Origin of the sequence: Ramlibacter pallidus, assembly GCF_015070875.1 — a bacterium.
Lineage (GTDB): Bacteria > Pseudomonadota > Gammaproteobacteria > Burkholderiales > Burkholderiaceae_C > Ramlibacter > Ramlibacter pallidus.
The window spans coordinates 334,660-389,181 of the sequence record NZ_JADDIV010000001.1; the positions used below are offsets into that span (position 1 = coordinate 334,660).

The 54,522-nt window shown below is 69.7% G+C and carries 56 protein-coding genes and 1 tRNA gene (2 of these 57 cut by a window edge); 17 read left to right on the top strand and 40 right to left on the bottom strand.

Going from position 1 to position 54,522, the window contains the following annotated elements:
• The 15 genes from IM787_RS01665 to IM787_RS01735 form a co-directional block, all read right to left on the bottom strand.
• On the bottom strand, positions 1-82 hold the beginning of the coding sequence (locus IM787_RS01665; RefSeq protein WP_193674891.1) for a hypothetical protein. It extends 1,193 nt beyond the left edge of the window; the window shows 82 of its 1,275 coding nt (coding positions 1-82); the start codon lies at positions 80-82; its stop codon lies off the left edge, out of view.
• Complete coding sequence (locus tag IM787_RS01670; protein WP_193674892.1) at positions 79-1,203, bottom strand: N-acetyl sugar amidotransferase; 1,125 nt, start codon at positions 1,201-1,203, stop codon at positions 79-81. The genes IM787_RS01665 and IM787_RS01670 overlap by 4 nt, the downstream gene beginning before the upstream one ends.
• Positions 1,200-1,973, bottom strand: coding sequence for an AglZ/HisF2 family acetamidino modification protein (locus IM787_RS01675; protein WP_193674893.1), 774 nt, complete (start codon positions 1,971-1,973; stop codon positions 1,200-1,202). The genes IM787_RS01670 and IM787_RS01675 overlap by 4 nt, the downstream gene beginning before the upstream one ends.
• Positions 1,967-2,593 carry an imidazole glycerol phosphate synthase subunit HisH gene (gene hisH, locus IM787_RS01680; protein ID WP_193674894.1) on the bottom strand — a complete coding sequence of 209 codons (627 nt, stop codon included), beginning with the start codon at positions 2,591-2,593 and terminating at the stop codon, positions 1,967-1,969. Before hisH ends, IM787_RS01675 begins: the two co-directional genes overlap by 7 nt.
• Positions 2,590-4,023 carry a lipopolysaccharide biosynthesis protein gene (locus IM787_RS01685; RefSeq protein ID WP_193674895.1) on the bottom strand — a complete coding sequence of 478 codons (1,434 nt, stop codon included), beginning with the start codon at positions 4,021-4,023 and terminating at the stop codon, positions 2,590-2,592. Before IM787_RS01685 ends, hisH begins: the two co-directional genes overlap by 4 nt.
• Position 4,024: 1 nt before the next feature.
• Positions 4,025-5,101: a non-hydrolyzing UDP-N-acetylglucosamine 2-epimerase gene (gene wecB / locus IM787_RS01690; RefSeq protein ID WP_193674896.1), complete on the bottom strand. Its 1,077-nt coding sequence runs from the start codon at positions 5,099-5,101 to the stop codon at positions 4,025-4,027.
• A 10-nt stretch (positions 5,102-5,111) separates the two neighbouring features.
• The gene (locus IM787_RS01695) at positions 5,112-6,209 is read right to left on the bottom strand and encodes a DegT/DnrJ/EryC1/StrS family aminotransferase (protein WP_193675492.1); all 1,098 of its coding nucleotides are present in this window, start codon (positions 6,207-6,209) and stop codon (positions 5,112-5,114) included.
• Positions 6,210-6,258: 49 nt separating this feature from the next.
• Entirely contained in the window at positions 6,259-6,837 is a 579-nt protein-coding gene (locus tag IM787_RS01700; RefSeq protein WP_193674897.1) for an acyltransferase, read from the bottom strand.
• The gene (locus tag IM787_RS01705) at positions 6,837-7,892 is read right to left on the bottom strand and encodes a Gfo/Idh/MocA family protein (protein WP_193674898.1); all 1,056 of its coding nucleotides are present in this window, start codon (positions 7,890-7,892) and stop codon (positions 6,837-6,839) included. Before IM787_RS01705 ends, IM787_RS01700 begins: the two co-directional genes overlap by 1 nt.
• 14 nt (positions 7,893-7,906) lie before the next feature.
• On the bottom strand, positions 7,907-9,190 hold the full coding sequence (locus IM787_RS01710; protein ID WP_193674899.1) for a nucleotide sugar dehydrogenase: 1,284 nt from the start codon (positions 9,188-9,190) through the stop codon (positions 7,907-7,909).
• A gap of 82 nt (positions 9,191-9,272) precedes the next feature.
• Positions 9,273-9,815, bottom strand: coding sequence for a dTDP-4-dehydrorhamnose 3,5-epimerase (gene rfbC, locus IM787_RS01715; RefSeq protein WP_193674900.1), 543 nt, complete (start codon positions 9,813-9,815; stop codon positions 9,273-9,275).
• Complete coding sequence (rfbA, locus tag IM787_RS01720; protein ID WP_193674901.1) at positions 9,812-10,702, bottom strand: glucose-1-phosphate thymidylyltransferase RfbA; 891 nt, start codon at positions 10,700-10,702, stop codon at positions 9,812-9,814. The genes rfbC and rfbA overlap by 4 nt, the downstream gene beginning before the upstream one ends.
• On the bottom strand, positions 10,699-11,607 hold the full coding sequence (gene rfbD, locus IM787_RS01725) for a dTDP-4-dehydrorhamnose reductase (protein WP_193674902.1): 909 nt from the start codon (positions 11,605-11,607) through the stop codon (positions 10,699-10,701). Before rfbD ends, rfbA begins: the two co-directional genes overlap by 4 nt.
• 7 nt (positions 11,608-11,614) lie before the next feature.
• Entirely contained in the window at positions 11,615-12,679 is a 1,065-nt protein-coding gene (rfbB, locus tag IM787_RS01730) for a dTDP-glucose 4,6-dehydratase (RefSeq protein ID WP_193674903.1), read from the bottom strand.
• Positions 12,680-12,759: 80 nt separating this feature from the next.
• On the bottom strand, positions 12,760-14,745 hold the full coding sequence (locus tag IM787_RS01735; protein WP_193674904.1) for an SDR family oxidoreductase: 1,986 nt from the start codon (positions 14,743-14,745) through the stop codon (positions 12,760-12,762).
• Positions 14,746-14,878: 133 nt separating this feature from the next.
• On the opposite strand from IM787_RS01735, the gene IM787_RS01740 reads away from it, so the two are divergent.
• From IM787_RS01740 to IM787_RS01760, 5 genes are read left to right on the top strand one after another with little or no spacing between them, the layout of a single operon-like run.
• Positions 14,879-15,403, top strand: coding sequence for a phasin family protein (locus tag IM787_RS01740; protein ID WP_193674905.1), 525 nt, complete (start codon positions 14,879-14,881; stop codon positions 15,401-15,403).
• A gap of 34 nt (positions 15,404-15,437) precedes the next feature.
• On the top strand, positions 15,438-16,601 hold the full coding sequence (locus IM787_RS01745; RefSeq protein WP_193674906.1) for a patatin-like phospholipase family protein: 1,164 nt from the start codon (positions 15,438-15,440) through the stop codon (positions 16,599-16,601).
• Between the two features lies 1 nt (position 16,602).
• Complete coding sequence (locus IM787_RS01750) at positions 16,603-17,268, top strand: TetR/AcrR family transcriptional regulator (RefSeq protein ID WP_193674907.1); 666 nt, start codon at positions 16,603-16,605, stop codon at positions 17,266-17,268.
• Positions 17,269-17,298: 30 nt separating this feature from the next.
• On the top strand, positions 17,299-18,072 hold the full coding sequence (locus tag IM787_RS01755) for a tetratricopeptide repeat protein (protein WP_193674908.1): 774 nt from the start codon (positions 17,299-17,301) through the stop codon (positions 18,070-18,072).
• A gap of 40 nt (positions 18,073-18,112) precedes the next feature.
• Entirely contained in the window at positions 18,113-18,562 is a 450-nt protein-coding gene (locus IM787_RS01760) for a hemerythrin domain-containing protein (RefSeq protein WP_193674909.1), read from the top strand.
• Between the two features lies 1 nt (position 18,563).
• Here IM787_RS01760 and IM787_RS01765 read toward each other — a convergent pair whose 3' ends face one another.
• On the bottom strand, positions 18,564-19,985 hold the full coding sequence (locus IM787_RS01765) for a wax ester/triacylglycerol synthase family O-acyltransferase (protein WP_227494035.1): 1,422 nt from the start codon (positions 19,983-19,985) through the stop codon (positions 18,564-18,566).
• A 91-nt stretch (positions 19,986-20,076) separates the two neighbouring features.
• On the opposite strand from IM787_RS01765, the gene IM787_RS01770 reads away from it, so the two are divergent.
• Positions 20,077-20,331 carry an acyl-CoA-binding protein gene (locus IM787_RS01770; RefSeq protein WP_193674910.1) on the top strand — a complete coding sequence of 85 codons (255 nt, stop codon included), beginning with the start codon at positions 20,077-20,079 and terminating at the stop codon, positions 20,329-20,331.
• Between the two features lie 6 nt (positions 20,332-20,337).
• Here the strand turns inward: IM787_RS01770 and IM787_RS01775 are convergent, their stop codons facing one another.
• Genes IM787_RS01775 through IM787_RS01785 form a run of 3 tightly spaced genes read right to left on the bottom strand, consistent with a single transcriptional unit; the run spans position 20,338 to position 23,898 of the window.
• The gene (locus tag IM787_RS01775) at positions 20,338-20,754 is read right to left on the bottom strand and encodes a polyhydroxyalkanoic acid system family protein (RefSeq protein ID WP_193674911.1); all 417 of its coding nucleotides are present in this window, start codon (positions 20,752-20,754) and stop codon (positions 20,338-20,340) included.
• Complete coding sequence (locus IM787_RS01780; protein ID WP_193674912.1) at positions 20,747-21,823, bottom strand: aminopeptidase; 1,077 nt, start codon at positions 21,821-21,823, stop codon at positions 20,747-20,749. The genes IM787_RS01775 and IM787_RS01780 overlap by 8 nt, the downstream gene beginning before the upstream one ends.
• A 17-nt stretch (positions 21,824-21,840) precedes the next feature.
• Positions 21,841-23,898 carry a molybdopterin-containing oxidoreductase family protein gene (locus IM787_RS01785; RefSeq protein WP_435531133.1) on the bottom strand — a complete coding sequence of 686 codons (2,058 nt, stop codon included), beginning with the start codon at positions 23,896-23,898 and terminating at the stop codon, positions 21,841-21,843.
• A gap of 124 nt (positions 23,899-24,022) precedes the next feature.
• On the opposite strand from IM787_RS01785, the gene IM787_RS01790 reads away from it, so the two are divergent.
• On the top strand, positions 24,023-25,153 hold the full coding sequence (locus IM787_RS01790) for an ABC transporter substrate-binding protein (RefSeq protein ID WP_193674914.1): 1,131 nt from the start codon (positions 24,023-24,025) through the stop codon (positions 25,151-25,153).
• A gap of 10 nt (positions 25,154-25,163) precedes the next feature.
• Here the strand turns inward: IM787_RS01790 and argE are convergent, their stop codons facing one another.
• On the bottom strand, positions 25,164-26,333 hold the full coding sequence (gene argE / locus IM787_RS01795) for an acetylornithine deacetylase (RefSeq protein ID WP_193674915.1): 1,170 nt from the start codon (positions 26,331-26,333) through the stop codon (positions 25,164-25,166).
• Positions 26,334-26,424: 91 nt separating this feature from the next.
• Here argE and IM787_RS01800 point away from each other — a divergent pair, with 91 nt between their 5' ends.
• Positions 26,425-27,621, top strand: a complete 1,197-nt coding sequence (locus IM787_RS01800) for a M20 aminoacylase family protein (RefSeq protein ID WP_193674916.1) — start codon at positions 26,425-26,427, stop codon at positions 27,619-27,621.
• Positions 27,618-28,712 (top strand): M14 family metallopeptidase, encoded by a 1,095-nt coding sequence (locus tag IM787_RS01805; protein WP_193674917.1) that lies wholly within the window; start codon positions 27,618-27,620, stop codon positions 28,710-28,712. The genes IM787_RS01800 and IM787_RS01805 overlap by 4 nt, the downstream gene beginning before the upstream one ends.
• On the opposite strand, the gene IM787_RS01810 is transcribed toward IM787_RS01805, so the two are convergent.
• The 3 genes from IM787_RS01810 to IM787_RS01820 form a co-directional block, all read right to left on the bottom strand.
• A complete protein-coding gene (locus IM787_RS01810; RefSeq protein WP_193674918.1) occupies positions 28,709-29,482 on the bottom strand; it encodes a type III pantothenate kinase in 774 nt (257 codons plus the stop codon). The genes IM787_RS01805 and IM787_RS01810 overlap by 4 nt on opposite strands.
• A gap of 16 nt (positions 29,483-29,498) precedes the next feature.
• Positions 29,499-30,431, bottom strand: a complete 933-nt coding sequence (locus tag IM787_RS01815; RefSeq protein ID WP_193674919.1) for a hypothetical protein — start codon at positions 30,429-30,431, stop codon at positions 29,499-29,501.
• Positions 30,432-30,494: 63 nt separating this feature from the next.
• Positions 30,495-31,163: a helix-turn-helix transcriptional regulator gene (locus IM787_RS01820; RefSeq protein ID WP_193674920.1), complete on the bottom strand. Its 669-nt coding sequence runs from the start codon at positions 31,161-31,163 to the stop codon at positions 30,495-30,497.
• A 57-nt stretch (positions 31,164-31,220) separates the two neighbouring features.
• On the opposite strand from IM787_RS01820, the gene IM787_RS01825 reads away from it, so the two are divergent.
• A complete protein-coding gene (locus IM787_RS01825) occupies positions 31,221-32,552 on the top strand; it encodes a sensor histidine kinase (protein WP_227494036.1) in 1,332 nt (443 codons plus the stop codon).
• Positions 32,553-32,574: 22 nt separating this feature from the next.
• The gene (locus IM787_RS01830) at positions 32,575-33,549 is read left to right on the top strand and encodes a response regulator (protein ID WP_193674921.1); all 975 of its coding nucleotides are present in this window, start codon (positions 32,575-32,577) and stop codon (positions 33,547-33,549) included.
• A gap of 10 nt (positions 33,550-33,559) precedes the next feature.
• Here the strand turns inward: IM787_RS01830 and cqsA are convergent, their stop codons facing one another.
• From cqsA to IM787_RS01845, 3 genes are all read right to left on the bottom strand, one after another.
• Positions 33,560-34,819 carry an alpha-hydroxyketone-type quorum-sensing autoinducer synthase gene (gene cqsA / locus IM787_RS01835; protein WP_193674922.1) on the bottom strand — a complete coding sequence of 420 codons (1,260 nt, stop codon included), beginning with the start codon at positions 34,817-34,819 and terminating at the stop codon, positions 33,560-33,562.
• 135 nt (positions 34,820-34,954) lie between these two features.
• Entirely contained in the window at positions 34,955-37,744 is a 2,790-nt protein-coding gene (gene secA / locus IM787_RS01840) for a preprotein translocase subunit SecA (RefSeq protein WP_193674923.1), read from the bottom strand.
• 225 nt (positions 37,745-37,969) lie between these two features.
• The gene (locus tag IM787_RS01845) at positions 37,970-38,926 is read right to left on the bottom strand and encodes a M23 family metallopeptidase (protein WP_193674924.1); all 957 of its coding nucleotides are present in this window, start codon (positions 38,924-38,926) and stop codon (positions 37,970-37,972) included.
• 36 nt (positions 38,927-38,962) lie between these two features.
• Between IM787_RS01845 and IM787_RS01850 the strand changes: the two genes are divergently transcribed.
• Both IM787_RS01850 and IM787_RS01855 read left to right on the top strand, forming a co-directional pair.
• A complete protein-coding gene (locus tag IM787_RS01850; protein ID WP_193674925.1) occupies positions 38,963-39,271 on the top strand; it encodes a DciA family protein in 309 nt (102 codons plus the stop codon).
• Positions 39,272-39,425: 154 nt separating this feature from the next.
• The gene (locus tag IM787_RS01855; RefSeq protein ID WP_193674926.1) at positions 39,426-40,418 is read left to right on the top strand and encodes a dienelactone hydrolase family protein; all 993 of its coding nucleotides are present in this window, start codon (positions 39,426-39,428) and stop codon (positions 40,416-40,418) included.
• Between the two features lie 13 nt (positions 40,419-40,431).
• Here IM787_RS01855 and IM787_RS01860 read toward each other — a convergent pair whose 3' ends face one another.
• Positions 40,432-42,351: an FAD-binding monooxygenase gene (locus tag IM787_RS01860; RefSeq protein ID WP_193674927.1), complete on the bottom strand. Its 1,920-nt coding sequence runs from the start codon at positions 42,349-42,351 to the stop codon at positions 40,432-40,434.
• A 95-nt stretch (positions 42,352-42,446) separates the two neighbouring features.
• Here IM787_RS01860 and IM787_RS01865 point away from each other — a divergent pair, with 95 nt between their 5' ends.
• The gene (locus tag IM787_RS01865; protein WP_193674928.1) at positions 42,447-42,935 is read left to right on the top strand and encodes a MarR family winged helix-turn-helix transcriptional regulator; all 489 of its coding nucleotides are present in this window, start codon (positions 42,447-42,449) and stop codon (positions 42,933-42,935) included.
• Between the two features lie 6 nt (positions 42,936-42,941).
• Here IM787_RS01865 and IM787_RS01870 read toward each other — a convergent pair whose 3' ends face one another.
• The 7 genes from IM787_RS01870 to petA form a co-directional block, all read right to left on the bottom strand.
• The gene (locus tag IM787_RS01870) at positions 42,942-43,613 is read right to left on the bottom strand and encodes a dihydrodipicolinate reductase C-terminal domain-containing protein (protein WP_193674929.1); all 672 of its coding nucleotides are present in this window, start codon (positions 43,611-43,613) and stop codon (positions 42,942-42,944) included.
• A 60-nt stretch (positions 43,614-43,673) separates the two neighbouring features.
• Positions 43,674-43,749 (bottom strand) — tRNA-Thr (locus IM787_RS01875).
• Positions 43,750-43,765: 16 nt separating this feature from the next.
• Positions 43,766-44,266 carry a ClpXP protease specificity-enhancing factor gene (locus IM787_RS01880; RefSeq protein ID WP_193674930.1) on the bottom strand — a complete coding sequence of 167 codons (501 nt, stop codon included), beginning with the start codon at positions 44,264-44,266 and terminating at the stop codon, positions 43,766-43,768.
• Positions 44,267-44,291: 25 nt separating this feature from the next.
• Positions 44,292-44,903: a glutathione S-transferase N-terminal domain-containing protein gene (locus IM787_RS01885; protein WP_061500777.1), complete on the bottom strand. Its 612-nt coding sequence runs from the start codon at positions 44,901-44,903 to the stop codon at positions 44,292-44,294.
• A gap of 101 nt (positions 44,904-45,004) precedes the next feature.
• A complete protein-coding gene (locus IM787_RS01890; protein ID WP_193674931.1) occupies positions 45,005-45,760 on the bottom strand; it encodes a cytochrome c1 in 756 nt (251 codons plus the stop codon).
• Positions 45,761-45,777: 17 nt separating this feature from the next.
• Positions 45,778-47,190, bottom strand: a complete 1,413-nt coding sequence (locus IM787_RS01895) for a cytochrome b (protein ID WP_193674932.1) — start codon at positions 47,188-47,190, stop codon at positions 45,778-45,780.
• A gap of 7 nt (positions 47,191-47,197) precedes the next feature.
• Positions 47,198-47,791: a ubiquinol-cytochrome c reductase iron-sulfur subunit gene (petA, locus tag IM787_RS01900; protein WP_193674933.1), complete on the bottom strand. Its 594-nt coding sequence runs from the start codon at positions 47,789-47,791 to the stop codon at positions 47,198-47,200.
• 122 nt (positions 47,792-47,913) lie between these two features.
• On the opposite strand from petA, the gene mscL reads away from it, so the two are divergent.
• Positions 47,914-48,351: a large conductance mechanosensitive channel protein MscL gene (mscL, locus tag IM787_RS01905; RefSeq protein ID WP_193674934.1), complete on the top strand. Its 438-nt coding sequence runs from the start codon at positions 47,914-47,916 to the stop codon at positions 48,349-48,351.
• Here mscL and pdxA read toward each other — a convergent pair.
• Together pdxA and IM787_RS01915 are read right to left on the bottom strand one after the other, a co-directional pair.
• Complete coding sequence (gene pdxA, locus IM787_RS01910; protein ID WP_193674935.1) at positions 48,348-49,370, bottom strand: 4-hydroxythreonine-4-phosphate dehydrogenase PdxA; 1,023 nt, start codon at positions 49,368-49,370, stop codon at positions 48,348-48,350. The two genes, mscL and pdxA, sit on opposite strands and share 4 nt — an antisense overlap.
• Positions 49,367-50,125 (bottom strand): Nif3-like dinuclear metal center hexameric protein, encoded by a 759-nt coding sequence (locus IM787_RS01915; protein WP_193674936.1) that lies wholly within the window; start codon positions 50,123-50,125, stop codon positions 49,367-49,369. The genes pdxA and IM787_RS01915 overlap by 4 nt, the downstream gene beginning before the upstream one ends.
• A gap of 87 nt (positions 50,126-50,212) precedes the next feature.
• Between IM787_RS01915 and IM787_RS01920 the strand changes: the two genes are divergently transcribed.
• The gene (locus IM787_RS01920; RefSeq protein WP_193674937.1) at positions 50,213-51,478 is read left to right on the top strand and encodes a nucleotidyl cyclase domain-containing protein; all 1,266 of its coding nucleotides are present in this window, start codon (positions 50,213-50,215) and stop codon (positions 51,476-51,478) included.
• 50 nt (positions 51,479-51,528) lie between these two features.
• Positions 51,529-52,695 (top strand): S1C family serine protease, encoded by a 1,167-nt coding sequence (locus tag IM787_RS01925; RefSeq protein ID WP_193674938.1) that lies wholly within the window; start codon positions 51,529-51,531, stop codon positions 52,693-52,695.
• A gap of 129 nt (positions 52,696-52,824) precedes the next feature.
• Here IM787_RS01925 and tatC read toward each other — a convergent pair whose 3' ends face one another.
• From tatC to IM787_RS01945, 4 genes are all read right to left on the bottom strand, one after another.
• Positions 52,825-53,619 carry a twin-arginine translocase subunit TatC gene (gene tatC / locus IM787_RS01930; RefSeq protein WP_193674939.1) on the bottom strand — a complete coding sequence of 265 codons (795 nt, stop codon included), beginning with the start codon at positions 53,617-53,619 and terminating at the stop codon, positions 52,825-52,827.
• Positions 53,620-53,657: 38 nt separating this feature from the next.
• Positions 53,658-54,116 carry a Sec-independent protein translocase protein TatB gene (tatB, locus tag IM787_RS01935; RefSeq protein WP_193674940.1) on the bottom strand — a complete coding sequence of 153 codons (459 nt, stop codon included), beginning with the start codon at positions 54,114-54,116 and terminating at the stop codon, positions 53,658-53,660.
• Positions 54,117-54,136: 20 nt separating this feature from the next.
• Positions 54,137-54,382, bottom strand: a complete 246-nt coding sequence (tatA, locus tag IM787_RS01940) for a Sec-independent protein translocase subunit TatA (RefSeq protein WP_193674941.1) — start codon at positions 54,380-54,382, stop codon at positions 54,137-54,139.
• 82 nt (positions 54,383-54,464) lie between these two features.
• A protein-coding gene (locus tag IM787_RS01945) for a histidine triad nucleotide-binding protein (protein WP_193674942.1) crosses the window boundary here: on the bottom strand, positions 54,465-54,522 show its 3' end. 302 nt of this gene lie beyond the right edge of the window; only the last 58 of its 360 coding nucleotides appear in the window; its start codon lies off the right edge, out of view; its stop codon occupies positions 54,465-54,467.

The following is a 54,522-nucleotide window of genomic DNA, read 5'->3' on the forward strand; positions in this document are numbered from 1 at the left end:
ACATCAGCCATCCGAGGCTCGCCGCGTAAAGCAGGAAGAGGCTGTGCTCGCGCAGCCCTTGGGAAGCGGCCCGTGACGTCATACGCCGGCGACGGCCCTCTTCACCTTGAGGGCGGTCCTGAGCAGCCAGTCGTTCGAGCGGTAGTCGGAGTAGTGCCGGTTCGGCTGCGCGAAGATGGCGTCGAGGTCCTGCGGGCGCACGCCCAGCTTCTTGGCGACGAACTCCTTGTCCTGCTGCTGCAGGGCCGCGTCGTAGGTGGGATGGGCGAGTTCGGCCAGCGCGGCCTCGCGGGTCATCTGGCCCGAGTTGATCAGGGAGGCGAGGTGGGCGCGCCGCTTGTCGTAGCCGAACTTCACCGGCAGGTAGTAGCCCTGGAAGAAGCGGGTGAACACGGACTCGTAGTGCTTGCCGCCGTAGTCCCGCCAGCCGAGCTCGGCCGCGATGGTCTTCTTCGCCTCGTCCTTGTTGTAGGGGATGTAGTTCAGCAGGCGAACGGTCTTGATGCCGCGCACGTAGGGATACCAGACGTACTGTGCGAAGAAGCCGATGGTCGGGTACTCGCGCAGGCGCATCGTGCCGAATCGGCGCGAGATGTCCATCAGCTGGCGCTTGTCGCTCGAGGAGTAGCCCCACGCCGGCGGCAGGATGAACTCGGTGGCGTAGTTGGTGCCGGAGAGGATGTACTTGATGCCGTGGCGCGCCGCCTCGCGGTAGAGGACGGCGGGAAAGGCATGGTCCGTCGGCGTGTCGCAATTGGCCACCGACGCCTTGAAGAAGGCCAGCTGCAGGTCGCGCATCTCCTCCCAGTCGACGACGTGCGTGTGCAAGTCGATGCCCAGCTTCTTGACGATGTTCTCGATGTTGTTGACGGCCAGCTCGGAGTTCCAGCCGCTGTCGAAATGCACGGCCAGCGGGCGCAGGCCCATCCTTGCCGCCGTGTAGGCGACGTAGGAGCTGTCCACGCCGCCGCTGAGGCCCATGATGCAGTCGTAGTCGCGGCCCTTGCCGGCTTCGCGCATGCGTGCGACCACGGCTTCGAGTTCCGCCTGGCGTTCGCCGCGCGAGGCGCGTTCCACGGTGGAGCGCACCATGGCGTCGTAGCTGCGGCAGTGGCTGCAGACGCCCTGTTCGTCGAACGTGATGTCGGGGTCCGACGTGTCCATGACGCAGCGGGAACAGATCTGGTAGGGGCGAGCGTTCATCGGGTGGTGGGGGAGAGCTGGAGCTGTGCCAGCGTCTCGGGAGGGGGATAGTTGATCAGGACGGCCCGGTGCTTGCCGTGGAAGACGAACATGCTGCCGGCGGCCGCGGCGGACACCCCGGCCTGGAGCGCTTCGCGGATGTGGTCCAGCGTGCCGGCGCCGCCGCAGGCGATCACCGGCGTGTCGACGGCGGAGGCGACCTTCTTGAGCAGGGCTGCATCGTAGCCGGACATGGTGCCGTCGCGGTCGATGGAGTTGACGAGGATCTCGCCGACGCCCAGTTCCGCCAGCTTCTCGGCGTGGCGCACGGGGTCCTCGCGGGTGTTGGTGCGGCCGGAATCGATCCACACCTCGTGCTTGCCGAACAGCGTCTTCTTCACGTCGATCGCGGCCACGATGCTGGAGCTGCCGAACATGTCGCAGCTTTCCTGCACGAGACGCGGGTTGCGGAACGCCGAGGAATTGAGGCAGACCTTTTCGACGCCCATGCGGTGCAGCTTGCGGATCTGGTCGATGGAGCCGACGCCGCCGCCGTAGCCCAGCGGCATGAAGCATTCGCCGGCGATGTCGGCGATGAGTTCGAAGTTCGGGTCGCGCTTCTCCACCGTCGCCGTGATGTCCAGCAGCAGCAGCTCGTCGACTTCCTTCTCGTTGAAGATCTTCACGGCGTTGACCGGATCCCCGACGTACTTGGGCTCGGCGAACCGGACGGTCTTGTAGAGGCCGCGCCCGCGCAGGAGCAGGCAGGGGATGACGCGCGGTTTCAGCACGTTTCGAACCTCTCGACGAAGTTGCGGTAGACCTGCAGCCCGTACTTGTGGCTCTTCTCCGGGTGGAACTGCAGCGACACGATGTTGTCCCGCGCCATGGCGCTGGTGAAGCGATGGCCGTAGTGGGAGCTGGCGAGCTCCAGGCCGGCTTCGTCCACGACCATGTGGTACGAGTGCACGAAGTAGAAGCGCATCGGCTGCGGGACGTCGCGGAAGATCCCGCCGCCTTCCGCCTCCGCCTGCACCGTGTTCCAGCCCATGTGCGGCACGCGCAGCGTCTGCCCCTCGGTCCCGCGGAAGCGCACCATGCGCGCGTTGATCCAGCCGAGGCCGGGTTGCACCCCTTCCTCGCTCGCCCTGCCCACCAGCTGCGCGCCCAGGCACACCCCCAGCAGCGGACGCCGCTGTTCGATCACGAGTTCGTTGAGCAGGTCCACCAGGCCGAAGCGGTGCAGGTTGCCCATCGCCTCGTCGAAGGCGCCCACGCCGGGCAGGACCAGCTTGGTCGCCGAACGCAGCACCTCGTGGTCGCGCGAGACCACCGCCTGCGCGCCGACCTTCTTCAGCATGTTGAGCACGGAGCCCACGTTGCCCGTGTCGTAGTCGACGATGCCGATCACCGCAATCCTCCAGCAAAGCTTCCACGCAGGCCGTGGCGCGCCAGGCGCCAACCCAGCGCGGCCGAAGCGACGGCCGCCAGCGCCATCGCCGGCGCCCAGCCGGCGACGCCCGCCTGCCCCCCCTCCACGCGGATCACCGCCAGCGCCGCGCAGGACGCACCGAACACCAGCCAGCCGGCCAGCAGTGTGCGCGCCAGCAGCCCGGCGGAGAAGCCGGAGATCCGGAAGATGGCGGCAAGGTACACGTGGTGGTACAGCACGTTGCACGCTGCGTAGACGGCCACGGCGACCACGCCGTCGCGCGTGAACCAGAACGTGGCGGCGAACGCCAGGGCGGTCACCGCATCCGACGTCAACTGCACGGCGAAGGAGACGCCCTGGCGCATGTTCACCTCGAACAGCCGCTCCGGCCATCCCGTCTGCACGGCGAGCCAGGCGGCGGGGGCCAGCACCATCGCGAACACGCCGGCGGTGCGCCAGCCCTCGCCGAACAGCGTGGCGAAGAGGGCATCGCCCCAGACCGCGCAGAACGCGAAGAGGGGCGCCAGCACCAGCAGGCCGGCACGCAGCAGGGTCACGGTGAGGTCCTGCAGCCGCGGGCTCCCCTTCAGCGCGACGGCCTCGCGGTAGAACACCTGGCTGAACGCGTTGGAAGCGAGCAGCGTCGGCGCGAGCAGGACGGTGCGGGACAGGCCGAAGAAACCGGCCAGTCCGACGGCGGCGAACGCGGAAAACGCATAGACGGGCGCGTCGCGCGCCACCGAACCGACCAGGCTGTAGGGCGTGTTGAACACGAGGAACTGCCGGTACTTGCGGGCGGCGGCCATGGCGGCGGCCAGTGAACGGCGGCGGAAGGCGGCGGAGATCTCCGCCGCCGCGGTGCGCCACACGAGGACGGCGCCCACCGCCTGGCCGGCCAGCTTGGCGATCACCAGGCCGAGCGACCATGTGCCCGCCAGGCCGAGGGCCAGGGCCGCCCCGACATAGGTCCCCTGGTTGGCGACGCCGGCGCCGGCCACTTGCCGGAAGGCGCGGCGCCGTGCCGCCAGGCCGGTGGCGAGCTGGAACACGGCGGTCGCCAGCACCATGAGGGGCAGCAGGGCCATCCAGGCCAGCGGAAGCTCCCGCCCCGTGACGGCGGCCACGGCCGGCACCGCCAGCCAGGTGAGCGCGCAGGTGGCCAGGGTGGTCGCAGCCATGAAGGCGACCAGCGCCAGCGCCTCGCCGTCGTCCGGCGGCAGCACCAGGGCCAGGTCCATCCGGCAGGTGGCCAGGACCGCCAGGCTCGCCGCGAGGCCCATGAACAGCGTCTGCAGGCCGAACGCCTCCGGCGTGTACAGGCGCGTCAGCACCGGCGCGGCCAGCAAGGGCAGCGCCTGCGCCATGACGGTTCCCGTCAGCATCGCAAGGGCGTTCGACCGGAAACTCACGCTACCCCAGCAGCTTCTGCAGGATCGCCTGGCTGGCTGCGCCGTCCCCGTAAGGGCGCGCCTCCGGGCCGGCGGGCGGGCGCGCGCCCCGCACGGCCGCCACGATGCGGCCGCGATCGGCCCCGACGAGCTGGTTCCAGCCGAGGTCGACGGTTTCGGTCCACTCCGTCTCGTCGCGCATGGTGACGCAAGGCACCTGGTAGAAGAACGCTTCCTTCTGGACGCCGCCCGAGTCCGTCACGACCACGCGGGCTGACTGCTCCAGCCGGACCATGTCCATGAAGGACAGCGGGTCGACCACCCGCACCTTGCCCAGGACGTCGGCCATGCCGCGCTCCCGGATGATGTTGCGCGTGCGGGGATGCACGGGCAGCACCACGGGCAGCTCCTCGGCAAGCTCGCCCAGCGCGCCCAGGATCGATGCCAGCCGCACCGGGTCGTCGGTGTTCTCCGCGCGGTGGCACGTGGTGAGGACGTAGCCGCCCTCTTCCAGCCCGAACCGCTGCACTGCATCGCTGCTGCGGCGCGCGAGATCGCGGTAGTACAGCGAGACATCGAACATGACGTCGCCCACGAGGTGGACGCCGTGCGTCATGCCTTCGTTGCGGAGGTTCTCCACCGCCACCTGCGTGGGGCAGAACAGCAGCGTCGACACGCGGTCGGCGACGATGCGGTTGACCTCTTCGGGCATCCGCATGTTGAAGGAGCGCAGGCCGGCCTCGACGTGCGCCAGCGGGATGTGCATCTTCACCGCGGCCAGGGCCGCCGCGAGCGTCGAGTTGGTGTCGCCGTAGACCAGGACCCAGTCGGGCTTCTCGTCGGCCAGCACGGCCTCCAGCGCCTGCAGCATGCGCCCGGTCATGGCGCCGTGGCCGCCACCGGAAATCTCGAGGTGGTGCGCCGGCGCGGGGATGCCCAGTTCCTCGAAGAACACGGCGGACATGTTGCTGTCGTAGTGCTGGCCGGTGTGGACCAGCACTTCCTGCACCCGCCCGGCAGCGTCGCCGCGGATGGCGCGCGAGACGGCGGCGGCCTTGATGAACTGCGGGCGTGCGCCGACGACGGTGACGATCTTCAATTCGTTGCCCTCAAAGGATACGGCGGAGCACGGAAACGACGCGTTCCATCTGCTCCTGCGTGAGGTCCGCACTCATCGGCAGGCTCATCACGCGCTCGCCGGCCCAGTGGCTGTGCACCGTCTCCGCGGCCGACGCGTCGTCGCGGTAGGCGGGCTGCCGGTTGAGCGAAAGCGGGTAGTGGACGGCGGTCGGGATGCCCTGTTCCTGCAGCGCCTTCTGCACCGCTTCGCGCCCTTCGACGAAGATCGTGTACTGGGCCCAGACGCAGTCGCGGTCCGGACGCACGGCGAGCAGGCCGGCGGTCGTGCCGGACTGCTGCAGCATCGCACGGTACTGGTCACCCAGCGCCAGGCGGCGTTCGATCTCCCATTCGAAGCGTTCCAGCTTCCCGAGCACCACCGCGCACTGGAGCGTGTCCATGCGGCCGCCCACGCCGACGCGCGTGTGGTAGTAGCGGCGTTCCTGCCCGTGCACACGGATCTCGCGCAGCGCCTTGGCCAGGCCGTCGTCGTTGGTGAAGATCGCGCCGCCGTCGCCGTAGCAGCCGAGCGGCTTGCTCGGGAAGAAGCTGGTGCAGCCGATGGTGGACAGGTTGCAGCTCTTGCGGCCCTTGTAGCTGGCGCCGAAGCTCTGCGCGGCGTCCTCGATGACCGGGATGTTGCCGTGGCGCGCCGCGATGGCGTTGATCGCGTCCATGTCGGCGACCTGCCCGTACAGCGACACCGGCATGATGGCCTTCGTGCGCGGCGTGATCTTCGCTTCGAGCTTCGTCGCGTCGATGAGGCAGGTGTCCGGCTCGATGTCGACGTAGACCGGCGTGGCGCCGGCCAGCACGATCATCTCCACCGTCGCGGCGAAGGTGAACGGCGTCGTGATCACCTCGTCCCCGCGGCCGATCCCGAGCGCAAGCAGGGACATCAGCAGGGCCTCCGTTCCGGAGGCGCAGCTGATGCAGTGCTTCGCGCCCGTCAGGGCGGCGAGCTTCTGCTCCATCTCGGCCACCTCGGGGCCCAGGATGTACTGGCCGTGGTCCAGCACCTTCTGGATGCGGGCGTCGATCGACTTCTTGAGGGCACGGTACTGCGCCTTCAGGTCGATGAACTCGATCTTTCCCGGGGAGGCTTCCTTGGGGACGGCATTCACTTGGGGGATTCCTTCACTGTTCGAGGGTACAGACGCCGGCGCGCAGGCGGTAGCGCTCGCCCGTGTGGGCGCAAGTCGCCTCGCCATCTCCCTGCAGGGGAAGGTCGAGACGTTCGCCGAAACGGCTCATCCAGCCGGCCTGGCGGGCGGGCACGCCCAGCATCAGCGCGAACGCCGGCACGTCGCGGTTGACGACCGCCCCCGCGCCGACAAAGGCATATTCGCCGATCGTGGTGCCGCACACGATGGTGGAATTGGCGCCCAGGGTGGCGCCCTTCTTCACCAGGGTGCGGCGGTATTCGTCCTTGCGCGTGACCGCCGAGCGCGGGTTGTACACGTTGGTGAACACCATGCTGGGTCCGCAGAACACATCGTCCTCCAGCGTCACGGCGTCGTAGACCGACACGTTGTTCTGGATCTTGACGTTGTTGCCGATCCGCACGTCGTTGCCCACGAAGACGTTCTGCCCGAGCGAGCAGCGCTCGCCGATGCGGGCGCCCCCGCACACGTGCACGAAGTGCCAGACCCGCGAGCCGTCGCCGATCTGCGCGCCCTCGTCGACGATGGCGGAGGGATGGACCGAGTACGCCATCAGAGCTCCAGCGGCAGGTTGACGCGCACGCCGTCGCGCGCCGATCGGTAGGCCGCGATCAGCACCTCGAGCGACTTCAGGCCCTCGCGGCCGTCCACCTCCGGCACCGCCTTGCCGCGCATCACGTCGATGACGTTGCGGTAGTAGAGCGGATGGCCGAAGCCGTAGACGCTCGTCGTCTCGTAGCTCGCCGTCTTGACGTCGGCGTCCTCGGGACGCTGGTCCTCGAATTCCCAATGCTGGATCTCGTTGACGGCGACGCCGCCGACGCGCACGGTGCCCTTCTCGCCGAGGATGGTGATGCTGCCCTCGAAGTTCTTCGGGTAGGTGAGCATCGTCACGTTCAGCGAGCCCATCGCGCCGCTGCGCCACTTGCACGTCAGCACGCCGGTGTCCTCGGCCTCGATGTCGCGCGCGAGGGTGCCGGTGTAGGCATGCAGGCTCTCGATCGGGCCGATCAGCCACTCCAGCAGGTCGACGTAGTGGCTCGCCTGGTTCATGAAGGCGCCGCCGTCCATTTCCCAGGTGCCGCGCCAGGCGGCCTGGTCGTAGTAGCCCTGCTGCGGGCGCTGCCAGAAGACGTTCAGCGTCACCATGTAGATGCGGCCGAAGCGCTTCTGCTCCACGGCGCGCCGCAGCAGCTGCAGCGTGGCGTTGCGGCGGTTCTGCTTGACCACGAAGAGGTGCACGCCGGCCTCGTCGCAGTGGCGCACCATGCGCACGCCGTCCTCCCACTTGGTCGCCATCGGCTTCTCGGTGAGCACGTGGAAGCCGGCATGCGCGCACTTGACGGCGTGGCCGGGATGCACGCCGCTCGGGGTGGTCAGGATGACGATGTCGGCGTCGGTGTCGGCGAGCAGGTCGTCGATGTCCGCATACCCCTTGGCGCCCGTCGCCGCGACGGCGGCCTGCAGGGCGGCAGGATCGATGTCGCACACGCCCACGAGTTCCGCGTCGTCGGCGTGTTCCTGCAGGGAGGCGACGTGGTTCTTGGAGATGCGGCCGCAGCCGACCAGCGCGAAGCGGATCTTGCGGCCAGTGATGTGCTGGGTCATCGGGATCCTCGTGGTTACAGGCGCCAGACCGTGAAGTCCGCGGCTTCGAGCTCCGCGCGGTCGTAGATCGACTTCACGTCCACCAGCACCGGCTTCTCGCCCCGCACCATCGCCCGCAGCTTCGCCGGCGTCAGCGACTTGTACTCGCGGTGCGACACGGCCACCACCAGGGAGTCGACCGCGTGGTCCGCATCGATCCTGCCGAGCTTCAGGCCGTACTCTTCTTCCACCTCGTGGGGGTCGGCGTGCGGGTCCGCGACCACCACGTCGATGCCGTAGCTCTGCAGCTCCTTCACGATGTCGACGACCTTGGAGTTGCGCACGTCGGGGCAGTTCTCCTTGAAGGTGAAGCCCAGCACGCCGACGCGGCTGCGCGCCACGTCGATGCCGTTCACCAGCATCTGCTTGACGGCGGCACGGGCGACGTAGCGGCCCATGTTGTCGTTGATCCGGCGGCCGGCGAGGATCACCTGCGGGATGTAGCCGAGCTTCTCGGCCTTGTGCGTAAGGTAGTACGGGTCGACGCCGATGCAGTGGCCACCGACCAGGCCCGGCTTGAAGGGCATGAAGTTCCACTTGCTGCCGGCGGCTTCCAGCACTTCCATCGTGTCGATGCCCATGCGCTCGAAGACCACGGCCAGCTCGTTCATCAGCGCGATGTTGAGGTCACGCTGGGTGTTCTCGATCACCTTGGCGGCCTCGGCCACCTTCAGGCTGCTCGCGCGGTGCACGCCGGCGGTGACCACGGAGCTGTACACCTCGGCCACCACGTCCAGCGTGCGTGCGTCCGAGCCGGACACGATCTTCTTGATCTTGGTGAAGGTGTGTTCGCGGTCGCCCGGGTTGATCCGCTCGGGGCTGTAACCGACGGTGAAGTCCGTCCCGAAGCGCAGGCCGCTCTCGCGCTCGAGCACGGGGATGCAATCTTCTTCCGTCGCGCCCGGGTAAACCGTGGATTCGTACACCACGATGTCGCCTTTCTTCAGCGCCTTGCCGACGGAACGCGAAGCGCCGACCAGGGGCGAGAGGTCCGGCTTGTTGCCGGCATCCACCGGCGTGGGCACGGCAACGATGAAGAAGTCACAGCTTCGCAGGTCGTCCACGCTGTCGGTGAACCGGATGTCCGCGGCCGCCAGGTCGGCGGGCGCAACCTCTTCGGTGCTGTCCTTGCCGGCCTTGAGCTCGGCGATCCGCGCCGCCTTGATGTCGAAGCCCACCACCGGGTGGGTGCGGCCAAAGGCCACCGCCACCGGCAGGCCGACGTAGCCCAGGCCGACCACTGCAATTTTCCTGTTCATTTCCGTCCCTTCAGATCTCTGCCTCGGCCAGGTCCCCGGCCTCTCTCGAGCGAGCCTCCGATTATCGCAGTTCAACTCGGCGCTACGCCAGCAGGTCCGCTTTGGCCAGCGGCACGGCCGCCCGGTCCCGCGCAGAGAGCACTGGTGGCCCGGACAGCGGCCAGGCGATGCCGATCGCGGCGTCGTCCCAGACGATGCAACGCTCGTCCTGCGGGACGTAATGTGCCGTCAGCTTGTAAACCACGTCCGCCTCCGAAAGCGCCAGGCATCCATGGGCGAACCCCGGCGGGATCCACAGCTGGCGGCGGTTGTCCGCGGTCAGTTCCATGCCGACCCAGCGCCCGAAGGTGGCCGAAGACCGGCGCAGGTCGACCGCGACGTCGAAAACCGCGCCGCGGACGACCCGGACGAGCTTTCCCTGCGGATGCGCCAGCTGGTAGTGGAGGCCGCGCAGCACGCCGCGCCTGGAAGTCGAGTGGTTGTCCTGGACGAAATCCGCATCGACCCCCGTCGCGCGCAGGAAGGCCTGCCGGTTGTAGCTTTCGTAAAGGGCCCCGCGCTCGTCCCGGAACACCTCCGGCTCGATCACCACCACTCCGGGAATGGCGGTGGGCGTGGCCTTCATGGCCTCCTCCCGCCCTCGCGCAGGACCTGGAGCAGGTACTGGCCATAGCCGCTTTTCCGCAGGGGCTCCGCCAGGCGCTCGAGCTGGTCGTCGGGGATGAAGCCGGCGCGCCACGCGATCTCCTCGATGCAGGCGATCTTCAGGCCCTGCCGGCGCTCGAGGGTCGCGATGAACTGGCCGGCGTCGAGCAGGCTGTCGTGCGTGCCCGTGTCCAGCCAGGCGTAACCCCGATGCATGATCTTGACCGTGAGCTGCCCCTTTTGCAGGTACGCCTGGTTCACCGCGGTGATCTCGAGTTCCCCGCGTCCGCCGGGGCGGACGGCCCTGGCGATGTCGACCACCTGGTTGTCGTAGAAATACAGGCCGGTGACGGCGTACGAACTCCTGGGCCGTTCGGGCTTCTCTTCGATGCTCCTGGCCTTCCCGTCGGGGTGGAAGTCCACCACGCCGTACCGCTGCGGGTCCTGGACGTGGTAGGCGAAGACCGTGCCGCCATCGAGCTTCCGGTCCGCGTCGCGCAGCAGGGTGCCCAGTTCGTGGCCATAGAAGATGTTGTCGCCCAGCACGAGCGCCGACGGGGCGCCGCCCAGGAAGGACTCGCCGATCAGGAAGGACTGCGCGATGCCCTCGGGCCGGGGCTGCACGGCGTAGGAGATGCTGATCCCCCACTGCGTGCCGTCGCCCAGGAGCTGCTGGAAACGGGGCGTGTCCTGCGGGGTGCTGATCACCAGCACGTCGCGGATGCCGGCCAGCATCAACGTGCTCAGGGGGTAGTACACCATCGGCTTGTCGTACACCGGCAGCAGCTGCTTGCTGACGGCGAGCGTCGCGGGGTGCAGGCGCGTGCCCGAGCCTCCTGCGAGGATGATGCCTTTGCGTTGCGTCATGGAACGGCCGGTCTCAGGAGTTGGTCGAGGAGGCGGGCGACCCCCTGCTGCCAGGGGGGCAGCGACAGGCCGAAGGTCGCGCGGAATCGCGCGGTGTCCAGGCGGGAATTATCGGGGCGCCGGGCGGCGGCCGGAAAGGCCGTCGCCGGCACGCCCCTGACCTGCCCGACGCCGCACCTGAGATTCTCCCCCGCCTGCCGCGCTTTGCCAACCACGAAGCGCGCGTACCCGTGCCAGGACGTTTCACCTCCCGCGCACACATGGTAGGTGCCCGAGCGGTCCGGCCTTTCGTGGAGCGTCCTGAGCGCGTGGGCGGTCACATCCGCGAGCAGGTCGGCTCCCGTCGGCGCGCCGTACTGGTCGTCGACGACGAGGAGCTCGTCACGCTCGGCCGCCAGCTGCAGCATCGTCGTGGCGAAGTTCCGGCCGTGCACGCCGTAGACCCAGCTGGTGCGCAGGACCAGGTGCCGGCTCGCGGCTTCCCGGACGCCGATTTCGCCCTCCAGCTTGCTGCGCCCGTACACGTTGAGGGGCCCTGGGGTATCGTCTTCCCGCCAGGGGCGGATGCCGCTGCCGTCGAAGACGTAGTCCGTCGAATAGTGGACCATCGACGCGCCGACATCCTCCGCGGCGCGCGCCAGTGCCGCGGGCGCGAAGGCGTTCACCGTGCGGGCCAGCTCCGGCTCGGCTTCGGCCCGGTCGACGTCGGTGAAGGCGGCCGCGTTCACGACGGCATCGGGCCGCACCGCCCGCACGGTGCCGGCCAGTGCCTCGGGATCGCGGAAGTCGCCGTGCAGGCCGCCTGCCCCCTTCGCCCCGAGCGCCGTGACCTCCCCCAGCGGAGCGAGGCTGCGCTGCAATTCCCATCCCACCTGCCCGTTGCAGCCGAAGAGGAGGATCTTCACGCCGGCCCTAGCCCGCCTGCCCGTACTGCCTCGCCATCCAGTCGCGGTAGGCGCCGCTCTGCGCACGCTCCACCCAGCCGGGATGGGCCAGGTACCACTCGACGGTCCTGCGCAGGCCCGTCTCGAAGGTCTCCAGGGGACGCCAGCCCAGCTCGCGCTCGATCTTGCCGGCGTCCACTGCGTAGCGCCGGTCGTGCCCCGGGCGGTCGGGGACGAACTGGATCTGCCCGGCATGGCTGCCGCCATCGCCGCGGGGCCGCAGCTCGTCGAGCAGGGCGCAGACCGTGCGCACGACCTCGAGGTTGGACTTCTCGCTGCGCCCGCCGACGTTGTAGGTCTCGCCCGGCCGCCCCGCCTCCAGCACCAGGCGGATGGCGCTGCAGTGGTCGCCGACATAGAGCCAGTCCCGCACGTGCATGCCGTCGCCGTACACCGGCAACGGGCGCCCGGCCAGGCCGTTCACGATCATGAGGGGGATCAGCTTCTCGGGGAAGTGGTGCGGGCCGTAGTTGTTGGAGCAGTTGGTGGTGAGGACCGGCAGCCCGTAGGTCTGGTGATACGCGCGCACCAGGTGGTCGCTGGCGGCCTTGCTCGCGGAGTACGGGCTGCTCGGCTCGTACCGGTGCTCCTCCGTGAAGGCCGGCGCCGCGGGAGACAGCGAACCATAGACTTCGTCCGTGGACACATGCAGCAGGCGGAACGCGGCCCGCTCCGCCTCCGGCAACGGCTCCAGGTACGCGCGGATCCCCTCCAGCAGGCGGAACGTCCCGACCACGTTCGTGTCGATGAAACTGCCCGGTGCGTGGATGGACCGGTCGACGTGGGATTCCGCGGCGAAATGGAGCACCGCGCGCGGCCGGTACTTCGCCAGCAGCTGCTCCACGAGCGGCTGGTCGCCGATGTCGCCCCGCACGAACACGTGCCTGCGGTCGCCCTCCAGCGAGGCCAGGTTGTCGGGATTGCCGGCGTAGGTGAGCTTGTCCAGGTTGACGACCGGTTCATCCGCCCGCGCCAGCCAGTCCAGGACGAAGTTCGAACCGATGAACCCGGCGCCGCCGGTCACGAGAATCATGAGAGAGCGTCTCCTGGGGGCAGGACGCGGCGGTCCTGGTGGTCCGGATTATCCACTCGGCGTGCGGACGGGCCGGCGCCTCAGAAGTGGATCCCCCGCATCATCTGCTGCAGCGCCACCGCCTCGGCCGACAACTGGGGCTTGCCGCTCTTGTCGCCCTTGGCCGCCGAGGAGTCGGGGAACATCCTGAAACTGGTGTTCATGGCGATCTGCGCCACCCGCGGCGTGAGCGCGTGCAGCAGCTGGCCCGCGATGCCCAGGCGGGTGGCGATGCGCACGGGCTTGGCCACGCAGGCTTCGGCCACGAGGTCGGCGGCCTCTTCCGGCGCCAGGGTCGGCACGTTGTTGTAGATCTTGGTCGGCGCGATCATGGGCGTGCGCACCAGCGGCATGTTGATGGTGGTGAAGGTGATGCCCTGGTCCTGGTACTCGCTGGCGGCGCAACGCGTCCAGGCGTCCAGCGCAGCCTTCGACGCGACGTAAGCCGAGAAGCGCGGCGCGTTGGTCAGCACCCCGATCGAGCTGATGTTCACCACGTGGCCGCGCCGCTTTTCCACCATGGCCGGCAGCAGCCCCATCGTCACGCGCAGCGCGCCGAAGTAATTCAGCTGCATGGTGCGCTCGAAGTCGTGGAAGCGGTCGTAGCTGGCCTCGATCGCGCGGCGGATCGAGCGGCCCGCGTTGTTGATCAGGAAGTCGACGCCGCCGTGGTCGGCCAGCAGCTGCTGCACGAAGCGGTCGCAGTCGGCCATGTCCGCCAGGTCCGCCGGATAGGCGACGAAAGCGTAGCCCTTCGCCTCGGCCTCTCGGCAGGCCTCGTCCAGCTTGTCCTGGTCGCGGCCGCAGATGATGGTGGTGGCGCCGGCTTCGGCGAACTTGTGCGCCGCCGCGAGGCCGATGCCGGAGGAGCCGCCGGTGACGAGCACCACCTTGCCGCCCACGGTGCCGCGCAGCGTGCGGTCGATGTGCAGGTCGGGGTCGAGGTGGCGCTCCCAGTAGTCCCACAGGCGCCAGGCGTAGTCCTTCAGGTCCGGCACCTCGATGCCCGTGCCCTTGAGCATCGCCTGCGCATCGCGGCTGTCGAAGCGGGTCGGGTAGTTCACGAACGCGAGGATGTCCTCGGGCAGCCCGAGGTCCTTCATGATGGCGTTGCGCACCCGCCGCACCGGCGCGATCGCCATCAGCCCCTTCTTCACGCCGCGCGGGATGAAGCCCAGGAGCGCGGCGTTGATGAACAGGTTCATGCGCGGCGCGTGGGCGGCGCGGCTGAAGATGTCGAGGACGTCGCCCACGCGATAACCCTGAGGGTCCACCAGGTGGAAGCAGCGCTGGCCGATGTCCTTCTGGTGGCCAATGTGGTCGAGCGCGTCCACCACATAATCGACCGGCACGATGTTGACGCGCCCGCCCTCCAGTCCCACCGCCGGCATCCACGGCGGCAGCAGCTGGCGCATGCGCTGGATCAGCTTGAAGAAGTAGTAGGGCCCGTCGATCTTGTCCATCTCGCCGGTCCGGCTGTCGCCCACCACCATCGCCGGGCGGTAGACCGTCCACGGCACCTTGCTTTCCTTGCGCACGATCTTCTCGCTCTCGTGCTTGGTGGCGAAGTACGGATGGTCGATGTTCTCGGCCTCGTCGAACATGTCCTCGCGGAACACGCCTTCGTAGAGGCCGGCGGCCGCGATCGAGGAGACGTGGTGGAAGTGGCCGGCTTCGATGGCGCGCGCGAACTCCACGGTGTTGCGGGTGCCGTCGACGTTGACCTGCACCTGGCTCTCCTCGTCGGCCGCGAGGTCGTAGACCGCCGCGAGGTGGAAGAAGTGGTCCACCTGGCCCTTGAGCTTCTTCGTGTCTTCCGCCGACACGCCCAGCTTCTTCTGCGTGAGGTCGCCGAAGACCGGCACCGCGCGCGCGGGGGTGGCGCCCCACCATTCGCGCAGCGCGGCGACCTTGTCCTCGCTTTCGCGCCGGATCAGGAAGTGCACGACCGCGCCCTTGCGTTCGAGCAGCTTCCTCACGAGCCGCTTGCCGATGAAGCCGGTCGCGCCGGTCACGAAGTAGTGCATGGAAGCCCCTCCTGGATGGTCGGTGTCGTGGCGACGCATTCTGCATTAGGAAGCCGCCCCTACACAGCCCGGGCGGCGGCGCTAAAGTGATGCTGCGGCCAAGCGCGGTGCCGCGCCAACCAGGAGAACACCGATGGTCAAGAAACTGAAGAAGCAGGGCGGGGATTCCGCCGCCGAGAGCAAGCAGCTGGCGGGCACCGTCAAGGAATCGGCGCAGCAGATCTGGCTGGCCGGCCTGGGCGCCTTCTCCAAGGCGCAGGAGGAAGGCGGCAAGGTGTTCGAGGCGCTGGTCAAGGAAGGCGTCACGCTGCAGCGCCGCACCCAGTCGGTGGCCGAAGGCAAGCTGGCGGAAGCCACCAACCGCATGACCTCGATGGCCACCGACCTCTCGTCCAAGGCCTCGGGCCAGTGGGACAAGCTCGAAAGCATCTTCGAGGAGCGCGTCTCGCGGGCCCTGAAGAAGCTGGGCGTGCCCACCGCCCGCGAGATCGACGCGCTGACCGAGCGCGTCGAGGAACTCAATCGCACGGTCGCCGCCCTGCGTGGCGGAGCCGGCGCCACCGCGCGGGCGGCCCGCCCGGCCACCCGCAAGGCCGTCGCCAAGCGGCCGGCGGTGAAGGCCGCGGCCAAGCGCACCGCCCGCAAGGCGGGCCAGTGACGGGAGCGGGGCCGCGGCCCTACACTCGCGGTCGATGAGCAAGGCCGCCCCCTCGCCGCGGATCGCCCTGGCGCTCGCCGGGGGCGGGCCGCTGGGCGCGATCTACGAGATCGGCGTGCTTTGCGCGCTGGAGGAGTCGCTGGAAGGCCTGGACCTCACCCGCCTGCGGCACTACGTCGGCGTTTCCGCCGGCGGTTTCATCGCGGCGGGCCTCGCCAACGGCGTGCGGCCGCGCGAGATGTGCGCCGCGTTCATCGAGAACAGCAGCCGCGGCGGCGAAGTGTTCGACCCGGCCTGGCTCACCGTGCCGGCCTATGGCGAATTCCTGGGCCGCGCCGCCCGCCTGCCGGGCCTGGCCGCTGCCGCCGGCTGGCAGGCCAGCTGGGGCGGCAAGCCGCTGCTGCAGGCGCTCGAGGGCCTTGCACCCGCCCTGCCCACCGGCCTGTTCTCCAACGACGAAGTGCACCGCCGGCTGCAATCCTTCTTCTCGCGCCCGGGGCGCAGCAACGACTTCCGCAGCCTCGGCGGCCGCCTGTCGCTGGTGGCCACCGAACTCGACACGGCGCAGCCGGTGGTGTTCGGCGCGCCCGGCTGGGACCACGTGCCCATCTCGCGCGCGGTGCAGGCCACGTGCGCCCTGCCCGGCCTGTTCCCGCCCGTGGAGATCGACGGCCGCTCGTTCGTCGACGGCGCGCTGACCAAGACCATGCACGCCTCCGCGGCCCTGCGGCAGGGCGTCGACCTGCTGGTCTGCGTGAACCCGCTGGTGCCCTTCGCGCGGCCCCGCATCGCGGCGGACGGCCTGGCCGCGGTCCTCAGCCAGTCGCTGCGCGCCATGATCCATTCGCGCATGGCCTTGGGCATGAAGCAGTACGCCACGGCGTATCCCGCGACCGACATCCTGCTGCTGGAGCCCGACGCGGCCGACGGCGAGCTGTTCGAGGCCAACACCTTCAGCTACGGCCAGCGACGCCGGATGGCCGAACATGCCTACCAGCGCGCCCGCGCCTGGCTGCGCACCCACGAGGCGCGCCTCGCGCCCCTGTTCGCCGCGCACGGCATCCGGCCGCGCGCCGAACGGCTGCACGACGACACGCGCGTCCTCGTTCCGGCGCGCCGTCCCCGCCGGCTCGGCGAGGCGGTGCGCCGCCTGCAGTCGGTGCTGGACGACCTCGACGCGACGCTGCAGCCGGCCTGACATGCCGAAGAAAGCCCCGCGCCGCACGGCCGAACGCATCCTCGAGGTGACGCTCGACCTGTTCAACCGCTTCGGCGAGCCCAACGTGTCGACCACGCTGATCTCCGCAGAACTGAACATCAGCCCGGGCAACCTGTATTACCACTACCCGGCCAAGGACGAGCTGATCAACTCGCTGTTCGACCGCTACGAGAAGGCGCTCGATGAACTGCTGCAGGCCGCCGCCGACGTGCGCAACGTGGAGGACGCTTGGTTCTTCCTGCACACGCTGTTCGAGCTGATCTGGCAGTACCGCTTCCTGTACCGCGACCTGAACGACCTGCTGTCCAAGAACCGCCGGCTGGAGACGCACTTCCAGGCCGTCCTGAAGGACAAGGCGCGCGCGATCCGCGCCATGCTCGACGGCATGAGCCGCTCCGGCGCGATCCGCATCGACGTGCGGGAGCTCGAGGCCACCGCGACGAGCATGGTGGTGGTGCTGACCTACTGGCTGAGCTACGAGTACGTGCGCGACCCCCGGCACGCCCTGGAGCCCGAGGCCGCGCAGCAGGCGCTGCTGCGCGGTGCCCACCACGTGCTCCATCTGCTGGTACCCTATCTCGAGACGGCACAACGCACGCACCTGCTGCAGCTGGCCGGCGCCTACGGAGGCCAGCGGGCGCCCTGAAGCCGAGAGCGGCTGGAAGGAGACAGGCTCATGGGCCAGTGGACGGCCTTTCCCCGCCTGGGGGAGTTCCGGCACGACGCCGCCGGCGTCACGCGCCAGTGGGCGCGCCTGCACGCGGGGGACGCCGAACCGCTGCCGGCCGATCCCCGCGTGCTCGAAGCCTGGGTGCTGTTCCACAACGGCGCCTTCCAGCAGGCGCACGAGGCCGGCCTCGCGGCCGGGGAGGCCGGCGTGACCGTCGCCAACAAGGCCTGCTGCATCCACGCCAACTACCTGGAGAAGAAGGAGAAGGCGCGGCTCGAACTGCTGCTCGAATGCGCCGGACGGGCGGCGCGGCAGGCGGCCGCGCACCCCGGGGATGCCAATGCCTGGTACTGGCAGGCCTACGCCCTCGGCCGCTACAGCCAGGGGATCAGCGTGGCCAAGGCGCTGGCGCAGGGGCTGGGGAGCAAGGTGAAGGATGCGCTGGAGCGCGCCATCGCCTTGCAGCCCCGCCATGCCGATGCGCACGTGGCGCTGGGCGCCTTCCACGCCGAAGTGATCGACAAGGTCGGTTCGCTGATCGGGGGGATGACCCATGGCGCCAGCAAGGAAACGGGCCTGCAGATGTTCCGCCGCGCGCTGCAATTGCACCCGGAGTCGCCCATCGCGCTGGTCGAATACGCCAACGGGCTCCTCATGCTCGAAGGCGACGAGCGCATGGAGGAAGCCACGCGCCTGTACGAGCAGGCCGCCGCCATCGAGCCGCTGGACGCCATGGAGAGGCTCGACGTGGAACTCGCCCGGGCCGAACTGGCGGCCTGAGCCTACACCGCCGAGCCTGGCCGGCCGGAAGAATGGCTGCATGACCATCTTCCAAGCCTTGCTCGCCGACCACGAAACCCAACGCGCCCTCTCCGCGCGACTGCAGGAGAAGCTGCCCGTGGAGGAACGCCAGAAGGTGTTCGAGGAGCTCAAGCGCGAGCTCGCCGCGCACGAGACGGCGGAAGAGCGCTGCTTCTACGTGCCCCTGTTCGAGCACGACCAGTCGGTCGACCTGTCGCGCCACGCCATCGCGGAGCACCACGAGATGGACGAGATGGTGGAGGACATGGACGAGGCGGACCCGCATTCCGCCGAGTGGCAGGAAGGCCTGCGCAAGCTGCTGGCCAAGGTCGAGCACCACCTGAAGGAGGAAGAGGAGAAGTTCTTCCCGCAGGCCGGCGAGGTGCTCAGCGCCGAACAGAAGGAAGACCTGGGCCGCGCCTACCAGGAGGAATTCGCGGCCATGCGCGCGAAGGAAGAAGCGCTCTGAGCTACGGCTCCCCCCAGGGGAGCATCAGCGTCACCAGCGAGAGCTTGGCGAACTCGGGTTCGAAGCGGTCGATGATCTCCTGCGGCCGCGGGCACAGCTGCGTGTCCGTCATCACGCCGAACTGCACGCTGCCGCCGTAGCTCAGGATCGACACGCCCACGCCGATGTCGCCGGACTGCGGCACCCAGAACATCACCTGCTCCAGCGTGGAGCCCAGGAACTTCAGCTTCTCCCGCGGGCCGGGCACGTTCGTCATCACCGCCGTGGTCTTGCTGCGGAACAGGTTCAGGATCGCGTCCTGCGCCGGCTTGATCAGCAGGCCGGCCACGGCGAGCACGGCGAAGGCGAGCAGCGGCTGCGTGCTGCCCTTGAGTTCGTTCATCCGGCGGCGCACCTCGTAGACCCGTTCCACCGGGTTGTCGATGCCGACCGGCAGCACGAGGGGCACGAGCCCGAAACGGTTGCCCAGCTGGTGGGCCTGCTCCATGGGCCGCAGGTTCACGGGGATCATGGCGCGGATCTCCACGCCGGCCGTGTCGTCGCCCTGCGCCCGCAGGTACTCGCCGATCGCCCCCGAGACGCAACTCAGGAGCACGTCGTTCACCGAGCAGCCCAGCGCCTTGCCGATCGCCCGCACCTCGTCCAGCGGCAGCGGCGGGCACCACGCGACCTGCTTGCGCGTGCCCGGCTTGCCCTTCAGGCGCGTCGGCGAATCGTCCGGCATCAGCAGCATGGCGGCGGCATCGCTCACCAGCTGCCAGGCCGTGTGCGCGATCTCGCCGGAGCCGGACAGGGCCTTGTGCGGCTCCAGCAGCATGGCGAGCGACTTGGCGGCGCCATCGCCGGCGGCTTCGAGCGCCTTGACCGCGGCGCCCGCCAGCGGCCGCACCAGGTGGTCGGCCAGCCACGCTTCCGGGTCCTCCGCCTGCGCACGCCGCTTGCGGTCCGGCGGCGCGGCGCCGCCGTCCACCAGCGACATGGTCACGCCGATCAGCGCGATGCCGTCCGCGATGCAATGGTGGATGCGGATGATCATGGCGCTGCCGCCCTCGTAGTCCTCCACCAGGTGCATCTGCCAGAGCGGCCGGCGGCGGTCCAGCGGCCGCATCGCCAGTTCGGCGACGCGCCGCTGCAGGGCGGCCTCGGCACCGCCGGCCCGGTGCCGCGGCAGCTTCTCGCGCACCACGTGTTCGCGGATGTCGACGTCGTGCTCCACCCAGCGGGCGGCGCCGCCGTCCTCCTCCACGCGCTGGCGGAACCGGCCGTACTGCAGCAGGCGGTCCCGCATGCGCTCGCACAGGGCGTCGTAGGCGATGCGCGGCCGCAGCGTCCAGATGCCGAGGATCATCATCTGGTTGCTGGCCGAGTCCATGCGCAGCCAGGCCGTGTCGACCTTCGACATGTTTTCGCCGGCGTGCTTCATCGCCCCTCCATCGTTGTCGTTTTGGTGTGCGCGCCTATTCTGGGCCTGGCGCCGCCCTTAAGATAGCGCGCACTTTCCCGCAGGAGCCCCCATGGCCGATCTGAACGCCGACTTCGAAGCCGCCGTCGCCAATTCCAAGAAGCTGTCCCAGCGCCCCGACAACACCACGCTGCTGAAGATCTACGGCCTGTACAAGCAGGCGACCGCGGGCGACGTCACCGAGAAGAAGCCCGGCTTCGGCGACATGGTCGGCCGCGCCAAGTGGGACGCCTGGAACGGCTTCAAGGGCACGGACAGCGACGACGCCAAGCGCCAGTACATCGAGCTGATCCAGTCCCTGAGCTGATCCCGCTCAGGGCGATTTCTTCCGCGCCGCCGGCGGCTTCGCTGCCTTGGCGGCCGCCTTGCGCGGGGCATGCTTGGCGGCGTGCTTCGTCTCGTGTTTCTGCAGGCCCTGCTCGAAGGCGTGCAGCGGGTCTTCCTGTTCCAGCAGCTGGTCCAGGTTCTTCACGATCTCGCTTTCGATCCGGGCCTTGAACACGCCGAGCAGCAGGCCCAGGCGCGCGTCCAGCTCGAACCGGTCCTTGGTCACCTTCAGCTCGCCGCTCGCGCCCGGGCGCTTGAAGCTCACCACGTCGGAGCTCTTGCCCTCGGCGTAGGTGCAGTCCATCTCCAGCTTCTTCTCGGCCACCTCGGCCCAACGGAACGCCAGCTTGCGGGCCTGCTCCAGGCCCAGTGCATGCTCGCGAACGATGTGGATGTCAGCCAACGGTGGTCTCCTTCAGTCTCTGGTGCCTCTCGGGCTTGGGCAGCTTCGACAGCTGCCGCGCCGCATCATAGAACCTGGCCCAGTCGCCGCCGACCGACTGGAACAGCGCCTCGAAACCCGGCACGAGTTCGTCGTACGCCGCCTGGGCCCCGAAGAACGCATTGTTCGCCTCGCGCACCCAGCGGTCGTAGCCGCGCCAGCGCTCCGGCGGGATGCCGGAGGCGGCCTTCATCTGCTCGTAGCCGGCGCGGAACTCCGCCATGATCTGCTGCTTGGCCTCGGCCTTGGCCTCGTCGGCCAGTCCGGGCGTTTCGTACACCGCCTTGAGCCGCTCGCGCGTGGCGCGCGACAGCGCGCGGAACAGCCGCCGGCGGCCGTCGTAGGCCGCATATTCCTCGCGGGCCGCCTCGCTCGCCTGCGACTTCAGCCAGCGCTCGCCGCCCAGGCGCTCCACCGCGGTGGCGAAGGACTCGTTGAACATGGTGTCGTTCTTCGCGTACAGGACCTGGTGCGCGAGCTCGTGGAAGATCAGCCGTGCCAGCTCGCCTTCGGGGTAGTGGATGAAGGTGTTGAGCAGCGGGTCGCCGCCCGCCCAGTTCATGAGGCCCAGCGTGGAGTACGCCGTCACCGGGTAGACGTTGACCTCGTAGCCTTGCTGCGCGAGTTCCGCCGCTTCCCTGCGCGCGGCCGCTTCGTCGTAGTAGCCGCGGTAGCCCACGCAGCCCGTGACGGGGAAGCACCACTTCTTCAGTTCCAGCGAATGGATCGGCGCCGCCGTCACGTTCCACACCGCGGCCGGCCGGTGCAGGTCGGCGTAGCGGCGGTAGCTCGGGTTGTCCGGCAGCTGCAGCTCACGGCTGGCGAAGTCGCGGATCCGCTGCGACAGGGCCAGCTTGGTGCGCACGCGTTCGGGCACCTGCGGCTCCTGCAGCAGGTCGCCGACCGGCCGCGCGGCCTGCAGGATCTGCAGGTGGCCCGTCATGGACTGCCAGTAGTAGCCCAGGTTCGCGCAGCCGGACAGGCACAGCGTCGCCGCCAATGCCAGTCCTGCCGTTGCCGCGAGTCCCATCCAGAGCGTCCTCTTCCTCACGCCGGCTGGACGTCGACCAGGCAGTCGTAGAACACGGGCGCGCGGCCCATGTCCGTCAGGCGCTGGCTGGTGAGCTGGTTCACGTTGGTCCCGGCCAGGCCCAGCTTGCGCCACCAGATCCCGAGCCCGTTGACGACGCCCGGCCGCGCGCGCGGCGTCACCTTGACCTTGCACACGTATTCGCCGCGGTCGTTGAACACGCGCACCACCTGCCCGTCCCCGATGCCGCGCGCGGCGGCATCGGCGGCGCACATCTCCAGCAGCGGCTCGCCTTCGATGTCGCGCAGGCTCTGCACGTTGACGAAGGTGGAGTTGAGGAAGTTGCGGGCCGGCGGCGAGATCATCGCCAGCGGATAGCGGGTGGAACTGCCCGCCGGCTCGTGGTTCGGCACGTGGTCCGGCAGGCCGTCCTGCCCGCTGCGCGCCAGTGCGGCACTGAAGAATTCGCAGCGGCCCGAAGCCGTCGGGAAGCCGCCTTCGGCGAACGGCGCGTCGGGGATCGGCAGCGAGGCGAAGCCCTGCGCCTCGAGCAGGCCGAAGTCGATGCGGTCGCCGAACGCCTGGCGGCACAGCGCGAAGTCGTCGTCCTGGAAGCACGGGTCGCGGAAACCCATGCGCGCGGCGAGCGCGCGGAACACGTCGGTGTTGGTGCGGGACGCGCCGACGGGCGCGATGGCCGGGCGGTTCAGGAGCACGTCGGTGTGCCCATAGGTGCCGTGGATGTCCCAGTGTTCCAGCTGGGTGGTGGCCGGCAGCAGGTAGTCGGCGTAGTCGGCGGTGTCGGTGCGGAACTGCTCCATGACCACGGTGAACAGGTCCTCGCGGGCGAAGCCGCGCACCACCTTGCCCGATTCGGGGGCCACGGCGACCGGGTTGCTGTTGTAGACGATGACCGCCTCGATGGCCGGGCCGAACTCCGGCGACGCGGGCCGCAGCAGTTCGTCGCCGATCTGCACCATGTTGATCGTGCGCGGCGTGCGGCCGGCCAGCAGGTCCGGGCGCTGCAGCGCCGCGCGGTCGACCGGGAAGTAGCCGGAGGTGGAGAGCAGCATGCCGCCGGCCCGGTGGCGCCAGGCGCCGGTGACCGCGGGCAGGCAGGCGACGGCGCGCACCGCGTTGCCGCCGCCGTGCACGCGCTGCATGCCGTAGTTGAGGCGGATGGCCGCGGGCTTCGTCGTGCCGTAGTCGCGCGCCAGGCTGCGGATCTGCGCGGCCTCGATCCCGCACACCGCCGCCGCGCGCTCGGGGCTCCAGCGCAGCGCGCGCTCGCGCAGCGCGTCCCAGCCGGACGTGTGGCGGGCGAGGTAGTCCTCGTCGGTCCAGCCGTTGACCACCAGTTCGTGCATCAGCGCCAGCGCCAGCGCGGCATCCGTGCCGGGCAGCAGCTGCACGTGCTCATGGCACTTCTCCGCCGTCTCGCTGCGGCGCGGATCGATGCAGACCAGCTTCGCGCCCTGGCGCTTGGCTTCCTGGGCCAGGCGCCAGAAATGCAGGTTGCTCGCGATGGAGTTGCTGCCCCACACGAGGATCAGCCGCGACTCGGTGAAGAACTCCACCTTCATGCCGACCTTGCCGCCCAGCGTCTGCACCAGCGCTTCGGCGCCGGCGGAGGCGCAGATGGTGCGATCGAGCAGCGAGGCGCCGAGCTTGTGGAAGAACCTCCCGGCCATGGACTCGCCCTGCACCAGCCCCATGGTGCCGCAGTAGCTGTACGGCAGGATGGCCTGCGGGTCGCGGGCGGCGATCGCGGCCAGCCGCCCGGCGATGTCGTCCAGTGCCGCATCCCACGACACCGGCTCGAAGCGTCCCTCGCCCTTGGCCCCGACGCGGCGCATCGGCTGGAGCAGCCGTTCCGGGTGGTAGGTCCGCTCGACGTAGTGCGACACCTTGTTGCACAGCACGCCGCCGGTCGGCCCGTGGTCGGCATTGCCCTGCACCCGCAGCGCCACCCCGTCCTGCACCGTGGTCACCAGGGAACAGGTGTCCGGGCAGTCGTGCGGGCAGGCGCCGCGGACCTGCCGAGGGGCCGTGGCGGGGGCGGAAAGGGCGTCCATGGGGTGCATTGTCGCGTGCGGGCGCGAAGCCGGCTGTCCATGGTACCGGGGCGTTTCTCACGACATGCGGGTTTTCCCGCAGGAACGACAGCGAAACGCAAGCCCCTGTCACGACAATGACACCATGCTCAACCGCCGTACCTTCACGCGGGGCGCAGCCGGTGCTGCCGCCCTCCTGGCCGTGCCCGCCCTGCGCGCGCAGGCCGACCGCATCCTGCTGGCCCAATCCGCCCCCTTCACGGGCCCGGCCGCGCAACTGGGCATCCAGTTCCACCAGGGCGCGAAGCTGTACTTCGAGCAGCTCAATGCGCAGGGCGGCGTGCACCGCCGGCCCATCGAGCTGGTGAAGATGGACGACGGCTACGAGCCGGACCGCTGCGTCGACAACACCCGCAAGCTGCTGGCCCAGGACCCGGTGGCCCTGTTCGGCTACATCGGCACGCCCACCAGCCTGGCGGCGCTGCCGGTGGCGACGGCCGATCGCGCGCCGTTCTTCGCGCCGTTCACCGGTGCGATGGGCCTGCGGCAGCCGTTCAACCGCTATGCCTTCCACCTGCGCGCCTCGTACAACGACGAGACGGCGCTGATCGTGCGGCAGCTGACCTCGCTGGGCCTGAAGAAGATCGCGGTGTTCTACCAGAACGACGCCTATGGCAAGGCCGGCCTCGACGGCGTGGAACTCGCGCTCAAGGCGCAGGACATGAAGCCGGTGGCGCAGGCCACGGTGGAGCGCAACTCCGTCGTGGTGGCGCCCGCCGTCAAGACGCTGGTGGCGGCGCAGCCCGACGCCATCGTGCAGATCGGCGCGTACAAGGCGTGCGCCGCGTTCATCCGGGCCGCCCGCGCCGCGGGCTTCGGCGGCACCTTCTTCAACGTGTCCTTCGTGGGCACGCAGGCGCTGTCGGACGAGCTGGGCAAGGAAGGCGCCGGGGTCGTGGTGTCGCAGGTGATGCCCTCGCCGTACAACGCCGCGCGCCCCATCACGCGCGAATTCGCGGAAGCGGTGAAGAAGGGCGGGGCCGACTACCAGCTGAACTTCTCCAGCATGGAGGGCTACCTGGCCGCCCGCGTGATCGCCGAGGCGCTCCGGCGCGGCCCGGCGAAGGTGTCGCGCGACGGCCTGATCGCCGGCCTGGAAGCGATGCCCAACGAATCGTTCGGCGGCTTCAGCGTGTCGTTCTCGCCGACCGACCACGTCGCGTCGAAGTTCGTCGAGCTGTCGATGCTGACCGGCGACGGGCGCGTGCGGACGTAGGCGCGGACGATCAGCCGATCTCGCGCACCTCGGCCAGGCCTTCCATGAAGGCCTGGCAGCGCGCCAGCTGCTCCAGGCTCACGTATTCGTCCGGCTGGTGCGCCTGGGTGATGCTGCCGGGACCGCACACGACCGTGCGGATCCCGGCGTTCTTGAAGATCCCCGCTTCGGTGCCGAAGGCCACCTGCGTGGTGCGCGGCTCGCGGGCCAGGCGCATCGCCAGCCGCGTGACGTCGTCCTGCTCCGAGCCGAGGAAGCTCGGGATCTCGCAGATCGTGTCGAAGCGGAAGCCGGTGTCCGGCGCCACCGCCTGCATCGCCGGCTCCAGCGAGCGCGCGTACGCGACCACCTGCGCCTGCATCGCGCGCGCATCGGCGGTGGGCAGGTCGCGGAATTCATAGCGGAACTCGGCGTCGCGCGGCACCACGTTGTCGGCGATGCCGCCATGGAACTGCCCCACGCTCGCCGTGGAGAACGGCACGTCGAAGCCTTCGTAGCGCGGCTCCTCGCGCTCGAAGGTCTCGGCCATGTCGCGCACGCGGCCGACCACGCGCGCCGCCATCTCGATGGCATTGACGGACTGCGGCGTCAGAGAGGAATGCGCCTCCTTGCCGCGCACGCAGCAGCGGTAGCGGTACACGCCCTTGTGCGCGATGGCAGGCACCATGTTCGTCGGCTCGCCCACGATGCAGGCCAGGGGCCGGATGCCGGCCTCGCGCAGGTCGGCGATCAGCTCCTTCACGCCGAAGCAGCCGATCTCCTCCTCGTAGCTGAAGGCCAGGTGGATGGCGAAGGGCGCCCGGCTCTCCAGGAACAGCGCGGCGTGCGCCACGGCGGTCGCGATGAAGCCCTTCATGTCGGCCGAACCGCGGCCGTACAGCCGGCCGTCCTTCACCACGGCACCCAGCGGGTCGACGGACCAGTCCTGGCCGTCCCACGGCACGGTGTCCGTGTGGCCCGAAAGGATCACGCCGGCGGGCTTGCCTTCGCCGAGGGTGGCGAACAGGTTCGCCTTGGTGCGCTCGGCATTGAAGCTCAGGCGCGACTTCACGCCCAGGCGGGCGAGTTCGTCGCGGATGAAGTGGATGAGGTCGAGGTTGGAGCGCTCGCTGACGGTGTTGAAGCCGACCAGCGCGCGCGCCAGCTCCAGCGCACGCGGGGCGGGGTGGGAGGAAGCCATGCGCCGATTGTCACGGAATATCCCTGATGGCATGGCGCTTGCAGGGGGATAGACTGGCAGATTCCTCCCGCAGGACCCGGATTCCCTCCCCATGAAACTCCTCGACTCCATCGTCACCGAAGCGGCGTCCATCGTGGCCGTGCGCCGCGACATCCACGCCCATCCCGAACTCTGCTTCGAAGAGGTGCGCACCGCCGACCTCGTGGCCGCGAAGCTCACCGAATGGGGCATCCCCGTGCACCGCGGCATGGGCACGACCGGCGTGGTCGGCATCGTGAAGAACGGCACCTCCTCCCGTGCCGTCGGCCTGCGCGCCGACATGGACGCCCTGCCCATGCAGGAGTACAACACCTTCGCCCACGCCAGCAAGCACCCCGGCAAGATGCACGCCTGCGGCCACGACGGCCACGTCGCCATGCTGCTGGCCGCGGCGCGGCACTTCGCGAAGAACCGCAACTTCGACGGCACCGTGTACCTGATCTTCCAGCCGGCCGAAGAGGGCGGCGGCGGCGCCCGCGAGATGATCAAGGACGGCCTGTTCGAGCAGTTCCCGATGGAAGCCGTGTTCGGCATGCACAACTGGCCCGGCGGCGCCGTCGGCACCTTCGCCGTGAGCCCCGGCCCCGTGATGGCGTCCACCGCCGAATTCAAGCTCACCATCCGCGGCAAGGGCGGCCACGGCGCGATGCCGCACCTGGGCATCGACCCGGTGCCGGTCGCCTGCCAGGTGGTGCAGGCGTTCCAGACCATCGTCAGCCGCAACACCAAGCCGATCGACGCCGCGGTGATCTCCGTGACGATGATCCACGCCGGCGAGGCGACCAACGTGATCCCCGACAGCTGCGAACTGCAGGGCACCGTGCGCACCTTCAGCACCGAGGTGCAGGACATGATCGCCCGGCGCATGCAGCAGGTGGCCGAGCACACCTGCGCGGCGCACGAGGCGCGCTGCGAGTTCGAGTTCCACCGCAACTACCCGCCCACCGTCAACTCGAAGGCGGAGGCGGAGTTCGCGCGCGGCGTGATGGCCTCCATCGTCGGCGAGCAGAACGTGCGCGAGCAGGAGCCCACCATGGGCGCCGAGGACTTCGCCTTCATGCTGGAAGCCAAGCCGGGCGCCTACTGCTTCATCTCCAACGGAGACGGCAGCCACCGCGAGTTCGGCCACGGCCCCGGGCCTTGCGTGATCCACAACCCCAGCTACGACTTCAACGACGACCTGATCCCGCTGGGCGCCACCTACTGGGTGCGGCTCGCGGAGGAGTGGCTGGCGAAAGCGCGCGCATGAGCGACGCGTCGCCGTTTGCCGCGAGCTACGCGCAGGCCCGACGCAAGTTCCTGCAGGCGGCGCAGGATGCCGGCCTGCCCGTCGAGGCCAAGACGCACCCCCTGCCCGGCCTGGACGGCGAAGAGCTGGCGATGGACGTCGTGCGCGAGGGCCATCCCAGCGCGCAGCGCCTGCTGGTGGTCAGCAGCGCGTGCCACGGCGTCGAGGGCTATTGCGGCAGCGGCGTGCAGGTCGCCGCGTTGCGCGATGCCGAGTGGCGTCGGCGCGCCGCCGATGCCGGCGTCGCCGTGCTCTACATCCATGCGCTGAACCCGTACGGCTTCTCGCACATCCGGCGCACGACGCACGAGAACGTCGACCTGAACCGCAACTTCCACGACTTCTCGCAGCCGCTGCCCGTCAACGCGGCCTACGGCGAACTGCACCCGCTGATGGTGCCCGGCGAGTGGCCGCCTTCCGCGGAGAACACGCAGGCGATCGAGCAGTACGTCGCGCAGCGTGGCGAGAAGGCCTACCAGGCCGCCGTCTCCGGCGGGCAATACGAGTTCGCCGACGGGCTGTTCTACGGCGGGCGGGCGCCGACCTGGAGCAACCTCGCGGTGCGCGACGTGTTGCGCACGCACGGCCGGCGCGCGGCGCACATCGGCTGGATCGACATCCACACGGGCCTGGGGCCCAGCGGCCACGGCGAGCGCATCTTCGCCGGGCGCGACGACGCGGCCGCCGTCGCCCGCGCCCGCGCGTGGTGGGGCGGCGAAGGCGGCAAGGGCGTGACGTCGATCTACGACGGCTCGTCCACGTCGGCCCTGCTCACGGGCCTGATGTTCACGTCCGCCTACGACGAATGCCCGCAGGCCGAGTACACCGGCATGGCTCTGGAGTACGGCACGGTGCCCGTGATGCAGACCTTCCAGGCGCTGCGGGCCGAGCAATGGCTGAACCGCCACCCGGACGCGCCGGCCGACGTCGCGCGCGGCCTCCGCCGGCAGGTCATGGAAGCGTTCTATACCGACACCGACGCGTGGCGCGCGCAGATCCTGGCACAGGCGCGCGAAGCGCTGTTCCAGGCGGTCGGGGGGCTGTCCGCCTAGGCCTTCGCCGCGCGGGCCTGCGCGATCACGAGCAGGCCGTCGAAGATCAGGCTTTCCACCAGCTCGAAGGGCACCGACATGTGCGGCGCCATCTTCCAGCCGGCCCCGCCGGTCATGTAGCAGGCGGGTTCGGCGCCGCAGCGCTGGCGCACGTGCTGCACCATGCGCTCGATGGCGCCCGCGATCGCGAAGGTGCCGCCGCTGGTGAGCGCGTCGCTGGTGTTGGTGGGGAACTCGCGCACCTCGCCGGTCGGCACGTGCAGGCCGGCCGTCCCGCTTTCCAGCGCGCGCAGCATGATGCCGTGTCCCGGCAGGATCAGCCCGCCCAGGAAGCGCCCTTGGGTGTCCACGGCCTCCACCGTCACGGCGGTGCCCACCATCACGATCACCATCGGGCGTTGCGGGCCGGCGGCGAGCATGCGATGGCGCGCGCCGATCATCGCGACCCAGCGGTCCGCGCCCAGGCGGGTGGGATGGTCGTAGCCGTTGACCAGCCCCGCTTCGGCCGCGCTCGCGACGACCCAGTGCGCGGGCACGTCCCAGAGCTCCTCCATCTGCTCCTCGACGCGGCGCTTGACCGCGTCGGCCGCGACGCAGCAACCCAGCATGCGCTGCGGCGAGGCGAGGCCGGCCCAGTCGCCATCCGCCAGCTTGTCGATGTTCTCCAGGAACTCGGCGCCGCTCGCGACCGGCTGGGCGCCGGGCGCGGCGTGCGGGTACAGCGCCCACTTGAGGCGCGTGTTGCCGATGTCGACGGCGAGGAAGGTCATCGGCGGGCCGGGCGCGTCAGAACGCCGCTTCCAGCGGCGCCTCGGCGGCAGCGAGCGCATCGACCGCGGCCTGCTGCTGCCGGCGCAACGCCTCGCCGTCCTGCGCCAGCTGCTGCAGCGCGCGCTGCAGGGCTTCGCGCGCGTCCTGGGCGCGGTCCACGCCTTCGCTCGCGCCGCCGGCGGCCGCGGCCTGTTCGACCAGGGGCGCGAGCTTCTTGCGCCAGCGCTCCAGCTGTCCGTCCAGCACCTTCTGGACGGAATCGGAGAGGGCGTTGCGGCGGGCGGGCAAGGCCTGACATTGCTCGAGCGCCTGCTGGCCGGCGGCGCTGACGCCGCGCAGGAGCTTCAGCCGCGCGACCAGCAGTTCGCAGCGCGCGCTGTCTTCCCGGATCTGCTGCTGCACGGCATCGTCCCCGCCAGCCGACTCGCGCGCCTTCAGCTGGTTGCGCATGTCCTGCAGCCAGCGCGCGCCCTGGTCCATGATCTTCTCGATGGCCCGGAGCTCGACTTCCATCTCCAGCACGCTGCGGTCCAGCGGGGTCGCCTGCGCCTGCAGCTTGCGTGGAAGGCCCCGCGCCTCGTCGGCCAGCTCGTCGCCCGCATGTCCCGCCCGCTCGGCCTGGGCCAGGAACGTGGCCGCCGCTTCCTTGCCCTTGCCGGTGGCGCGGGCGAGCCAGCCCTTGGGCTGCGCCAGGCCCAGGTCGACCGCGCCCACCGCGTCGCGCAGCGCCGCGCCGGCGGCGGTGACGCCCGCCGTGGCGTCCTCGCCGAGCTGCACCACCAGCTGGCGCCGCAGGTCCACCAGCCGCCGCACATGGCCGCTGCCGGCGTCGGCCGCCATCTGGTCCAGCCACGCGGCCGGCGAGGCAGCGGCGGCCGGACGCACTTTCAGCTGCGCCAGCTTGGCGGGCGTCATCAGGGAAGCGGTGCGGTCGTCGTCTTCGCTCATGGGGGCGGAATATATACCCCGGGCGGCCAGGGGCGAAGCCGCCATCCGGCGGGCCCTGCCGCGCTAGAGGGCGCCGAGCCAGCAGGCGCGCTGGATCGCGGCCATCTTGTTGTCCACCTTCAGCTTGTTCATGGCGTTCGCCAGGTGGTAGTTGATGGTGCGTTCCGTGCAGAGCAGCAGCTGCGCGCTTTCCCGTGCCGTCATGCCCTGGAAGGCGAGTTCCAGGCACTCGCGTTCGCGCGGGCTCAGCATCGAGCGGGCGGTGGCGATGCAGCGCTTGACCAGCGGCCAGATGTTCAGCGCCGACCACGCCAGCAGCGCCGCGTCGGCGCGGTCCGTCAGTTCGCGCGGGCTGAACATGAAGCACTCGAAGGAACGGCCGGCCGGCAGCGGGAACTCCACCCGCACCAGGGTCTGGAAGCCGTGCGCCAGCCAGAGCATGCGCCAGCGGCTGGTGCGCTGCGGGTCGGACTTGGCGATGGTCTGCCAGGCCACCAGGGGCGCGTCGGAATCGCGCCAGCGGGCCCCGAAATCGCGGCTTTCGGCCAGGGCCGTGGCCGCTTCGGCGACCAGCGGGGGGTGCGCCGCCACCACCTGGCGGGCGTCCCGGTCGCCGAACGGGTCGGGGCCGAGCACCACCACGGCCTCTACGGAGAACTCGCGCAATGCCGCCACCCAGTCGCTGAGGATGCCGTCCAGGCTGACACTGTCAAAGTTAACAGGGATCCCCATGCCCAATCGTTTCCCTCACCGCCGGGCTGTGACAATAGCATCATCGGACCCGCCCCCATGAACGAGGACCTGCACAGGGCAACGTATGCCATGCCGTCGCCGCGCGCCCTGCTGCAGCTGGCCCGCCATCGCCTGCGCCATCCCTCCTCCAGCGGGGTGCTGCAGCCGCTGCTGGAGCCGGTGCTGCATCCGTCGCGGTGGCGCATCCGCGCCATCGGCGCCTCGATGTTCCTCGGCCACCCGCTCTTCTACCTGGTGTGGACGCACTGGCTGCCCCAGCCGTACGAGAACCTCTGGCTGCGCCTCCTGGTCGCCGGCCTCGGCCTCAGCCTGCTGGCCATCCCCGCGGCCAGCGTGGCGCCGCCCAGCCGCGCGACGGCCGTGGTGGTCACGGCCATCTTCTGGCTGACGCTGCCGTGGTTCTTCTCGTGGATGTACTTCTGCAACGGCGGCAACGCCGTCTGGCTCGCCAGCGTCGGCGCCATGCTGCTGATCTACTACCACCTCACCGACTGGCGGCTGGCGACCGTCGGCGCCGCCAGCGGCATGGCCGTGGCCTGGGTGATGTTCGAGGCATTCGGCCCGCAGGCCCCGGCACTGGGCCTGGAACTGGCCGCCACCAATACGGTGGTGCTCTCCTTCTGCTGGTACACCGGGATCGTGCTCGGGCTGTCGTCCTCCAACCTCCGGCGCGAGCAGCTGAACTTCACCCTGGGAACGATGGGCATCATGGCGCATGAACTGCGCACGCCGCTGGCCACCATGCAGCTGATCGCCGAAGCCGTGCGCAACGAAGCACCGCAGCATGGCGGCGAGAGCGGGGAGCGCCTGCAGCAGCTGGGGCAGCGCCTCAACCACCTGGTGCGCAACATGAACCACCAGATCGACATGCAGATCACCAACGCGCGCCTGACCCGGCTGCCGCGCAACGCGGAGCGCATCTCCGCCGCGGAGGTGGTGCAGGCGGCCCTGGCGGACTACCCCTACCGCAGCACGCGGGAACGCCAGGCGGTGGTGGTGCGGGTGCACGCCGACTTCCACTTCTTCGGGTCGCCCGCGCTGTTCTCGCAGGTGGTCGACAACCTGACCAAGAACGCGCTGCGCTCGCTGGCGGCCGCCTCCTCCGCCATCCAGCCCGGCGACCTGCTGATCGAGATCGGCGCGCTCGGCCAGCGCGGCCGCATCGTATTCACGGACAACGGCGTGGGCATGGACGCGGTGCTGCGCAAGCGCATCTTCCAGCCCTTCTTCTCCACGGACCGCGGCACCGGCCACGGGCTCGGCCTCGCCTTCTGCCAGCGGGTGGTGCACGCCGCCCAGGGCACCATCCGCGTGAAGTCGGCGCCCCACCAGGGCGCCGTGTTCACCATCGAGCTGCCGGTCGCGTAGCACAATCCAGCCGGCGCCTGCCATGACCTTCCCCCTCTTCCACCGCCCCGGCACCGTCGTCTTCCTCGACGACGATCCCGACTACCTGGAGATGCTGGCGCTGGTGCTGCCGCGGCACTGGCACCTGCGGCTGTTCCTGCGGCCGACCGACTGCATCGCGCAACTGCTGCAGGAGCCGCCGTTCTGGGAGGCCGACGCCTGGAACCAGCAGCAGCTGATCGCGCTGTGGCGCGAAGGCAAGCCGCTGATCCCGCAGGTGCTGGCCTACTGGTCGCGCTACACCGAGCGCTATGCGCTGTCGCGCGTCTGCGTGGTGGACTTCTCCATGCCCGGCATGGACGGCCTGCAGGTGCTGGCCGAACTCGGCGACTGGCCGGGCTCGCGGGTGCTGCTCACCGGCCAGGCCGACGAACAGGTGGCCGTGCGCGCGTTCAACCGTGGGCTGATCGACCAGTTCATCCCGAAGCAGACGCAGGACATCTCGCGCCGGCTGGTGGAGGCGGTGGAAAAGCTGCTCTTCACCGCCCATGCGCGGCACGCGCAGATCTGGCGCTCGACCCTCACCCAGGAGCAGAACGCCCTGCTGCGCGCCCCCGGCGTGGACACCTGGCTGGCGGCTTACTCCGCGAAGCACTGGGTCGAGCACGTGGTCATCGGCGCGCCCTTCGGCGTGCTCGGGATGGACGCGGCCGGCCAGGTCAGCTGGCTGCAGCTGGAGACGCCGCAGGGCCTGGACGCGCTGGCGGAACTGGCCGTGCTCGCGGGCGTGCCGCCGGCAGGCGTCGACGAGATCCGCCAGGGCAGCAAGCTGGCCGACATCGAACTGCGCCAGGCGCTGTCCTCGTCAGGCCCGCCCGCCCTGGTGCCGGCCACCCCGATCGGGGATGCCGGGCTGCTGGGCGCCGTGTTCCCCGTCGAGGCGCCCGGCGTGCCCGATCCCGACAACAGCTACACCCGCTGGCTGGCGCGCCAGCCCAAGCGGCACGTGCAGGACTAGGGGCAGGCTGCTAGCCGGCGGCACGCGCCCGCGCGCGGCGGGCGATGGGCCAGTCCCAGGGCTTCACCAGCGGCGCGATCTCGCGCGCGACCGCCTCGACGTGTTCCATCTCCGCGTCCGTCAGGGCCGCGTTGAGCGTCAGGCGCACCATGGCGCGGTTGCGGCTGGTGGCCGGCGCGCAGAACACGGCGCCGTACACGCCGCGGCTCTCCAGCGCGTCGCGCAGCGCCAGCGTCGCGACCTCCGTCCCGGCCTCGAGCGCGATGATCTGCTCGGTGCCCTGGTGGATGGGATAGCCCAGTTCCTCCAGCGCTCCGCGCAGCCGTTGCGTGTTGCGGCGCAGGCGGTGGCGCGCGCCATCGCTCTCGCGCACCAGTTCCAGCGTCGCCGCCAGGCCGCTGATCTCGTGCGGCAGCAGGCAGGAACTGAAGATGCCGGGGAAGCTGTGGGCGACCACGAAAGGCCGCAGTTCCGCCGGCACGGTGAAGAAGCCGGCCCGGCCCGCGACGGCCTTGGCGAGGCTCGCGGTGATGAAGTGCACGCGCGCGGTCAGGCCCAGCGCGGCACACAGCCCGCGGCCTTCCGGCCCGTGCGTGCCGAGGGAATGCGATTCGTCCACCAGCAGCATGCAGCCGTACGCTTCGGCCATCTCGACGATCTCCGCCAGCGGGCACAGCGCGCCGGTCGTGCTGTAGACCGAATCCACGATCACCAGCCCGGGGCCGTGCCGCTCGACCATGCGCGCGAGGTGGGCCGGGTCGTTGTGGCGGAAGGCATGGCCCGTGGCGCCGGCGGCGCGCACGCCCTCCCACAGCGACATGTGCGCGAGCGCGTCCAGGTACACCGGCGTGGCCGCGTCGGCCACCGCCTGGATCAGGCCCAGGTTCGCGGCATAGCCGGACTGGCAGAGCAGCGCGGACTCCTTGCCGACGTGGGCGGCCAGCGCCGCCTCCAGCCGCGACGTGGCGCTGCCCTCGTGCTGGAACACGCCCGACTGCACGATGAACTCGCGGTTGTGCAGCAGGGCACCGACCTGCGCCTGCACGATGCGCGGGTGTCCCGTGACGGCGAGGTAGTCGTTGCCGTCGAGCCGGACGGCGTCGGGGCCGGGCACGCGGCCGTGGGTCAGCAGCTTGCCGCCCCACTCCTGTTCGAACCTCGGGCGGAACTGTTCCTCCATGCGCCGGCGCAGGGCCGGCCACAGCGGCGGCTCGGCGCCGCGGACGGCTGCGGGAACGACGGGGGTGTTTTGCTTCTCAACGACTTCCATGGGGACTACTCCTTGTGACAGAAGTGGTCCATTGAAGAGAAAGTCCCGCCGCCGGACGGCCGCACCCCTGTCAGTTCTGACAGGGTGCGTTACGGAAAAGCCTCACTCTGGAGGCACCGCCCTAAGGCGGTCCCCTCAGGTCAGCTGGCCGTGGCAGTGCTTGAACTTCTTGCCGCTGCCGCAGGGGCAGGGATCGTTGCGGCCGACGCGCGGCGCGCCGTCCGCCGCCAGCACGGCGCCGCCGGCGGCTGCGGCTGCGGCCCGCTGGCCGGCGGTGCTCTGGTCGACCGTGCTCTGCACCTCGCCCGTCTCGGTGGGGGCGGTGTAGGTCACGTTGGCGATGCGTTCGGCGCGGCTTTCCAGGTCGTCGGCCGCCTGCTCCAGCTGCTCGCCCGACTGCACCTTCACCGTCATCAGGATCCGGGTGACCTCGTTCTTCACCGCGTCCAGCATCTGGCCGAACAGCTCGAAGGCTTCGCGCTTGTACTCCTGCTTCGGCTGCTTCTGGGCGTAACCGCGCAGGTGGATGCCCTGGCGCAGGTAGTCCAGCGCGGCCAGGTGCTCGCGCCAGTGCGAGTCGATGCTCTGCAGCAGCACCATGCGCTCGAAGTGGGTGAAGTTCTGCTCGCCGACCTGCTCGACCTTCTGCTGGAAGGCGGCATGGGCAGCGGCGACCACCTTCTCGACGATGTCCTCGTCGGAGACGGCGGTCGACGACTCGACCTCGGCCTTGATCGGCAGCCGGATCTCCCATTCCTCGGCCAGCACCTTCTCGAGGCCGGCGAGGTCCCATTGCTCCTCGACCGACTCCGGCGGCACGTACTGGCGCACGAGGTCGGTGAAGCAGCCCTCGCGCAGCGCCGCGATCTGCGCGCCGAGCGCCTGCGCGTCCAGGATGTCGTTGCGCTGCTGGTAGATCACCTTGCGCTGGTCGTTGGAGACGTCGTCGTACTCCAGCAGCTGCTTGCGGATGTCGAAGTTGCGGCCCTCGACCTTGCGCTGCGCGCTCTCGATCGAGCGGGTGACGATGCCGGCCTCGATGGCTTCGCCGTCGGGCATCTTCAGGCGTTCCATGATCGCGCGCACGCGGTCGCCCGCGAAGATGCGCATCAGCGGATCGTCCAGGCTCAGGTAGAAGCGCGAGGAGCCCGGGTCGCCCTGGCGGCCCGAGCGGCCGCGCAGCTGGTTGTCGATGCGGCGGGACTCGTGCCGCTCGGTCGCGATGATGCGCAGGCCGCCCTGCTGCTTGACCTGCTCGTGTTCCTGCTGCCACTGCGCGCGCATCTGCGCGATGCGCGACTGCTTGCTGCCGGCGTCGACGGACTCGTCGGCCTCGACCGCCTCGACCGCCTTCTCCACGTTGCCGCCCAGCACGATGTCGGTGCCGCGGCCGGCCATGTTGGTGGCGATGGTGATCATCTTCGGCCGGCCGGCCTGCGCGACGATCTCGGCCTCGCGGGCGTGCTGCTTGGCGTTGAGCACCTGGTGCGGCAACCCCGCCTTGTCCAGCAGGCCCGAAATGATCTCCGAGTTCTCGATCGAACTGGTGCCCACCAGCACCGGCTGGCCGCGCTCGTAGCATTCGCGGATGTCCTGGATCGCGGCCTCGTACTTCTCGCGCGCGGTCTTGTAGACGCGGTCGAGCTGGTCGTCGCGCTTGCTCGGCTTGTTCGGCGGCAGCACCACCGTCTCCAGGCCGTAGATCTCCTGGAACTCGTAGGCCTCGGTGTCCGCCGTGCCCGTCATGCCGGACAGCTTGCCGTACAGGCGGAAGTAGTTCTGGAACGTGATCGAGGCGAGCGTCTGGTTCTCCGGCTGGATCGCCACGCCTTCCTTGGCTTCCACGGCCTGGTGCAGGCCGTCGCTCCAGCGCCGGCCGGACATGAGGCGGCCGGTGAACTCGTCGACGATGACGACCTCGCCCTCCTGCACCACGTAGTGCTGGTCGCGGTGGTACAGGTGCTGGGCCCGCAGCGCCGCCGTCAGGTGGTGCATCAGCGTGATGTTGGCCGGGTCGTACAGCGTCGCGCCTTCGGGGATCAGCCCCATGCCGGCGAGGATGCGCTCAGCGTTCTCGTGGCCCTGCTCGGTCAGGAACACCTGGTGGGTCTTCTCGTCGACCGTGAAGTCGCCCGGCTTCGTCACGCCTTCGCCGGTGCGCGGATCGGCCTCGCCTTCCTGCTTGGCCAGCAGCGGCACGACCTTGCGCATCGCGAGGTACATGTCCGTGTGGTCTTCGGCCTGCCCGCTGATGATCAGCGGGGTGCGCGCCTCGTCGATCAGGATGGAGTCCACCTCGTCGACGATGGCGTAGTTCAGCCCGCGCTGCACGCGATCCGCGGTCTCGTAGACCATGTTGTCGCGCAGGTAGTCGAAGCCGAACTCGTTGTTCGTGCCGTACGTGATGTCCGAGCGGTAGGCTTCCTGCTTCTGCTCCTTGGGCATCTGCGGCAGGTTCACGCCGACGCTGAGGCCCAGGAAGTTGTACAGCTTGGCCATCCACTGCGCGTCGCGGTTGGCCAGGTAGTCGTTGACGGTGACGACGTGCACGCCCCTGCCCGAGAGCGCGTTCAGGTACACGGGCAGCGTGGCGGTGAGCGTCTTGCCCTCGCCGGTACGCATTTCCGCGATCTTGCCCTGGTGCAGCGCCATGCCGCCCATCAGCTGCACGTCGAAGTGCCGCATCTTCATCACGCGCCGGGAGGCCTCGCGCACCACGGCAAAGGCTTCGGGCAGCAGGTCGTCGAGGGCCTCGCCCTTGGCGACGCGCTCGCGGAAGGCAGGCGTCTTGGCTTGCAGTTCCGCGTCGGACAGCTTTTCGAGCTGCGGCTCCAGGGCGTTGATCTGCTCCACGGTGCGCCGGTACTGCTTGAGCAGGCGGTCGTTGCGGGAGCCGAAGAGTTTGGTCAGGAAGTTCGTGGCCATGGGCGCGGGTGTCGTCGTGGCCGCCACCGGGGCGGCCAGGACAGCGCAGTCCTTTTGTTGTTCAGCAGGATCAGGTGGAGCCGCCGGTGGCCTTTCGCAAGGGCGCGGCCGGGCAGCCAAAACGGCGGATTTTACCTGTGCGGGGGGATTTGCCGGGGCCGCCGCCCCGCCGGGCCCCCAAAGAGAAAGCCCCGCCGCGGCGGGGCCCTTCGGCGCAGGGGCGGATCAACGCGGCCGGGGACCGGCCGGGGCCGCCATGGCGGCCTGCAGCGGCTGGGAACGGGCGGCCGCCAGGAACTTCTGCGGGTCCTGCGGGACGCCCTGGACCAGCACCTCGAAGTGCAGGTGGGGGCCGGTGGAGCGGCCGGTGTTGCCGACCTGCGCCACCTGCTGGCCGCGCTTGACCAGGTCGCCCTTCTTCACGAGCAGCTTCGACGCGTGGGCGTAGCGGGTGATCAGGTCGTTGCCGTGGTCGATCTCGACCATGTTGCCGTACGCGAAGTGGTGCTCGGAGGCCACCACCACGCCGCCGGCGGCGGCCAGGATGGGCGTGCCCGTGTCGGCCTGGAAGTCCAGCCCGGTGTGCAGGGCCGAGCGGCCGGTGAAGGGGTCGATGCGCCAGCCGAAGTTGGAGCCGGCGCCGCCCGTGGACAGCGGATGCTGCGTGGGCAGCATCATCTTCTTGACGCGCTGGTCGAACAGGCGCGATTCCATGACGGTCAGCAGGTCGGTGCGTTCGCCGGTCATCTGCTCCAGGTCGTTCAGCGTCGCCTGCAGCTCCTCCATGGTGAGCGAACGGCCTTCCACCAGCATGCCGCCGCGCGCCGGGTTCACCTTGATGTCGTTCGGGTTCACGCCGGCGAGGCCGGAGACCCGCTCGCCGAGCGCTTCCAGCTGCAGCATCTTGGCCTGCATGTCGCCGAGGCGGCGCGCCATGGCATCGAGGTTCTCGCGCATGAAGCGGTCACGCTGCTCGAACTCGTCCTGCACGACGAAGCGCACGAGGGTGCCCACCACCGGCCAGCGCTCGCGCGCGCCCTTGAGGAACACCCAGTGGTACATGGCCGCCGCGAGCAGCATCATCACCATCGATGCGGCGACCGCGGCGAGCACGAGCTTGGTGCCGCTCAGGTGGACCGCGCGGGTCCTGGCGAGCCAGGCATCCGTGATAATCAATTGCATTGTTCTCCCCCTCGTCCGTACTTCCCCACAGACTCCATGAACCGCCGCCACCACCCGGTCGCCGTGCAACAGGCTGCCGAGGAGTCGCCGACGCTGGCCCGGCTGACGCAACTGGCGCGCGAGTCGGGCGAGCGGCTGAAGGCGATCGAGTCGTCCATTCCCGCATCCCTGCGTGCTTCCATCCGGCCGGGTCCCATCGAGGGGACGTCCTGGTGCCTCCTGGTGGACAGCAACGCGGCGGCTGCGAAGATCCGGCAGTTGTTGCCCGTCCTGCTCGAAAAGCTCAACAGTCGCGGATGGGAGGTTAACTCCATCCGGCTGAAGCTTGGAAGCCTCCAGAAGTAACGCAGCGGCCCGCCCGCCCCTTGCGCGACGCCGGCCATCGAAAAACGGCCGCTCGTCCGCACGGGAGCGCCGGCCGTCGGCCTCCCAGCGTGACCCGTGCGGCCCCGAGGCAACGTCGCCCCGAGGGCGCGAAGCCGCCCATGGAGGAGCCCCCATGCAACGCATGCCCTGGCGGCCGCTTGCGGCCCTGTTCGCACTGAGCGCGTTCGCCCTGCCCGCTTCGGCGGCCCGGCCGGAAGAAGCCGAGAAGATCAGCTTCCCTTCCGTCGTGTGCAAGGGCTCGCCGACGGTCTGCGAGAGGCTGGAGGGCCGGGGCTTCCTGTTCGCGAAGCCGGGGCAGACGCGGGCCGTGCTCATCTCGCACGGCTCGCAAGGCATCGACGCGCGCATGTACGACTACGTCGACGCGCTGCAGAAGGAAGGCATCGCCGCCCTCGTGCTGGACCACTGGGGACCGCGCGGGGTCGGCGTGACGCACGAGGACTACGCCGCCGCCGCGCTGCGCGGGGCCAACGAGTTCAACATGAGTATCGATTCGCTGCTGGCCGCCGAGATGCTGCGGGCGCGCGGCTTCGCGAAGGTGGGCAGCATCGGCGAATCGCAGGGCGGCGGCGCCGCGATCATGCTGCAGCAGAAATGGGCGCACGAGGTGATCGAGCGCAACGTGCGCCGGCTGTACCAGCGGGACTTCAAGGTGCAGCCGCTGGACGCGGTGGTCGGCATGTACGGCTACTGCGGCATCCGCCACAAGCTGCGCGACGGCTACGTGGGCACGCCCTTCCTGTTCATCACCGGCGAGAAGGACGACGAGACGCCTTCGCGGTACTGCGAGCGCTACGTGCCGTGGATGAACGAGCGCGGCGGCAATGCCGCCATCGTCGTGCTGGAGGGCGAAGGCCACAGTTTCGATGCGCCTTACCGCCGCACGCGCAACAACCACGGGCCGCACCCGGCGCACTGCGACCTCCTGGTGGACGAGCGCGGCGTGACCAACCTGATCACCGGCGAGACGATGCCGGGGCAGAACACGCAGGTCATGATGGCGAAGTGCACGACACGCGGCGGCTACCACTCGGGCTGGTGGAAGGACCGCTTCATCGCGGTGCCGCACTGGACCGGGTTCTTCCGCAAGCACCTCGGCCCCTGAGGCCGCCACGCCGCTACTGCGGCAGCATGAACGCGGCGAAGAAGGCGGCCAGCGCCGCGTGCGCGTCGAGCGGCAGCACGTGGGCGATGTACTGGTCGGGCCGGACGACCACCAGCGCGCCGCGGGCGCGGTCGATGCCGCGCAGGTCGAAGACGTCCGGGCCGTCCTTCAGGTCCGGGCTGAACACCTTCTCGTAGTCCCGCAGCCCGTGGCGTCCCTTGCGCGGCAGCAGCAGCGCGGGCAAGGCCTCGATCGCGACGTCGCGGTGCGCCTGCGGGAAGATGGCGCGCAGGTCGAACACCGCGTCGACGTCCGCGCCAGCAGGCGTGAACCGGCGCACGGGTGAATCGGGGGCGTGTTCCAGGAAGGCGCACAGGGCGCGGACGCCCCGGCCCGCATCGTGAAGATCGCCCGCGCCGGCGAAGGCATACAGGCGCCAGCGGCCATCCGCCTTGCCCGCGTGCCCCAGGTGCACCGGCTTCGCGTCGCTGGCGCGCACCACCGGCGCGGAGTGGAAGCGCGTGCCGACCACGAAGCCGGTGGCGAGGTGCTGGTGCGTGGCCTCGCCGCGGATGATCGAAGGCTGGTAATGCGTGCCCATCCCCGCCGTGAAGCGCGCGTGACGTTCGAAGTACTCCTGGAACTCCTTGGGGTCCACGCCCTGCGCGTCGCCGGCGCCGCCCTGCTTCGGCTTGTCGCTGAACATCTTCGCCCACGCCCGATCGAAGTCGATCAGCTCCCGGGCGGCCGGCTGCCGCTCCTGCGAATAGGTTTCCAGCAGCCGCGACGCGCACTGGCCGCGCAGCACCGAAGCCAGCTTCCACCCGAGGTTGAAGGTGTCCTGCATGGAGAAGTTCATGCCCTGCCCGGCCTTCGGGCTGTGCGTGTGGCAGGCGTCGCCGGCGATGAACACGCGCGGCGTGCGCGCGCCGGCTTCCGCCGCCGGCACGTCGTCGTACCGGTCGCAGATGCGCTGGCCGATCTCGTAGACCGACCACCACGGCACCTCCTTCACGTCCAGCGTGTAGGGATGCAGGATGCGCCGCGCGGCGGCAACCAGCTGCTCCAGCGTGATGCCGCGGCTGGAAACGCGCTCCTCCTCGCCGAGCTTGTCCATCTCGACGTACAGCCGCACCAGGTAGCCGCCCTCGCGCGGGATCACCAGCAGGTTGCCGTGCGGCGACTGCACGGCGGCCTTGTAGCGGATGTCGGGGAAATCGGTGACGGCCAGGACGTCCATCACGCCCCAGGCCTGGTTGGCGGAGTCGCCCACGAGCTGGCGGCCGATCGCCCTGCGCACGTCGCTGCGCGCGCCGTCGCAGCCGACGACGTAGCGGGCGCGCACCGTCTCGATCGCGCCGGAATGGGCCGGGTCCGTGCGCTCCAGCTGCACGGTGACGGGATGGTCGCCGCCCGCGTCGACGGAGAGGTCGACGAAGCGCCGCCCATAGTGCGGCTCGAGCCGGCTGGGGGCGTTGCGCATGGCCTCCAGGTAGAAGTCGTGCACCCGCGCCTGGTTCAGCACCACGTGCGGGAATTCGGAGAGCCCGTCTTCGGTGTCCTGCACCCGGCCATGCCGCACGATGGCCCCGGGCTGCTTCTCGTCCGGCTTCCAGAACGTGACCTCGTTGATCCAGCACGCCTCCTTCAGCACGCGCTCGCTGAAGTTGAACGCCTCGAACATCTCCATCGTGCGGCAGGCGATGCCGTCGGCCTGCCCCAGCTGCAGCGGGCCGTCCTTCTGTTCGACGACGCAGGTGCGGATGTCGGGAAACGCGGCGAGCTGCGCCGCCAGCGTGAGCCCCGCGGGACCGCTGCCGACGACCAGCACGTCCACTTCCGATGGCACCGTATCGGCGTGGGGGAGGGCCTGCGGCGAGGCCTCGGCCAGGTGCGGGTCGCCGGGCCGGAAACCGTGGAGATGGAACTGCATCGTGCTGCTCGCGGACGGTGAAGGGTGCGTGCATATTATCAGTATGCTGACGATCAGCATAGTGAGAGAATGCGCCCCATCCAGCCAGGTGCCCCATGAGCCGCGCTTCGACCCGCAAGACTTCCGCCGCCCGCATCGACCTCGCCGAGATGCCCGGGCACTGCATCCGGCGCCTGCAGCAGGTGGCGGTGGCGCTCTTCATGGAGGAATCCGCGGCCGCCGGGGTCACGCCGGTGCAGTACGCGGTGCTGCAGACGCTCACGCGGCAGCCCGGCCTGGACCAGCGCAGCCTGGCGCGGGCGGTCGGCTTCGACACGTCGACCATCGGCGGCGTGCTCGACCGGCTGGAAGCGCGCGGCCTGCTCACACGGGGGCTGTCCGCACAGGACAAGCGGGTCCGGCTGCTGCACCTGACGGCGGACGGCGAGGCACTCGTCGAGGAACTGACGCCGCCGATGCAGCGCACCCAGGAGCGCATCCTGGAGCCGCTGTCGCCCGCGGAGGCCAGGGAGTTCCTGCGGATGATGCAGCGGATCATCGCGCACCACGGCGAGCTCGGCGCGGGCGGCACGCCCGCGGCCTGAGCCGTCTCACACCCAGCCGTTCTCCAGCAGTTCCGCCACGTCGTACCGGCGGTTTTCCAGCGGGTGCGCGGCCATCGCGCGCACGATCGACGCCACGCCATCAACGTACGGCGCTTCGCCGTCGACGAGGCTCTGCAGCCGCAGCGTGCAGGCGCCGTCCCGGACGACCACCTCGTGGAAGGCATGGCGCTCCAGGCCCGCGGGGGAGATGCCCAGTTCCGCGCCCTGCCGCGCCGGATCCCGGATCGACCGGATGCGGGAAGGCTGCAGCCCCAGCGATGCCGCAAGGTGCACGGCGGTCCCGGGGACGGACTGCTTCGCGGCCTGGTGGGATTCGGTCAGCGAAACCTCGTAGCCCGCCAGCAAGGCGCCGCTGCGCCGGAGCATGGCCATGAACTTCAGCATGAGGAGGTTGGCGTTCGCGCAGGCGACCCACGGGAATCCGTGGGCGGGAAAGTCCGCCGGCTCCGTCGACAGTTCGAGCAGCGGAGAGCCGGTCGCGGCACAGAAGGCGGCCACCGCAGCCAGCTCCCGTCCGGAACCGGCGTGCACGACGATGGAGCGCATGCGTCCCGCGGGACGTTCGGGCCACCGATGCAGGCGTGCCTCGCCGAACCGGGAGGGATGCCCGTTCAGCTCCCGCGCGAGCCGGCCGCCGCCCACGATGATGATGTCCATCCCGGGATGGTAGCGAAGGGAGGTGTGGCCGCCGCAGGATGCTGAGGCCGGCGCGGAGGCTGGTGCCGGTTGTCCGAATCGAACGGACGACCTACCGCTTACAAGGCGGTTGCTCTACCAACTGAGCTAAACCGGCAGTCGCTCAAAGGAGTCTATTTGATCCGCTTGAGCGCGGGACGCGGGCCGCTCGGCGGCTTGGGCGGGTCCTGCTCCGGCGGCTTCGCGCCCTCGTCGGTGACGAGCTGCACGACCTTGCCCTCCGGGTGCTCCGCGGGGGCCGCCGGCACGCTGGAGAGCGGGCTCGGCTTGCCGGCGTCCTCGGGCGGCGTGGCGACCGGGACGGGAAAGGCCATGCCCTGGCCGTTCTCGCGTGCGTAGATCGCGATGACGCGGTTCACGGGCACCATGATCTCGCGCGCGGTGCCGGCGAAGCGCGCCTTGAACTCGATGAAGTCGTTGCCCAGCTTGAGCGAACTGGTGGCGTCGTAGCTGATGTTCAGCACGATCTCGCCGTTCTTCACGTACTCGCGCGGCACCTGCACCGAGTCGTCGACCAGCACCGCCACGTACGGCGTGAAACCGTTGTCCGTGCACCATTCGTACAGCGCGCGGATCAGGTACGGGCGGGTGGAGGTCGACTCGAGGGCGTTCATCGCGGTACTGCTGCAGGCGGCCAGCTTACTTGCGCATCACCTTCTCGGACGGGGTCAGTGCCTCGATGTACGCGGGGCGCGAGAAGATGCGCTCGGCGTACTTCAGCAGCGGCGCCGCGTTCTTCGACAGCTCGATGCCGTAGTAGTCCAGGCGCCACAGCAGCGGCGCGATGGCGACGTCGAGCATCGAGAAATTCTCGCCCAGCATGTACTTGTTCTTCAGGAACACCGGCGCGAGCTGCGTGAGCCGGTCGCGGATGTGCGAGCGGGCCTTCTCCAGCGCCTTCTCGTTCGACTTGGCGGCGCGCGACTCGAGCGTCGAGACGTGCACGAACAGTTCCTTCTCGAAGTTGAGCAGGAACAGGCGCACGCGGGCGCGGTCCACCGGGTCGCCTGGCATCAGCTGCGGGTGCGGGAAGCGCTCGTCGATGTACTCGTTGATGATGTTCGACTCGTACAGGATCAGGTCGCGCTCGACCAGGATGGGGACCTGGCCGTACGGGTTCATGACGTTGATGTCTTCCGGCTTGTTGTACAGGTCGACGTCACGGATCTCGAAGTCCATGCCCTTTTCGAACAGCACGAAGCGGCAGCGATGGGAGAAGGGGCAGGTGGTTCCCGAATACAGCACCATCATTTGGAATGTCCTTTAAAAACCAAAAAGAGTGGGCGCGGATGCTGCCCACTCTACAACGGCTCGCGACGCGTGTCCGGCCGGGGCCGGAGCGCGCCTTCGCCCTATTTCACGTTCTTCCAGAACGCCGCGTTCAGGCGCCAGAAGATGACCGTCAGCACGCCCAGGAACAGCAGCACCCAGGCGCCGATGCGGATGCGCTGGTTCTGCGCCGGCTCGCCCATCCACTGCAGGTAGCCGACGAGGTCGCCGATCGCCTGGTCGTACTGCAGCGGCGTCATGGTGCCGGGCGACACCTGCTTCCAGCCCTTGAACACCTTCACGTCGTGGCCGTGTTCCTGGATCGTGTCGAACTGCGGCTCGCGCACGCCCTGCAGTTCCCACAGCGCATGCGGCATGCCGACGCTCGGGAACGCCAGGTTGTTCCAGCCGGTGGGCTTCTCCGCGTCGCGGTAGAAGGTGCGCAGGAAGGTGTAGATGTAGTCGGCGCCGCTGCCGCTGGCGCCGGAACGCGAGCGGGCGATCAGCGTCAGGTCGGGCGGCAGGCCGCCGAACCATTCCTTGGCTTCCTTCGCGTTGATCGCGGACTTCATCGGGTCGCCGACCTTGTCGGTGCCGACCAGCAGGTTGTCCTTGATCTGCTGCTCGGAGATGCCGATGTCCTGCAGGCGGTTGAAGCGCATGAACGCCGCCGAGTGGCAGTTCAGGCAGTAGTTGACGAACAGCTTGGCGCCGTTCTGCAGCGCCGGCAGGTCGTTGGTGCGGTCCGGGGCCTTGTCCCAGGCCATCCCGCCTTCGGCCGCGTGCGCGCCGGCGGCGATGCCGAGCGCCGCCATCACGATGAGGATCAGTTTTTTCATTCTGGGTCGCTCCTTCGTCAGTGCGCGGCGAAGGTGATGCGGTCCGGCACCGGCTTGAAGGTGCCGAGGCGGCTCCACCACGGCATCAGCAGGAAGAAGCCAAAGTAATACAGCGTGCCGACCTGGGCCACGAGGGTCTTCACGTCGGAGGGCGCCTGGATGCCCAGGTAGCCGAGCACGAAGAACCACACCACGAAGATGCCGTAGACCCACTTGTGCCAGCCCGGACGGTAGCGGATGGAGCGCACGGGGCTCTTGTCCAGCCAGGGCAGGAAGAACAGGATGATCACGGACACGCCCATCACCACCACGCCCCAGAACTTCGCGTCGAAGACCTTCAGCAGCAGGATCGCGACCAGTGCCCCGACGATCACGGCGCCCTTGGCCATCGTCGACAGGCGCATGCGCAGCACCGCGAAGACGGCGGCCAGTGCCAGGATCACGCAGAACACGTTGACCATGATGTCGGTCGTGGCGCGCAGCATCGAGTAGAACGGCGTGAAGTACCAGACCGGCGCGATGTGCGGCGGGGTCTTCAGCGGGTCTGCCGGGATGAAGTTGTTGTACTCCAGGAAGTAGCCGCCCAGTTCCGGCGCGAAGAAGATGATCGCGCTGAACACCATCAGGAACACGCCCACGCCCACCATGTCGTGCACGGAGTAGTAGGGATGGAAGGGGATGCCGTCCACCGAGTGGCCGCTGGCGTCCTTCGGGTAGTCCTTGGCCTTGATGTCGATGCCGTCGGGGTTGTTGGAACCGACGTCGTGCAGCGCCAGCAGGTGGGCGACGACCAGGCCCAGCAGCACCAGCGGGATGGCGATGACGTGGAAGCTGAAGAAGCGGTTCAGCGTCGCGTCGGACACCACGTAGTCGCCGCGGATCAGCAGGGCGAGGTCCGGGCCGATGAAGGGCACGGCGGCGAACAGGTTCACGATCACCTGCGCGCCCCAGTAGGACATCTGGCCCCACGGGAGCAGGTAGCCGAAGAAGGCTTCGGCCATCAGCATCAGGAAGATCAGGCAGCCGAAGATCCACACCAGCTCGCGCGGCTTGCGGTAGCTGCCGTAGATCAGCGCCTTGAACATGTGCAGGTACACCACCACGAAGAACGCCGAGGCGCCGGTGGAGTGCATGTAGCGGATCAGCCAGCCCCACGGCACGTCGCGCATGATGTACTCGACCGAAGCGAAGGCGAGGTTCGCGTCCGGCTTGTAGTGCATCACCAGGAAGATGCCGGTGACGATCTGGATCACCAGCACCAGCAGCGCCAGCGAGCCGAAGAAGTACCAGAAGTTGAAGTTCTTCGGAGCGTAGTACTCCGACATGTGGACCTTGTACGCGTCGTACGCGGTCGGGAACCGGTTGTTCAGCCAGTTGTTCAGCTTGGCGCCGGCGGTGGCGTTCGGGGAGATGTCCTTGAATTCAGCCATGGGTCTCTCAGGCCTTGTCTTCGCCGATCAGCAGGCGCGTGTCCGACAGGTACATGTGCGGGGGCACTTCCAGGTTGTCGGGCGCGGGCTTGTTCTTGTACACCCGGCCCGCCAGGTCGAAGGTCGAGCCGTGGCAGGGGCACAGGAAGCCGCCCTGCCAGTCGTCCGGCAGCGAGGGCTGCGGGCCGGCCGCCAGCTTGTCGGTCGGCGAGCAGCCGAGGTGCGAGCAGATGCCGACCGCCACGAAGAACTCGGGCTTGATGGAGCGCGCCTCGTTCTTCGCGTACTCGGGGGTCGGGTAGGCCGTGCGCTCGGACTTGGGGTCGGCGAGCTGGTTGTCGATCTTCGGCAGGGCCGCGACCTGCTCCGGCGTGCGGCGCAGGATCCAGACCGGCTTGCCGCGCCATTCGACCGTCATCTTCTCGCCGGGCCGCAGCGCGGAGATGTCGACTTCGACCGGGGCGCCGGCAGCCTTGGCGCGTTCGGAGGGCTGGAAGCTGCTGACGAAGGGGACGGCAACGAAGCCTGCGCCCACCGCGCCCGCGCAACCGGAGGCGATCAGCCACGTCCGTTTGCTGGCGTCGACCGTGGAGTTGCTCATGGGGTCCTCAAGGATCTCTGCTGTTTAGGGTCAACCCGCGATTGTAGCGGGTCGTTTACAGCGAATTCCAGCCCGCCGTGGCTGGCGCATACTGCGCGGCATCCAACAACGCCGGAGGGGCCATGAAACTGCTGCACGAGTTCCGCGAGTTCGCCGTCAAGGGCAACGTGGTGGACCTGGCGGTCGGCGTCATCATCGGGGCCGCCTTCAGCAAGATCGTCGACTCGCTGGTGGGGGATGTGGTCATGCCGCTGGTCAGCCGCGTCGTCGGCCGGCTGGACTTCTCGCAGAAGTTCTGGGTGCTCGGCGACGTGCCCGCCGGCACCGCGATGACGCTCGACGCGCTGAAGAAGGCCGGCGTGCCGGTGCTGGCCTGGGGCAACTTCATCACCGTCGCGGTCAACTTCCTGATCCTGGCCTTCATCATTTTCCTGATGGTCAAGCAGATCAACCGGCTGCGCCGCCACAAGGCGCCGCCGGAAGCCGCGGCCGAGCCGGCGCCGCCGCCGGAAGACGTGCTGCTGCTGCGCGAGATCCGCGACAGCCTGCGCGCCCGCTAGGCGCCGGCGAGCTTCCGCGCCATCCGCAGGGCCTCGACGAGGCTGGCCGGGTCGGCCCGGCCGGTACCGGCGATGTCGAACGCGGTCCCGTGGTCCGGGCTGGTGCGCACCAGCGGCAGGCCGAGCGTGACGTTCACGCCCTTGTCCACCCCGAGGTACTTCACCGGGATCAGTCCCTGGTCGTGGTACATCGCGACCACGACATCGAACTCGCCACGGCGGGCACGCATGAACACGGTGTCCGGCGCGAAGGGGCCTTCGACCTGCGCGCCTTCGGCGCGTGCCGCCGCGATGGCCGGGGCGATCGCCTCCGCTTCCTCGCTGCCGAACAGGCCGCCTTCGCCCGCATGCGGATTGAGGCCGGCGCAGGCCATGCGCGGGCGCCGGCCGAGCATGGCGGCCAGGGCGTGATCGGTGATGCGCAAGGTCTCCAGCACCTGCTCCCGCGTCACGGCGGCGATCGCGTCGCGCAAGGAGACGTGGATGCTCACCAGCACGGTGCGGAGCTCGTCGTTGGCCAGCATCATGCGCACCGGCATGCGCGCGGGCGGCACCCCCGCGTGGGCGGCGGCCTCGGCCTGGAGCAGTTCCGTGTGGCCGGGATGGGGGACGCCAGCCGCCGCAAGCGCTTCCTTGTGCAAGGGCGCGGTGACGAGGGCCGCGATGTCGCCGCGCAAGGCCGCTCGCGCGGCCCACACGACCGCATCGGCCGCCAGGCGGCCCGCCGCGGCGTCCACCCGGCCGGGCACGGGCAGCGCCGTGGCGCCCGCGCCGACCTGCAGGACCGGGATGCAGCGCGGGGGCACGGCGAACGCCTCGGACGGCGCGTCGATGATGGCGACGGGGAGCGCAGGCCCGCCGGCGGACACGAAGGCCGCGCCGCGCCGCAGGCACGCGACATCGCCGGCGACGAAGCAGCCGCGCGTGAGCGCCGGATCCAGGGCGAACGCCTTGGCGATGATCTCCGGCCCGATGCCCGCCGGGTCGCCCATCGTGATCGCGATCGGCCTGCCGCTCATGCCGGGTTGTCCACGTCCACGAACTCGTGCTGCAGCCCCAGTTGGGCCGCCACGTGCGCGGCCACGGCCGGTGCGCCATAGCGCTCCGTCGCGTGGTGCCCGCAGGCGACGTAGGTGACGCCGCATTCGCGCGCGTAGTGCGCCTGCGGCTCCGAGATCTCGCCCGTCAGGAAGGCCTGCGCGCCGGCGGCGATCGCATCCTCGAAGTACGACTGCGCGCCGCCCGTGCACCAGGCGATGCGCCGCAGGGGGCCGGACGCGCCCGGCACGCAGGTCACCTTGCGGCCCAGCACCCCTTCGACGTGCGCCGCCAGCGCCTGGCTGTCGGCGAAGGCCGTGCCGTCGGCGCGGCCGCCGAGGAAGCCCAGGTCCTGCTCGCCGAAGCGGCTGTCCGCCTGCAGCGCGAGCCGCCGCCCCAGCTGGGCGTTGTTCCCGAGCTCCGGGTGCGCGTCGAGCGGCAGGTGGTAGGCGAACAGGTTGATGTCGTGCGCGAGCAGCAGGGCGAGCCGCTGCTTCATCCAGCCGGTCACGCGGCCGTCCTGGCCGCGCCAGAACAGGCCGTGGTGCACGAAGACGGCGTCGGCCTGCCGCGCGACCGCCGCCTCGATCAGCGCGCGGCTGGCCGTGACGCCGGAGACGATGCGGCGCACTTCGGCGCGGCCCTCCACCTGCAGGCCGTTGGGCCCGTAGTCCTTGAAGCGCTCGGGGGCGAGCAGGGTGTCGAAGGCCTGCAGCAGGTCTTGCCGGGAGCTCATGTCCATAGTTCGCACGATCAGCCCGCATTGTGCTACCGACGCCGCGGCGGCCGCGCCCGAACATGCGCGCTGGCCACCGGAGCTGCCATGGGCGCGCTGACGATGATGGTTTGGAGCATGGCGCTCGGCGCGATCGCCGCAGTGGCGGCCGCGCGCGTGGCGGACCTGCTGGCGCGCCCCAGCGTGTCGCAGCTGCGCGCGGTGAGCTACCACCTCAGCGTGTTCCTGCTGGTGCTGGTGCTGAGCGGCGTGCTGCGCGTGGCCGGTTCCCCGGGGGCGCAGCGGCTGCTGGTGCTGCAGGTGCTGGCGGGCCCGCTGTGCGTGGGGCTGTCGAACTTCTGGATCCACGGGTGGCTGGGGGCGGCCCACCGGGACCGCTTCATGGCCTCAGCCCTGCGCCTGTCGGCGCTGCTGCTGCCTGCGCTGGCCATCGCCGCCCTTTGGTTGCCGCCGGCGCAGCGCCTGCCGGCGGCGGCAGCGGTGGCGCTGGGCGGCAGCGCCCTCACCTGCTGGCTCACCTTCCGCGCCTGGCGCACGGGCGACCCGCTGGCGCTCTGGATGGCTGCGGGCTGCCTGCTCACGCTGCCCGCCATCGCGGGGCTCTACGCCGTCGCCCTGCAGCCCGGCCGCTGGGGGCTGCCGGCGCAGGCGCTGGTCGCGCTGTGCGCGGCCCTGAGCAACGGCCTGACCGGCGCCGTCCTGTGGCGGCGCGAGCGGCACGAATGGCGCACGCGCGAGACCGGCGGCACTTCGGCGATCGACCCGGTGACCCGGCTGCACAGCAGTGCCGCGCTGGTGCACCGGCTGGTGGCGTCGCGCAAGCGCCGATTGCGCACCCGGCGCGAAGGGGCCCTGCTGGCCGTCACCGTGTTCGAGCCCGAGCGCATCGCCGCGCTGGTCGGCAGCGCCGGCCTGAACGAGGTCTGGATGACCGTCGCTTCGCGGCTGCAGCGGCAGGTGGGCGTCGTGAACCCGGTGGGCCGCTACTGGGACCGCTGCTTCGTCGCCCTCGTCGAGACCATCCCGGCCTCCCCCTGGCTGCGCACGCTCGGCCTCAAGGTCGCCGCGAGCCTGCGGCGGCCGATCGAGGTCACCGGCCGCGGCGGGGAGCCCGTCCGGGTCCGCCTCGACGTCGGCGTCGGCGTCGTGCACCTCGCGCCCGGGCACGGCGAGGTCGAGGACGTGCTCGACGACGCCCAGCGCCTGGCCGAAGCCGCCCGGCAGATGCGATCGCGCACCGCCATGGCCGATCCGGCGTCCGGCGAGGTGCTGGCGCTGGAGCAAGCCGCCCCGGCCGGGCGGCACGGGCCACCGCCCCCGAGGGCGGCCTCCCTGCAGCGGCGCGCCCACTGACACGCGCCGCCGCGGCCGCGCATACACTTGGGGTTTCCCCAAGCAACAACATGCGACGCTACTGGCTCGTCTTCTCACAGGCTGTCACGGTGCTGCTGGCAGCGTACTTCGTCGTCATGACGATGAAGCCCGAATGGCTGGACCAGCGCACGGTGACCACGGGGAACACGGGCATCGCCCTCAGCGAGGCGCCGCAGCAGGCCACCGCGCCGCCGCCGGCCGGCAGCTTCCGCGCCGCCGCCCAGAAGGCTTCGCAGGCGGTCGTCAGCATCAACACCATGAAGGCCGGCGAGCGCTCGACGCCCAGCGACCCGTGGTTCCGCTTCTTCTTCGGCGACCAGGGCGGCGCGCCGCAGAGCGGCCTCGGCAGCGGCGTGATCATCAGCCCGGACGGCTTCATCCTCACCAACAACCACGTCGTGGAGGGCGCCTCCGAGATCGAGGTGGCGCTGAACGACAGCCGCAAGACGCGGGCGCGGGTGATCGGCACCGACCCCGAAACGGACCTCGCGATCCTCAAGATCAACCTCGACCGCCTTCCGGTGATCACGCTCGGCAACTCCGACGCCCTGCAGGTGGGGGACCAGGTGCTCGCGATCGGCAATCCCTTCGGCGTCGGCCAGACGGTCACCAGCGGCATCGTCAGCGCGCTGGGCCGCAACCAGCTGGGCATCAACACCTTCGAGAACTTCATCCAGACCGACGCGGCCATCAACCCGGGCAATTCGGGCGGCGCGCTGGTGGACGTCAACGGCAACCTGATGGGCATCAACACCGCCATCTACTCGCGCTCCGGCGGCAGCATGGGCATCGGCTTCGCGATCCCCGTGTCCACCGCCAAGCTGGTGCTGGAAGGCATCGTGAAGGACGGCGTGGTCACGCGCGGCTGGATCGGGGTCGAGCCGGCCGACCTGTCGCCGGAGCTGATGGAGACCTTCGGCGTCAAGGCGCGCAAGGGCGTGCTGATCACCGGCGTGCTGCAGAACGGCCCGGCGGCGCAGGCCGGCGTGCGCCCGGGCGACGTGGTGGTGCAGGTGGGCGAGAAGGACGTGGCGAACGTGTCCGAACTGCTCACGGCGGTCGCCTCGCTCAAGCCCGGCACGGCGACGAAGTTCAAGCTGCAGCGGCGCGACGACAACGTCGACGTGACCGTGACGCCCGGCCGGCGCCCGAAGCCGCGCCAGCAGGCGATGCCGGGCGGCGTGCCGGCGCGCTGAGGCCTGTCCCGTCATCCCCGCGGAGGCGAGGATCCTTGCCGTCATTCCCGCGCAGGCGGGAATCCAGGGCGTCCGCATCCGGGGTACGTCGCGCCAGGCGGCGCGACGTCGACCGCCGCCAGGCGAAATCTAGGGCTTCGCCGCCTCGCCCTCTTCGTCCGGCGCCTTGGTGTGCTTGATGAAGATCTGCGCGGCCCAGATGCCCACTTCGTAGAGCAGGCACATCGGGATCGCCAGCGCCAGCTGGGAGACCACGTCCGGCGGCGTGATCACCGCGGCGATGATGAACGCCAGCACGATGAAGTAGCCGCGGAACTCCTTCAGCTTCTCGATGCTGACCACGCCCATGCGGGCGAGCACGATCACCGCGATCGGCACCTCGAAGGCGCAGCCGAAGGCGATGAACATCGTCAGCACGAAGCTCAGGTAGGCCTCGATGTCGGGCGCGGCCGTGATGCTCTTGGGCGCGAAGCCCTGGATGAACGAGAACACCTGGCCGAAGACGAAGAAGTAGCAGAACGCGACGCCCAGGAAGAACAGGATGGTGCTGGAGACCACCAGCGGCAGCACCAGCTTCTTCTCGTGCGAATACAGCCCCGGCGCGACGAAGGCCCAGACCTGCCACAGCACCACCGGCAGCGCGATCAGGAAGGCCGCCATCAGCAGGATCTTCAGCGGCACCATGAAGGGCGAGATCACCGAGGTGGCGATCAGCGTGGCGCCCTTGGGCAGGTGCGTCACGAGCGGTGCCGCCAGGATGTCATAGAGCGCGCCCGGGCCGGGCCAGACCGCCAGCACCGCCGCGACGATGCCGATCGCGATGATGGCCTTGATCAGCCGGTCGCGCAGCTCGATGAGGTGCGACACGAAGGGCTGCTCGGTGCCGGCCAGCTCGTCTTCCTGCTCGTGGGGGGATGTGGACATAGGGGAAACGGTCGCCGGCGCCGGTGCCGGCCCCGCTTTCAGTTGAACTTCTGCGGTCGGTACTTTGCCACACGGGCCGCGCCGGACAGGGCCCGCGTGCGCACGCCCTGGCGGGCCTTGTACCAGTGGGGCACCGCGCCCTGCTTCAGGCGCCACTTCTTCTTCGGGTGCTTGTACTCGGGGAAGGCGGGGGGCTCCGGCAGCGGCGTGTAGGCGCTGGAGGTGGCGTCCTCCCACTGCTTCTCGAAGTCGGAGGCCGCCGTGGAGACGGAGGACTCGACGTCGCGCGCCGCGCTCTCCACCGTGTCCTTCATCTTCTTCAGCTCGTCCAGCTCCATGGACCGGTTGACCTCCGCCTTCACGTCGTTGACGTAGCGCTGGGCCTTGCCCAGGAGCGTGCCGACCGTGCGTGCCACGCGCGGCAGCTTTTCCGGGCCGATCACGATCAGCGCGACGACGCCGATCAGCGCCATCTTGGAGAGGCCGAGGTCGAGCACTGCTCAGTCCGGACGCGGGATCAGGACTTGTTGCGGGCTTCGACGTCGATGGTGGTCTTGTCCGCGCCGGGGGCGGCGGTGGACGACGTCACCTGGCCCGCGGGCGGCACCGGCGTCTCCGGCGCGCTGCCGTCCTTCATGCCGTCCTTGAAGCCCTTCACCGCGCCGCCGAGGTCGCCGCCGATGTTCTTCAGCTTCTTCGTGCCGAACACCAGCACGACGATCAGCAGCACCACCAACCAATGCCAAATGGAAAACGAACCCATGGATGACTCCTGTCTAGCCTGACTCGGATTCTAGTCGGGCAGCGAAGTTCATCCGGCCTGGCCGGTTCCCGTCAGGCGCCGGTCAGCCCTTGAGCCACGGCCGCGGGCCGCCGATCACGTGGAAATGCAGGTGCGGCACT

Excerpts from the sequence above, each read along its gene's own strand:
- IM787_RS01670 (WP_193674892.1), bottom strand. The coding sequence starts at position 1,203 with ATGAACGCTCGCCCCTACCAGATCTGTTCCCGCTGCGTCATGGACACG.
- IM787_RS01865 (WP_193674928.1), top strand. The coding sequence starts at position 42,447 with ATGAGCCGCGCTTCGACCCGCAAGACTTCCGCCGCCCGCATCGACCTC.
- IM787_RS01820 (WP_193674920.1), bottom strand. The coding sequence starts at position 31,163 with ATGGGGATCCCTGTTAACTTTGACAGTGTCAGCCTGGACGGCATCCTC.
- IM787_RS01915 (WP_193674936.1), bottom strand. The coding sequence starts at position 50,125 with ATGAGCTCCCGGCAAGACCTGCTGCAGGCCTTCGACACCCTGCTCGCC.
- IM787_RS01770 (WP_193674910.1), top strand. The coding sequence starts at position 20,077 with ATGGCCGATCTGAACGCCGACTTCGAAGCCGCCGTCGCCAATTCCAAG.
- IM787_RS01700 (WP_193674897.1), bottom strand. The coding sequence starts at position 6,837 with ATGGCGTACTCGGTCCATCCCTCCGCCATCGTCGACGAGGGCGCGCAG.
- IM787_RS01790 (WP_193674914.1), top strand. The coding sequence starts at position 24,023 with ATGCTCAACCGCCGTACCTTCACGCGGGGCGCAGCCGGTGCTGCCGCC.
- IM787_RS01765 (WP_227494035.1), bottom strand. The coding sequence starts at position 19,985 with ATGAAGCACGCCGGCGAAAACATGTCGAAGGTCGACACGGCCTGGCTG.
- tatC (WP_193674939.1), bottom strand. The coding sequence starts at position 53,619 with ATGTCCACATCCCCCCACGAGCAGGAAGACGAGCTGGCCGGCACCGAG.
- IM787_RS01745 (WP_193674906.1), top strand. The coding sequence starts at position 15,438 with ATGAGCAAGGCCGCCCCCTCGCCGCGGATCGCCCTGGCGCTCGCCGGG.
- IM787_RS01830 (WP_193674921.1), top strand. The coding sequence starts at position 32,575 with ATGACCTTCCCCCTCTTCCACCGCCCCGGCACCGTCGTCTTCCTCGAC.
- tatA (WP_193674941.1), bottom strand. The coding sequence starts at position 54,382 with ATGGGTTCGTTTTCCATTTGGCATTGGTTGGTGGTGCTGCTGATCGTC.
- IM787_RS01925 (WP_193674938.1), top strand. The coding sequence starts at position 51,529 with ATGCGACGCTACTGGCTCGTCTTCTCACAGGCTGTCACGGTGCTGCTG.
- IM787_RS01760 (WP_193674909.1), top strand. The coding sequence starts at position 18,113 with ATGACCATCTTCCAAGCCTTGCTCGCCGACCACGAAACCCAACGCGCC.
- IM787_RS01880 (WP_193674930.1), bottom strand. The coding sequence starts at position 44,266 with ATGAACGCCCTCGAGTCGACCTCCACCCGCCCGTACCTGATCCGCGCG.
- IM787_RS01805 (WP_193674917.1), top strand. The coding sequence starts at position 27,618 with ATGAGCGACGCGTCGCCGTTTGCCGCGAGCTACGCGCAGGCCCGACGC.
- mscL (WP_193674934.1), top strand. The coding sequence starts at position 47,914 with ATGAAACTGCTGCACGAGTTCCGCGAGTTCGCCGTCAAGGGCAACGTG.
- rfbB (WP_193674903.1), bottom strand. The coding sequence starts at position 12,679 with ATGATTCTCGTGACCGGCGGCGCCGGGTTCATCGGTTCGAACTTCGTC.
- IM787_RS01750 (WP_193674907.1), top strand. The coding sequence starts at position 16,603 with ATGCCGAAGAAAGCCCCGCGCCGCACGGCCGAACGCATCCTCGAGGTG.
- IM787_RS01860 (WP_193674927.1), bottom strand. The coding sequence starts at position 42,351 with ATGCAGTTCCATCTCCACGGTTTCCGGCCCGGCGACCCGCACCTGGCC.
- secA (WP_193674923.1), bottom strand. The coding sequence starts at position 37,744 with ATGGCCACGAACTTCCTGACCAAACTCTTCGGCTCCCGCAACGACCGC.
- IM787_RS01815 (WP_193674919.1), bottom strand. The coding sequence starts at position 30,431 with ATGAGCGAAGACGACGACCGCACCGCTTCCCTGATGACGCCCGCCAAG.
- IM787_RS01825 (WP_227494036.1), top strand. The coding sequence starts at position 31,221 with ATGAACGAGGACCTGCACAGGGCAACGTATGCCATGCCGTCGCCGCGC.
- IM787_RS01740 (WP_193674905.1), top strand. The coding sequence starts at position 14,879 with ATGGTCAAGAAACTGAAGAAGCAGGGCGGGGATTCCGCCGCCGAGAGC.
- IM787_RS01755 (WP_193674908.1), top strand. The coding sequence starts at position 17,299 with ATGGGCCAGTGGACGGCCTTTCCCCGCCTGGGGGAGTTCCGGCACGAC.
- IM787_RS01920 (WP_193674937.1), top strand. The coding sequence starts at position 50,213 with ATGGGCGCGCTGACGATGATGGTTTGGAGCATGGCGCTCGGCGCGATC.
- IM787_RS01785 (WP_435531133.1), bottom strand. The coding sequence starts at position 23,898 with ATGGACGCCCTTTCCGCCCCCGCCACGGCCCCTCGGCAGGTCCGCGGC.
- argE (WP_193674915.1), bottom strand. The coding sequence starts at position 26,333 with ATGGCTTCCTCCCACCCCGCCCCGCGTGCGCTGGAGCTGGCGCGCGCG.
- pdxA (WP_193674935.1), bottom strand. The coding sequence starts at position 49,370 with ATGAGCGGCAGGCCGATCGCGATCACGATGGGCGACCCGGCGGGCATC.
- rfbC (WP_193674900.1), bottom strand. The coding sequence starts at position 9,815 with ATGAAGGCCACGCCCACCGCCATTCCCGGAGTGGTGGTGATCGAGCCG.
- petA (WP_193674933.1), bottom strand. The coding sequence starts at position 47,791 with ATGAGCAACTCCACGGTCGACGCCAGCAAACGGACGTGGCTGATCGCC.
- IM787_RS01885 (WP_061500777.1), bottom strand. The coding sequence starts at position 44,903 with ATGATGGTGCTGTATTCGGGAACCACCTGCCCCTTCTCCCATCGCTGC.
- IM787_RS01870 (WP_193674929.1), bottom strand. The coding sequence starts at position 43,613 with ATGGACATCATCATCGTGGGCGGCGGCCGGCTCGCGCGGGAGCTGAAC.
- IM787_RS01895 (WP_193674932.1), bottom strand. The coding sequence starts at position 47,190 with ATGGCTGAATTCAAGGACATCTCCCCGAACGCCACCGCCGGCGCCAAG.
- IM787_RS01850 (WP_193674925.1), top strand. The coding sequence starts at position 38,963 with ATGAACCGCCGCCACCACCCGGTCGCCGTGCAACAGGCTGCCGAGGAG.
- IM787_RS01855 (WP_193674926.1), top strand. The coding sequence starts at position 39,426 with ATGCAACGCATGCCCTGGCGGCCGCTTGCGGCCCTGTTCGCACTGAGC.
- IM787_RS01780 (WP_193674912.1), bottom strand. The coding sequence starts at position 21,823 with ATGGGACTCGCGGCAACGGCAGGACTGGCATTGGCGGCGACGCTGTGC.
- IM787_RS01845 (WP_193674924.1), bottom strand. The coding sequence starts at position 38,926 with ATGCAATTGATTATCACGGATGCCTGGCTCGCCAGGACCCGCGCGGTC.
- IM787_RS01735 (WP_193674904.1), bottom strand. The coding sequence starts at position 14,745 with ATGCACTACTTCGTGACCGGCGCGACCGGCTTCATCGGCAAGCGGCTC.
- IM787_RS01800 (WP_193674916.1), top strand. The coding sequence starts at position 26,425 with ATGAAACTCCTCGACTCCATCGTCACCGAAGCGGCGTCCATCGTGGCC.
- cqsA (WP_193674922.1), bottom strand. The coding sequence starts at position 34,819 with ATGGAAGTCGTTGAGAAGCAAAACACCCCCGTCGTTCCCGCAGCCGTC.
- IM787_RS01890 (WP_193674931.1), bottom strand. The coding sequence starts at position 45,760 with ATGAAAAAACTGATCCTCATCGTGATGGCGGCGCTCGGCATCGCCGCC.
- IM787_RS01810 (WP_193674918.1), bottom strand. The coding sequence starts at position 29,482 with ATGACCTTCCTCGCCGTCGACATCGGCAACACGCGCCTCAAGTGGGCG.
- IM787_RS01705 (WP_193674898.1), bottom strand. The coding sequence starts at position 7,892 with ATGACCCAGCACATCACTGGCCGCAAGATCCGCTTCGCGCTGGTCGGC.
- rfbA (WP_193674901.1), bottom strand. The coding sequence starts at position 10,702 with ATGACGCAACGCAAAGGCATCATCCTCGCAGGAGGCTCGGGCACGCGC.
- IM787_RS01710 (WP_193674899.1), bottom strand. The coding sequence starts at position 9,190 with ATGAACAGGAAAATTGCAGTGGTCGGCCTGGGCTACGTCGGCCTGCCG.